The sequence below is a fragment of the Heyndrickxia sporothermodurans genome (genome assembly GCF_003055045.1).
Lineage (GTDB): Bacteria > Bacillota > Bacilli > Bacillales > Bacillaceae_C > Heyndrickxia > Heyndrickxia sporothermodurans.
This window is the reverse complement of sequence record NZ_NAZB01000045.1, coordinates 1-57,671: the sequence shown is the minus strand read 5'-3', so window position 1 is coordinate 57,671 and position 57,671 is coordinate 1. Positions and strand designations below refer to the sequence as shown.

Annotated in this window: 59 protein-coding genes (1 of these 59 running past the window's edge); 18 read left to right on the top strand and 41 right to left on the bottom strand. The window is 36.7% G+C overall.

Going from position 1 to position 57,671, the window contains the following annotated elements; translation table 11 throughout:
* From B5V89_RS15980 to B5V89_RS15965, 4 genes are all read right to left on the bottom strand, one after another.
* On the bottom strand, nucleotides 1-405 hold the 5' portion of the coding sequence (locus tag B5V89_RS15980; RefSeq protein WP_108072938.1) for an ABC transporter permease. Its footprint begins 525 nt before the window's first position; only the first 405 of its 930 coding nucleotides appear in the window; its start codon is at nucleotides 403-405; its stop codon lies beyond the left edge, outside the window.
* Nucleotides 405-1,334 (bottom strand): ABC transporter permease, encoded by a 930-nt coding sequence (locus tag B5V89_RS15975; RefSeq protein ID WP_108072937.1) that lies wholly within the window; start codon nucleotides 1,332-1,334, stop codon nucleotides 405-407. The genes B5V89_RS15980 and B5V89_RS15975 overlap by 1 nt, the downstream gene beginning before the upstream one ends.
* Nucleotides 1,335-1,408: 74 nt before the next feature.
* Nucleotides 1,409-3,115 (bottom strand): peptide ABC transporter substrate-binding protein, encoded by a 1,707-nt coding sequence (locus tag B5V89_RS15970; protein WP_244913521.1) that lies wholly within the window; start codon nucleotides 3,113-3,115, stop codon nucleotides 1,409-1,411.
* A 451-nt stretch (nucleotides 3,116-3,566) separates the two neighbouring features.
* On the bottom strand, nucleotides 3,567-4,484 hold the full coding sequence (locus tag B5V89_RS15965; protein WP_066227538.1) for a DUF1002 domain-containing protein: 918 nt from the start codon (nucleotides 4,482-4,484) through the stop codon (nucleotides 3,567-3,569).
* 185 nt (nucleotides 4,485-4,669) lie between these two features.
* On the opposite strand from B5V89_RS15965, the gene B5V89_RS15960 reads away from it, so the two are divergent.
* From B5V89_RS15960 to fdhD, 4 genes are all read left to right on the top strand, one after another.
* On the top strand, nucleotides 4,670-5,134 hold the full coding sequence (locus B5V89_RS15960) for a hypothetical protein (RefSeq protein WP_066227541.1): 465 nt from the start codon (nucleotides 4,670-4,672) through the stop codon (nucleotides 5,132-5,134).
* Between the two features lie 215 nt (nucleotides 5,135-5,349).
* Nucleotides 5,350-6,612 (top strand): L-lactate MFS transporter, encoded by a 1,263-nt coding sequence (locus B5V89_RS15955; RefSeq protein ID WP_108072936.1) that lies wholly within the window; start codon nucleotides 5,350-5,352, stop codon nucleotides 6,610-6,612.
* A gap of 20 nt (nucleotides 6,613-6,632) precedes the next feature.
* Nucleotides 6,633-8,987 carry an FdhF/YdeP family oxidoreductase gene (locus B5V89_RS15950; RefSeq protein ID WP_108072934.1) on the top strand — a complete coding sequence of 785 codons (2,355 nt, stop codon included), beginning with the start codon at nucleotides 6,633-6,635 and terminating at the stop codon, nucleotides 8,985-8,987.
* Between the two features lie 88 nt (nucleotides 8,988-9,075).
* Nucleotides 9,076-9,876 (top strand): formate dehydrogenase accessory sulfurtransferase FdhD, encoded by an 801-nt coding sequence (gene fdhD, locus B5V89_RS15945; RefSeq protein ID WP_066227548.1) that lies wholly within the window; start codon nucleotides 9,076-9,078, stop codon nucleotides 9,874-9,876.
* A 158-nt stretch (nucleotides 9,877-10,034) separates the two neighbouring features.
* On the opposite strand, the gene gntK is transcribed toward fdhD, so the two are convergent.
* Both gntK and B5V89_RS15935 read right to left on the bottom strand, forming a co-directional pair.
* Nucleotides 10,035-11,573, bottom strand: coding sequence for a gluconokinase (gene gntK / locus B5V89_RS15940; protein ID WP_107921088.1), 1,539 nt, complete (start codon nucleotides 11,571-11,573; stop codon nucleotides 10,035-10,037).
* A gap of 125 nt (nucleotides 11,574-11,698) precedes the next feature.
* Nucleotides 11,699-13,042: a GntP family permease gene (locus tag B5V89_RS15935; RefSeq protein ID WP_066227554.1), complete on the bottom strand. Its 1,344-nt coding sequence runs from the start codon at nucleotides 13,040-13,042 to the stop codon at nucleotides 11,699-11,701.
* Between the two features lie 356 nt (nucleotides 13,043-13,398).
* On the opposite strand from B5V89_RS15935, the gene B5V89_RS15930 reads away from it, so the two are divergent.
* Nucleotides 13,399-14,259 (top strand): MurR/RpiR family transcriptional regulator, encoded by an 861-nt coding sequence (locus B5V89_RS15930; protein WP_066227557.1) that lies wholly within the window; start codon nucleotides 13,399-13,401, stop codon nucleotides 14,257-14,259.
* A 50-nt stretch (nucleotides 14,260-14,309) separates the two neighbouring features.
* On the opposite strand, the gene B5V89_RS15925 is transcribed toward B5V89_RS15930, so the two are convergent.
* The 4 genes from B5V89_RS15925 to B5V89_RS15910 all read right to left on the bottom strand — a co-directional run bounded on the left by B5V89_RS15925 (nucleotide 14,310) and on the right by B5V89_RS15910 (nucleotide 20,139).
* Nucleotides 14,310-15,926, bottom strand: a complete 1,617-nt coding sequence (locus B5V89_RS15925) for a long-chain fatty acid--CoA ligase (RefSeq protein ID WP_108072932.1) — start codon at nucleotides 15,924-15,926, stop codon at nucleotides 14,310-14,312.
* Nucleotides 15,927-15,983: 57 nt separating this feature from the next.
* Entirely contained in the window at nucleotides 15,984-17,546 is a 1,563-nt protein-coding gene (locus B5V89_RS15920) for a fatty acid--CoA ligase (RefSeq protein ID WP_108072930.1), read from the bottom strand.
* Nucleotides 17,547-17,771: 225 nt separating this feature from the next.
* Nucleotides 17,772-18,911, bottom strand: a complete 1,140-nt coding sequence (locus B5V89_RS15915; protein ID WP_108072928.1) for a thiolase family protein — start codon at nucleotides 18,909-18,911, stop codon at nucleotides 17,772-17,774.
* Nucleotides 18,912-18,993: 82 nt separating this feature from the next.
* Entirely contained in the window at nucleotides 18,994-20,139 is a 1,146-nt protein-coding gene (locus B5V89_RS15910) for an acyl-CoA dehydrogenase family protein (RefSeq protein WP_107921092.1), read from the bottom strand.
* Nucleotides 20,140-20,315: 176 nt separating this feature from the next.
* Between B5V89_RS15910 and B5V89_RS15905 the strand changes: the two genes are divergently transcribed.
* From B5V89_RS15905 to murB, 3 genes are all read left to right on the top strand, one after another.
* A complete protein-coding gene (locus B5V89_RS15905; RefSeq protein ID WP_107921093.1) occupies nucleotides 20,316-20,996 on the top strand; it encodes a DNA alkylation repair protein in 681 nt (226 codons plus the stop codon).
* A 24-nt stretch (nucleotides 20,997-21,020) separates the two neighbouring features.
* Nucleotides 21,021-21,263: a hypothetical protein gene (locus B5V89_RS15900; protein WP_066227570.1), complete on the top strand. Its 243-nt coding sequence runs from the start codon at nucleotides 21,021-21,023 to the stop codon at nucleotides 21,261-21,263.
* Nucleotides 21,264-21,617: 354 nt separating this feature from the next.
* Nucleotides 21,618-22,535 (top strand): UDP-N-acetylmuramate dehydrogenase, encoded by a 918-nt coding sequence (gene murB, locus B5V89_RS15895; protein ID WP_108072926.1) that lies wholly within the window; start codon nucleotides 21,618-21,620, stop codon nucleotides 22,533-22,535.
* Between the two features lie 388 nt (nucleotides 22,536-22,923).
* On the opposite strand, the gene B5V89_RS15885 is transcribed toward murB, so the two are convergent.
* Entirely contained in the window at nucleotides 22,924-24,144 is a 1,221-nt protein-coding gene (locus B5V89_RS15885) for a C40 family peptidase (RefSeq protein WP_066232182.1), read from the bottom strand.
* A 252-nt stretch (nucleotides 24,145-24,396) separates the two neighbouring features.
* Here B5V89_RS15885 and B5V89_RS15880 point away from each other — a divergent pair, with 252 nt between their 5' ends.
* The 3 genes from B5V89_RS15880 to B5V89_RS15870 all read left to right on the top strand — a co-directional run bounded on the left by B5V89_RS15880 (nucleotide 24,397) and on the right by B5V89_RS15870 (nucleotide 26,526).
* Nucleotides 24,397-25,023: a histidine phosphatase family protein gene (locus tag B5V89_RS15880; RefSeq protein WP_066232185.1), complete on the top strand. Its 627-nt coding sequence runs from the start codon at nucleotides 24,397-24,399 to the stop codon at nucleotides 25,021-25,023.
* Nucleotides 25,024-25,181: 158 nt separating this feature from the next.
* A complete protein-coding gene (locus B5V89_RS15875; RefSeq protein ID WP_108072945.1) occupies nucleotides 25,182-25,985 on the top strand; it encodes a metallophosphoesterase in 804 nt (267 codons plus the stop codon).
* Between the two features lie 100 nt (nucleotides 25,986-26,085).
* The gene (locus B5V89_RS15870; RefSeq protein ID WP_066232188.1) at nucleotides 26,086-26,526 is read left to right on the top strand and encodes a YrvL family regulatory protein; all 441 of its coding nucleotides are present in this window, start codon (nucleotides 26,086-26,088) and stop codon (nucleotides 26,524-26,526) included.
* A gap of 135 nt (nucleotides 26,527-26,661) precedes the next feature.
* On the opposite strand, the gene B5V89_RS15865 is transcribed toward B5V89_RS15870, so the two are convergent.
* The 10 genes from B5V89_RS15865 to B5V89_RS15820 all read right to left on the bottom strand — a co-directional run bounded on the left by B5V89_RS15865 (nucleotide 26,662) and on the right by B5V89_RS15820 (nucleotide 36,366).
* Nucleotides 26,662-27,372 carry an exonuclease domain-containing protein gene (locus B5V89_RS15865; protein WP_235993124.1) on the bottom strand — a complete coding sequence of 237 codons (711 nt, stop codon included), beginning with the start codon at nucleotides 27,370-27,372 and terminating at the stop codon, nucleotides 26,662-26,664.
* 22 nt (nucleotides 27,373-27,394) lie between these two features.
* Nucleotides 27,395-28,351, bottom strand: a complete 957-nt coding sequence (locus tag B5V89_RS15860) for a DUF294 nucleotidyltransferase-like domain-containing protein (protein WP_066232193.1) — start codon at nucleotides 28,349-28,351, stop codon at nucleotides 27,395-27,397.
* A 72-nt stretch (nucleotides 28,352-28,423) separates the two neighbouring features.
* Nucleotides 28,424-29,674, bottom strand: coding sequence for an ammonium transporter (locus tag B5V89_RS15855; RefSeq protein ID WP_066232196.1), 1,251 nt, complete (start codon nucleotides 29,672-29,674; stop codon nucleotides 28,424-28,426).
* A 172-nt stretch (nucleotides 29,675-29,846) separates the two neighbouring features.
* The gene (locus tag B5V89_RS15850) at nucleotides 29,847-30,413 is read right to left on the bottom strand and encodes a YkoP family protein (protein WP_244913519.1); all 567 of its coding nucleotides are present in this window, start codon (nucleotides 30,411-30,413) and stop codon (nucleotides 29,847-29,849) included.
* Between the two features lie 171 nt (nucleotides 30,414-30,584).
* Nucleotides 30,585-31,466 (bottom strand): GNAT family N-acetyltransferase, encoded by an 882-nt coding sequence (locus B5V89_RS15845; protein WP_108072922.1) that lies wholly within the window; start codon nucleotides 31,464-31,466, stop codon nucleotides 30,585-30,587.
* On the bottom strand, nucleotides 31,456-31,806 hold the full coding sequence (locus tag B5V89_RS15840; protein WP_108072920.1) for an SCP2 sterol-binding domain-containing protein: 351 nt from the start codon (nucleotides 31,804-31,806) through the stop codon (nucleotides 31,456-31,458). The genes B5V89_RS15845 and B5V89_RS15840 overlap by 11 nt, the downstream gene beginning before the upstream one ends.
* Before the next feature lie 83 nt (nucleotides 31,807-31,889).
* The gene (locus B5V89_RS15835; RefSeq protein ID WP_108072917.1) at nucleotides 31,890-33,107 is read right to left on the bottom strand and encodes an MFS transporter; all 1,218 of its coding nucleotides are present in this window, start codon (nucleotides 33,105-33,107) and stop codon (nucleotides 31,890-31,892) included.
* An 84-nt stretch (nucleotides 33,108-33,191) separates the two neighbouring features.
* Entirely contained in the window at nucleotides 33,192-33,767 is a 576-nt protein-coding gene (locus B5V89_RS15830; RefSeq protein ID WP_108072915.1) for a DUF2087 domain-containing protein, read from the bottom strand.
* Between the two features lie 542 nt (nucleotides 33,768-34,309).
* Complete coding sequence (locus B5V89_RS15825) at nucleotides 34,310-35,143, bottom strand: M15 family metallopeptidase (RefSeq protein WP_108072914.1); 834 nt, start codon at nucleotides 35,141-35,143, stop codon at nucleotides 34,310-34,312.
* 125 nt (nucleotides 35,144-35,268) lie between these two features.
* Nucleotides 35,269-36,366, bottom strand: a complete 1,098-nt coding sequence (locus B5V89_RS15820) for a citrate synthase/methylcitrate synthase (RefSeq protein WP_108072912.1) — start codon at nucleotides 36,364-36,366, stop codon at nucleotides 35,269-35,271.
* 111 nt (nucleotides 36,367-36,477) lie between these two features.
* On the opposite strand from B5V89_RS15820, the gene B5V89_RS15815 reads away from it, so the two are divergent.
* Nucleotides 36,478-37,356 carry a LysR family transcriptional regulator gene (locus B5V89_RS15815; RefSeq protein ID WP_108072910.1) on the top strand — a complete coding sequence of 293 codons (879 nt, stop codon included), beginning with the start codon at nucleotides 36,478-36,480 and terminating at the stop codon, nucleotides 37,354-37,356.
* A gap of 12 nt (nucleotides 37,357-37,368) precedes the next feature.
* On the opposite strand, the gene B5V89_RS15810 is transcribed toward B5V89_RS15815, so the two are convergent.
* The 4 genes from B5V89_RS15810 to B5V89_RS15795 all read right to left on the bottom strand — a co-directional run bounded on the left by B5V89_RS15810 (nucleotide 37,369) and on the right by B5V89_RS15795 (nucleotide 41,548).
* Nucleotides 37,369-37,899 (bottom strand): GNAT family N-acetyltransferase, encoded by a 531-nt coding sequence (locus tag B5V89_RS15810; RefSeq protein ID WP_108072908.1) that lies wholly within the window; start codon nucleotides 37,897-37,899, stop codon nucleotides 37,369-37,371.
* 140 nt (nucleotides 37,900-38,039) lie between these two features.
* Complete coding sequence (locus B5V89_RS15805; protein ID WP_108072906.1) at nucleotides 38,040-39,107, bottom strand: sensor histidine kinase; 1,068 nt, start codon at nucleotides 39,105-39,107, stop codon at nucleotides 38,040-38,042.
* Entirely contained in the window at nucleotides 39,104-39,778 is a 675-nt protein-coding gene (locus B5V89_RS15800) for a response regulator transcription factor (protein ID WP_108072904.1), read from the bottom strand. Before B5V89_RS15800 ends, B5V89_RS15805 begins: the two co-directional genes overlap by 4 nt.
* A gap of 18 nt (nucleotides 39,779-39,796) precedes the next feature.
* On the bottom strand, nucleotides 39,797-41,548 hold the full coding sequence (locus tag B5V89_RS15795; RefSeq protein WP_244913518.1) for an ABC transporter ATP-binding protein: 1,752 nt from the start codon (nucleotides 41,546-41,548) through the stop codon (nucleotides 39,797-39,799).
* Nucleotides 41,549-41,697: 149 nt separating this feature from the next.
* Here B5V89_RS15795 and B5V89_RS15790 point away from each other — a divergent pair, with 149 nt between their 5' ends.
* Nucleotides 41,698-42,306, top strand: coding sequence for a LysE/ArgO family amino acid transporter (locus B5V89_RS15790; RefSeq protein ID WP_108072900.1), 609 nt, complete (start codon nucleotides 41,698-41,700; stop codon nucleotides 42,304-42,306).
* Nucleotides 42,307-42,354: 48 nt separating this feature from the next.
* On the opposite strand, the gene B5V89_RS15785 is transcribed toward B5V89_RS15790, so the two are convergent.
* The 5 genes from B5V89_RS15785 to B5V89_RS15765 all read right to left on the bottom strand — a co-directional run bounded on the left by B5V89_RS15785 (nucleotide 42,355) and on the right by B5V89_RS15765 (nucleotide 45,127).
* Complete coding sequence (locus tag B5V89_RS15785) at nucleotides 42,355-43,335, bottom strand: LCP family protein (protein ID WP_108072898.1); 981 nt, start codon at nucleotides 43,333-43,335, stop codon at nucleotides 42,355-42,357.
* A 441-nt stretch (nucleotides 43,336-43,776) separates the two neighbouring features.
* Nucleotides 43,777-44,013 carry a spore germination protein gene (locus tag B5V89_RS15780; protein WP_108072896.1) on the bottom strand — a complete coding sequence of 79 codons (237 nt, stop codon included), beginning with the start codon at nucleotides 44,011-44,013 and terminating at the stop codon, nucleotides 43,777-43,779.
* Between the two features lie 30 nt (nucleotides 44,014-44,043).
* Complete coding sequence (locus B5V89_RS15775) at nucleotides 44,044-44,277, bottom strand: hypothetical protein (RefSeq protein WP_108072894.1); 234 nt, start codon at nucleotides 44,275-44,277, stop codon at nucleotides 44,044-44,046.
* A gap of 55 nt (nucleotides 44,278-44,332) precedes the next feature.
* Nucleotides 44,333-44,563 carry a hypothetical protein gene (locus B5V89_RS15770; protein WP_108072892.1) on the bottom strand — a complete coding sequence of 77 codons (231 nt, stop codon included), beginning with the start codon at nucleotides 44,561-44,563 and terminating at the stop codon, nucleotides 44,333-44,335.
* A gap of 225 nt (nucleotides 44,564-44,788) precedes the next feature.
* Nucleotides 44,789-45,127, bottom strand: coding sequence for a L,D-transpeptidase (locus B5V89_RS15765; RefSeq protein ID WP_108072890.1), 339 nt, complete (start codon nucleotides 45,125-45,127; stop codon nucleotides 44,789-44,791).
* 95 nt (nucleotides 45,128-45,222) lie between these two features.
* On the opposite strand from B5V89_RS15765, the gene B5V89_RS15760 reads away from it, so the two are divergent.
* On the top strand, nucleotides 45,223-45,696 hold the full coding sequence (locus tag B5V89_RS15760; RefSeq protein ID WP_108072889.1) for a hypothetical protein: 474 nt from the start codon (nucleotides 45,223-45,225) through the stop codon (nucleotides 45,694-45,696).
* 287 nt (nucleotides 45,697-45,983) lie between these two features.
* Here B5V89_RS15760 and B5V89_RS15755 read toward each other — a convergent pair whose 3' ends face one another.
* The 5 genes from B5V89_RS15755 to B5V89_RS15735 form a co-directional block, all read right to left on the bottom strand.
* Nucleotides 45,984-46,649 carry a Dph6-related ATP pyrophosphatase gene (locus tag B5V89_RS15755; RefSeq protein WP_108072887.1) on the bottom strand — a complete coding sequence of 222 codons (666 nt, stop codon included), beginning with the start codon at nucleotides 46,647-46,649 and terminating at the stop codon, nucleotides 45,984-45,986.
* Between the two features lie 58 nt (nucleotides 46,650-46,707).
* Nucleotides 46,708-47,598 (bottom strand): D-alanyl-D-alanine carboxypeptidase family protein, encoded by an 891-nt coding sequence (locus B5V89_RS15750; protein ID WP_108072886.1) that lies wholly within the window; start codon nucleotides 47,596-47,598, stop codon nucleotides 46,708-46,710.
* 102 nt (nucleotides 47,599-47,700) lie between these two features.
* Entirely contained in the window at nucleotides 47,701-48,816 is a 1,116-nt protein-coding gene (locus tag B5V89_RS15745) for a sensor histidine kinase (RefSeq protein ID WP_244913517.1), read from the bottom strand.
* Nucleotides 48,806-49,507, bottom strand: coding sequence for a response regulator transcription factor (locus B5V89_RS15740; RefSeq protein WP_425319840.1), 702 nt, complete (start codon nucleotides 49,505-49,507; stop codon nucleotides 48,806-48,808). The genes B5V89_RS15745 and B5V89_RS15740 overlap by 11 nt, the downstream gene beginning before the upstream one ends.
* A gap of 138 nt (nucleotides 49,508-49,645) precedes the next feature.
* A complete protein-coding gene (locus B5V89_RS15735; RefSeq protein WP_108072882.1) occupies nucleotides 49,646-50,824 on the bottom strand; it encodes a NupC/NupG family nucleoside CNT transporter in 1,179 nt (392 codons plus the stop codon).
* A gap of 369 nt (nucleotides 50,825-51,193) precedes the next feature.
* Between B5V89_RS15735 and B5V89_RS15730 the strand changes: the two genes are divergently transcribed.
* The gene (locus B5V89_RS15730) at nucleotides 51,194-51,394 is read left to right on the top strand and encodes a hypothetical protein (protein WP_107921150.1); all 201 of its coding nucleotides are present in this window, start codon (nucleotides 51,194-51,196) and stop codon (nucleotides 51,392-51,394) included.
* Nucleotides 51,395-51,441: 47 nt separating this feature from the next.
* Here B5V89_RS15730 and B5V89_RS15725 read toward each other — a convergent pair whose 3' ends face one another.
* The 4 genes from B5V89_RS15725 to cidR all read right to left on the bottom strand — a co-directional run bounded on the left by B5V89_RS15725 (nucleotide 51,442) and on the right by cidR (nucleotide 54,349).
* Nucleotides 51,442-51,930, bottom strand: a complete 489-nt coding sequence (locus B5V89_RS15725) for a DinB family protein (protein ID WP_107921149.1) — start codon at nucleotides 51,928-51,930, stop codon at nucleotides 51,442-51,444.
* A gap of 307 nt (nucleotides 51,931-52,237) precedes the next feature.
* The gene (gene uptA, locus B5V89_RS15720; RefSeq protein WP_108072879.1) at nucleotides 52,238-52,828 is read right to left on the bottom strand and encodes an undecaprenyl phosphate transporter UptA; all 591 of its coding nucleotides are present in this window, start codon (nucleotides 52,826-52,828) and stop codon (nucleotides 52,238-52,240) included.
* A gap of 160 nt (nucleotides 52,829-52,988) precedes the next feature.
* Nucleotides 52,989-53,363 carry a YkvA family protein gene (locus B5V89_RS15715; protein ID WP_084347438.1) on the bottom strand — a complete coding sequence of 125 codons (375 nt, stop codon included), beginning with the start codon at nucleotides 53,361-53,363 and terminating at the stop codon, nucleotides 52,989-52,991.
* A gap of 89 nt (nucleotides 53,364-53,452) precedes the next feature.
* Nucleotides 53,453-54,349: a cidABC operon transcriptional activator CidR gene (cidR, locus tag B5V89_RS15710; protein WP_066227980.1), complete on the bottom strand. Its 897-nt coding sequence runs from the start codon at nucleotides 54,347-54,349 to the stop codon at nucleotides 53,453-53,455.
* Between the two features lie 120 nt (nucleotides 54,350-54,469).
* Here cidR and B5V89_RS15705 point away from each other — a divergent pair, with 120 nt between their 5' ends.
* Both B5V89_RS15705 and B5V89_RS15700 read left to right on the top strand, forming a co-directional pair.
* Complete coding sequence (locus tag B5V89_RS15705) at nucleotides 54,470-54,874, top strand: CidA/LrgA family protein (RefSeq protein WP_108072877.1); 405 nt, start codon at nucleotides 54,470-54,472, stop codon at nucleotides 54,872-54,874.
* A complete protein-coding gene (locus B5V89_RS15700) occupies nucleotides 54,840-55,520 on the top strand; it encodes an LrgB family protein (RefSeq protein WP_066231128.1) in 681 nt (226 codons plus the stop codon). Before B5V89_RS15705 ends, B5V89_RS15700 begins: the two co-directional genes overlap by 35 nt.
* 24 nt (nucleotides 55,521-55,544) lie before the next feature.
* Here B5V89_RS15700 and B5V89_RS15695 read toward each other — a convergent pair whose 3' ends face one another.
* Nucleotides 55,545-55,985, bottom strand: coding sequence for a DinB family protein (locus tag B5V89_RS15695; RefSeq protein ID WP_213083811.1), 441 nt, complete (start codon nucleotides 55,983-55,985; stop codon nucleotides 55,545-55,547).
* A gap of 253 nt (nucleotides 55,986-56,238) precedes the next feature.
* Nucleotides 56,239-56,508, bottom strand: coding sequence for a hypothetical protein (locus B5V89_RS15690; protein ID WP_108072873.1), 270 nt, complete (start codon nucleotides 56,506-56,508; stop codon nucleotides 56,239-56,241).
* A 199-nt stretch (nucleotides 56,509-56,707) separates the two neighbouring features.
* On the opposite strand from B5V89_RS15690, the gene B5V89_RS15685 reads away from it, so the two are divergent.
* Nucleotides 56,708-57,037, top strand: coding sequence for a winged helix-turn-helix transcriptional regulator (locus B5V89_RS15685; RefSeq protein ID WP_066231120.1), 330 nt, complete (start codon nucleotides 56,708-56,710; stop codon nucleotides 57,035-57,037).
* Nucleotides 57,038-57,671: the final 634 nt, after the last annotated feature.

The following is a 57,671-nucleotide window of genomic DNA, read 5'->3' as shown; positions in this document are numbered from 1 at the left end:
CCCTCTAAGCGCAGATATCCCACCGTATAAAACCCCTATAATAAAGTCAATTAAAGCTGCAGCTAATCCAATAAATAAGGAAATTCTTGCCCCGGACCATGCACGAGTAAATAAATCTCTACCTAATGAATCTGTACCAAACCAATGCTCCCCATTCGGTTTCACATTTTTCTGGGTAAAATCCATTTCATCGTATTTATAGCCGTTCAAATGCGGCCCAATAATCGCCATTATGACTAAAAGGATAATAATGACTAATCCAACTAAGGCCAATTTATTTCCTTTCAACCGTCTCCATACATTCGCCCAATAGGATGTCGTGGGGCGAGCAATTTTCTCAGCTTCTTTGAAATTATCCTCCGCCGGTAAGAACAACTCTTCTGATAACTTTAATTCATTTGCCATTATTTACTCTCCCCTGTCACTTTAATTCTTGGATCAATCCATGTGTAAGCAATGTCCACAATAAAAATGAGAAAGATTAGAATGGCGCTATAGAAAACAGTCGAACCAAGGATTACAGGATAATCACGGTTGAAAATGCTTTTTACAAACATTTCTCCCATGCCTGGTATTCCAAAGATGTTTTCAATAATAAAGCTTCCCGTCACAACATTTGCGATTAATATCCCTAATACGGTCGTAACCGGTAGAATCGCATTTCTAATTGCATGCTTGATAAGAACCATGCTTTTGCCTAATCCTTTAGCCTTTGCAGTCAAAATATAATCTTGACCAAGTACTTCAAGCATACTGGAGCGCATAAGTCTTGCAATATAAGCCATTGGAGATACTGCTAAGGCGACAGATGGCAAAACAGTATGGGCCCACGATTTCCAAGTAGCAACAGGGAATATCTTCCACTCTACTGCAAAATAATTGATTAATATTGTAGCTAAAATAAAGCTTGGTACAGAAATACCAATGATTGCAAGTATCATAGAAAGATAATCCGGCCAACGGTTTTTGAAAATTGCTGCAATTACTCCGAAAAATAAACCAAACGGTATAGCAATAACCATTGCTTGAAGACCTAAGTGCAGTGAAATAGGAAATCCATTTCGGATATAATCATTAACTGTTATTGATTGAGATTTTATTGAAGGTCCAAAATCTAAATGAAGCAAACCTTTTATATATAAGAAATATTGTACTATTTTAGGTTTGTCCAAATTATAGTACGCTTTGAGGTTATTAAGTACCGCTTCAGGCATTGTTCCTTCTTTAGCAAACGGATTTCCTGGAATGTTATGCATAATAATAAAAGTAATCGTGGTAACCGCCCAAATCGTCACAATAGCCCACATTAATCGTTTTAAGGAATATCTCAACATTTTTATTCACCCTCTCTTAAGAAAAAGCAGGGTATGCCTTTTAAGGACATACCAACTGCTTTTAATTGTGTTTTTTATTTCTCAATATCAGCATAGATGTATTGAGGGTATCTATTGATCGGTGTGAAGAAACCTGTAACATTTTCTTTTAATACATAAGGTTTTGTATAGAAATAAACAGGGATTACAGGCATTTCTTCCATTAGAATTTTTTCCGCATCATGCATTGCTTTCATACGAACTTCATTATCTATAGATTTTTTAGCTGTATCAATTAATTTATCGTATTCTTTGTTATTGAACTTCGCATCATTTTGTGGACCAGTTGATACCCATAAATCCATAAATGTCATTGGGTCTACATAATCTCCAATCCAGCCTGCACGGGAAACCTCATAATCTCCAGCGTGCTCACGGTCAATCTTCACTTGGAATTCGACATTTTCGAGTGATACATCAACACCTAGGTTTTTCTTCCACATTTGTTGGACAGCTTCTGCAATCTTTTTATGACCTTCATTAGTGTTATAAAGAATTGAGAATTTTGGCATCTTGCTCATTCCCTCTTCTTTAAGCCCTTCTGCAAGTAGCGTTTTCGCTTGGTCTACATCTTCACTAAATAGATCTCCACCCTTTTTTTGGTAATCAGTAGATTCATCCTCAGGGATACCTGGAGGTACAACTGAATATGCAGGCTGTTGTCCACCTTGCGCTACACTATCAACAATGGCTTTACGATCAATTGCCATTGATAAAGCTTTTCTAACTTTTGCATTAGTAAAAGGTTTTTTATTGTTATTCAAATTATAGTAATAAGTCGCTAAATCCGGACTGTTATGAAATTCTTTATTATCTTTGAGCGTTGGAAGAACGTCTTGTGGGATAGGATAAACCATGTCAAGTTCTCCATTTTGATACATTTGATATGCAGTCGATTCATTATCGATTACTGCAAAATCTACCTCATCAAGTTTAATGTTGTCCTTGTCATAATAGTTTTCATTCTTTTCAAGCTTTAAGCTTTCTTTATGCTTCCATTCTGTTAACTTAAATGCACCATTTGAAACGTAGGATGATGCCTCTGTATACCATTTTGGATTTGCTTCTTGTACTTTTTTATTAATCGGATAATAAGTATAGAAGTTTGTTAAATCAAGAAAATATGCTGTTGGTGCTGAAAGAGTTACGACCAATGTTTTGTCATCAGTTGCTTTAACTCCTACTTTATCTTCTAAAGCTTTTAACTCTTTATCTTGTTTTGCTAATTTTTTTGGATCTTTTGATTTCGTTAGCTTGTAATTATTATATTCTGATCCACCTTTAAGATAATATAGTTGGTAAGCATAGTCCGAAGCTGTTTTTGGGTTCAATGCATATTTCCACGCATATTCGAAATCCTCTGCAGTAACTGGATCTCCATTTGACCATTTAATTCCATCTCTTAAATGGAATGTCCACTTTAAGCCATCTTTGCTTGGTTCCCATTTTTCTGCCATACCTTCAACAATTTTGCCTTCTGGTGTTTTCTTTGTAAGACCTTCAAAAGTACCCTCTAATACCCATGAATCATGTGTTCCTTGCGCTTTTCCCGGATGAAGGGCACCAGGTTCTTCCGTGTTATTCAGCCTTAATACTTTTGTTCCTTTGCTTTCTTCAGTTTTTTTGCCACTGTCACCATCTGCTGGCTTTGCTGTTTCTTCCTTCCCTCCGAAACAGCCGGCTAGCATTAACATTGCTGCTAGAAAAACCGCAAAAAATGAATAAAAAGACTTTTTCTTCAAGCTCTTTCCCCCCTATTTCTTTTTGTTTAGGAAAGTCAGTTTTGACTTTCCAATAGGATATGAGTCGACATGCCTAATAATAAAACTATTAGAATAATCCCATCTATATTCCGAAGTGAGAAAAATTTTTCTCAAAAAGCTTTTCGGCAGACGAAACATTCAACTATCAATTCAAAATTGATAGTACTTTGGACACGCGACCCATACTTCGGATAAAAATTTTGATTTTTTTATCCTATGATATATCAAAATATACAGTAAATTTAAATTATCTGTCAATAATTTATTCAAAATTTGTTGAAAATTGAATATAAACCGAATATTTAGATGTATCACAAAAAACACTAGTAACATCTGCTTATTATTTTTACAACTATTGGTATAATTGTTCACAAAAAAAGATTGGCCAACTTAATTATGACCAATCTTTTTTATAGATTACTATCTATTATTAAAATAGACTTCCAAAGAAATCAGCGATCGCTTGAAAAATCTTTTTAAAGAAATCGGCTACTCCTTGCCAAAATCCTTTGTCCCCTGTTGCATCCTGTAGTTTCTTTTTAATATCATTTGCGATATCTCCAAGTTGACTCTTTACATTATCAAAATTAATATCCAGATTTCGCATTTTATCAAATAGTTTTACTAGAAGCTCGCGATCTTCCGGGCTTAATTGAATGTTTAATGATTTGAGCTTATCATCGATAATTTTTTCGATATCTTCTTTTGTAGCTGGTTTTTGTTTCGCTATTTCTTCTTTAATTTCCGTTAGTAGTTGTGTGACCTTTTCTTGGTCCATTCCGTCTTTTTTCGCTAAGTCTGTTGCTAAACCAAGTTCTTCGTTAGCTACTTCCATTCGATCTTTGTTAAGATCACCGCCGCCTTTGTCATATGCTTTGTAAATACCTACTAGCGCTGAATGACCGCTAACCTTTATTGGTGAAGCCACTTCCACATCCGCGTCCTCTACTCCCGCTGTAAGAAGCGCATTTGCATACATCTGGTCGGTAACCTCTGTAATATTGTCGGGAGTAACAATTGAAATGGCGAGACCTTCCCCTTTTTCTTTTCTTGTAATTTTTGCTGAGGAATACAGATTAGAATTTGGATCGCCATTTATATATTTTACAAGATCGGCCGCTGTTACTGTAACTTCTTTTACTTGGCTGCTGTCTGTTACATTTAGTAGTTCTTTTACTTTTTGCTTTTGGTCGGCAGATAGTTTTTCACCGTAGACAACAATCGGCAAGCCGAATTTTTCATTAATGCTGTCACTGTTATCATTACTAGATGCCTTTGCCACACTATTCATGCCTATTCCTAACATAAAAACCGCAATAAGAACTATTTTACTTATTCGTTTTAACATTTTATTCTGCTCCTTTAAGTCTTAAATAGCCCTTCCATGTTTTGAAGGTTGTCTTAAGTAAATCTATTTCGAAGGGCTATTTATTAGACGTTTTTCATTTTATTTAAGTTTCATTTTTTACCGATTGGGACGGCCCGTCATAATTCTTTCATTATCCACATACTAATTTAGTAGGTGATGAGAGTATGAGAAGAAAACGTAAACCCGCTTTAAAAATCATTGTTTTCACCCTTATTATTATTTTGCTGTGTCTATTATTATATGTCATCTTTTCGCAATCATCAAAAGACCGGGCAACAAGTTTAGTAGAAGACTTTTACCAATACGAGAAATCCGGGAATTTCGGTGGCTCTTGGACTCTTTTTCATCCATTGATGAAGAAAAAGTTTTCGCAGGAAGATTATATACAAAGACGTGCCCATGTTTTCATGCAAGATTTTGGCGCAAAAACTTTTTCCTATACAGTCGGGAAAGCCCATCATCTTAAGAGCTGGACATTTTCGAAAGAAAGTCCAAAGTTTAAAAACACGTATCAAGTACCGATTACACAAACATTTAAAAGTGAGTTTGGCGTGTTTACAATTCATCAAGATGTGTATGTGGTAGAGGAGAAGGATAAATGGTATATCCTATGGGCGTACAAAAAATAAGAATCACTAGCATGGTAGATAGCTGCTAGTGATTTTGTTTTTATCAAAATATTAAAATACTCCGCCATCTGGAAGCGTTTTCATGATAGTATAAAAACAAAGAATTGACACCTACTCCATTGGATAGACTCTGAATATATCATTGTTCATATTTTCTTCATAGATAGATGTTCTAAGAATACATATAGAACATAAAAGAAAATTGGAGGGGTTTCATGAAAAAAACAAAAAACAGGTGGTTGATTGCCTTATCCGGGGTCGGAATTCATATCTGCATTGGCTCTGTGTATGCATGGAGTAATTTCACTAACCCACTCATGAATGAGTTTGGATGGTCAGCTAGTCAGGTGCAAATGACATTTAGTGTTGCGATTCTCTTTTTAGGGCTTTCTGCGGCATTTTTAGGACATTTTGTTGAAAAGCATGGGCCAAGAAAAGCCGGATTGCTTGCCTCCATCTTTTTTGGGGTGGGTGTATTCGGCTCAGGATTTGCCGTTCATGCCGGCTCCTTACCTCTAATCTACCTTTTTTACGGGGTATTAGGTGGGATCGGTTTAGGTGTCGGATATATTACACCTGTTTCCACATTAGTAAAATGGTTCCCTGATCGACGCGGCCTTGCTACAGGGCTTGCGATTATGGGTTTTGGATTTGCTGCAGCGATCAGCAGCCCTATTATGGATGCCCTTATAAAATCATTCGGAATTGCTAATGCTTTTTTCATTTTAGGTGTTGCCTATTTCATCATTATGACTTTATCTTCCCTTTATCTTGAAAAACCTGCTGAAGATTGGAAACCAAAAGGATTTAAGGAAAATGCACAGAAGAAAGTCGTTACAGATTTATCACAATTAACAGCAAATGAATCAATTAAAACGACAAGATTTTATTATTTATGGATTATGTTGTTCATTAACACGACTTGCGGGATTGCCATATTATCGGCAGCAAAACCGTTAGCTCAAGAAAGTATTGGACTAAACACAACAGAAGCTGCTGCACTTGTAGGGATTCTTGGTTTGTTCAATGGCTTCGGTCGCTTAGGTTGGGCATCTATTTCCGATTACTTTGGTCGTGCAAATACGTATACAACCTTCTTTATTTTACAAATTATTCTTTTTGCCCTATTACCACATACAACGATATCTATCCTGTTCCAAATCATGTTAGCCATTGTTTATACATGTTATGGTGGTGGATTTTCTACAATTCCTGCCTTTATTGGAGATTTATTTGGCACAAAACAACTCGGTGCAATCCACGGCTACATTTTAACCGCCTGGGCCGCAGCCGGCCTGGCAGGACCTTTATTTGCAGCATGGATTAAAGATGTTACTGGCAGCTATGCCAATAGCCTCACCTTTTTCTCGGGATTATTCGTACTCGCCTTCATTATTTCTTTAGTCATTCGTATAGACATAAAAAAATTAAAAGAAAACAAAATCCGTCAATCATCTAATACCGCTTCACATATTTAATATAAAGAAAGGTGGAAAAGATGGGAAAAACTAAGCATCAAGGACCGATAAAGTTACCAAAAACACCCGATCCAAAGCTTTGGGTAAGCCCAATTCCTTTTGGGCTGGGGAAGATTAAGCCGAAGCATATTCGTGATACGATGAAAGTCTTATGGGAAAACCGAGATAATCTTCCGTATGCATCAAGGATTTTAACCCAAGGGGTTTGTGATGGTTGTGCATTAGGCGTGGCTGGTCTTCGTGACCAAACATTAACAGGACCACATCTCTGTACAACCCGCTTAAATGTTCTTCGTTTAAATACAATGCCTGCCATGGAAGAATCAGTGATTCATAGTAACATAGAAGAGCTGCAAAAGTTTACTAGTGCAGAGTTAAGAAAGCTTGGGCGAATCCCTTACCCTCTTTCAAGAAAAAAAGGCGAGAAAAAATTTACACGAATTACATGGGATGAAGCATTAAATCGAATAGCTGAAAAAATAAAGGCAATTAATCCAAAACAGCTCGCTTTCTTCCTAACATCAAGAGGAATTACCAATGAAGTGTATTATACAGCTGGAAAAATGGCACGCTTTCTCGGAACGAATAATATTGATAACGCCTCAAGAATTTGTCACTCACCGAGTAAAACAGCATTAAAGCGTTCATTAGGAATTGGTGCATCCAGCTGTAATTATCAAGATTGGATCGGTACGGATGTCCTTATTTTTTGGGGATCAGTTGCTGCTAACAATCAACCCGTTTCAACGAAATATATGTATGCAGCGAAACGGAAAGGAACGAAAATAATTGTAATCAATCCTTATCGTGAACCGGCTATGGATGGATATTGGGTTCCATCCATTCCTGACTCCGCATTATTTGGAACGAAAATTGCCGATGATTTTTATCAAGTCAATATTGGTGGTGACATCGCCTTTATGAATGGGGTGATGAAACATTGGTTTGAAATGGAAGAGGAAGAAAAAGGATCGGCGATTGCTCATCAATTTGTGGAGGAACATACGAATGGGCTTGAAAAATTAAAAGCCCACGTCGTAATGCAAGATTGGGAGTTGCTTGAGAAATCCTCCGGTCTAACTAAGGAACGGATGTGTGAATTTGCTGAAGTTTTAGCAAAAGCAAATAGTGCCGTATTTGTTTGGTCCATGGGGCTTACCCAACATCGGTTTGGAACAGATAATATTTCACAAGTTGCTAATCTCGCCATGCTCCGTGGATTTATTGGTCGTGAACATTGTGGAGTTATGCCGATACGCGGACATTCGGGAGTTCAAGGTTCAGGTGAAATGGGAGCAGACCCTTTTGCTTTGCCTGGGGGAGATTTTGACTATAAAAACATCGAAAGAATGGAAAAGATTTGGGGATTTGAAATTCCTAAATGGCAAGGCGATATTGTTGGAGTTTCGATTGAAAACGCAATGCTCCCGGATGATCATGAAAGGAAACTGAAAGTATTTTACACTTCAGGTGGGAACTTTTTAGAAACGATGCCTGATCCTGCGTTTGTGAAGGAATGTTTAGAATCTGTTGAACTTCGTGTCCATCAAGATATTATTTTTAATACTTCTACTTTAGTTGAGGCGAAAGAAGAAGTGATTGTTTTACCGGCGATGACAAGATATGAACAACGAGGTGGAGGAACCTCCACTTCTACCGAGCGAATGGTTTATTTTTCACCGGAAATTAAAGGACCAAGAATTGAGGAAGCACGATCGGAGTGGGAAATCTATGTTGATTTAGCTGCGCGAATTAAACCTGCCGAAGCAAAGGAATGTTTGAATTTTTCTAGCGCAGAACAAATTCGTGAGGAGATTGCTAAGGCAAACCCTAATTATGATGGAATCCAACATTTACATCAAAAAGGCGATGTGTTCCAATGGGGTGGTGCATGGTTATGTGAGGATGGAATTTGTCCTACCGAAGATGGCAAAGGACAATTACTCCCTATAGAAATACCTGAGCTTCGCAAGCCACAAGGTCATTTTTACGTGACGACACGAAGAGGAAAACAATTTAATTCGATGATTTATAATGAAAAAGATTCGTTTAACAATGCCGATCGCTATGATGTTTTAATAAATGAGGTGGATGCTTCTGAATTAAACATTGCTGAAGGAGAAGCAATCGTTATGTACAATAAGTACGGCTATTTTCACGGTCGGGCAAAATTCGCAGAAACTCAGCGCGGAAACCTTCTTGTGTTCTGGCCTGAGGGAAATGTTCTTATTCCGAAGGGAGTCTATGAACAATATGCGGGAATACCTGAATACAATACCGCTGTAATCGTTGAGAAAGCCGAATCTTTCCATGCACATAAGGATACGAAATATATGGAGAAACGAATCGAGGATTTAGAAGTGGAAATTAGTTAAGAAATCGGCAGGAATGCTGATTTCCTTTGTTTTAGAAATTAGCTACGTTTGAGAGGACATTGAAAGTGAGTGGGGTGGAGTTTTACCAATGGACAATAAAGTTAGAAAGCCATATACGATCGTCAAATACAATGGGGAAACATTATCAAGTGTACAAGATGATATCGCAATCGAGTTTCCATTAACCATTCATGTCGATGGAGAGGAATTTGCAACGATTGTTTGCTCCCCTACCCACCTCGAGGAGCTTGTTATAGGATTTCTCGCATCGGAGGGGCTTATTCGGCTCCACTCTGAAATTGCGTCAATTTCGATCGATGACAATCATGGTTTTGCCTATGTAAATTTAAAGAATAAGAAGGTAATTAATAAGGATTTATATTCTAAGCGATTTATTGGATCTTGCTGCGGCAAAAGTCGGCAATTTTATTTTCACAATGACGTGCGAACAGCGAAAACGATCACGAACACAACTACGATTACGCTTGAAAAATGCTTCCACTTAATGAATATGTTGCAACATCAATCCGCTGATTTTCGGTTAACAGGCGGCGTCCATAACGCTTCCCTATGCACGAACGATGAGATGATTATTAACCGCACAGACATCGGCAGACATAACGCTCTCGACAAACTATATGGTTATTGCCTGAAAGAAAAAATCACTCGCTCAGATAAGATCATCGCCTTTAGCGGCAGACTGTCATCCGAAGTAATACTAAAAGTCGCCAAAATCGGTATCGGAATCATCCTATCCAAATCCGCACCGACATCACTAGGAATCGACCTAGCCAACGACCTCGGCATCACCATAATCGGATTCATCCGAAAAAACCAACTCAACATCTACACCCACCCAGAAAGAGTGTCAGGCACCGAATTGGATTAATACAACATCTTTCTCCACAACCAAAGCGGTGTCAGGCACCAATTTGGATTTATGCAACCTTTTTCGTCATAACCAAAATGGTGTCAGGTACCGAATTGGGTTATGGAAGCATTTTTCCCATTATCCAAAACGGTGCCTGACACTTTATTTGTGACACCTTATTTGATTTTGCGTTGGTATTGGGCGATTCTGTGGTAGTCTTCTTCCATTTTTCTGCTGATGGATAGGAAGATGGACATGAGTTCTTCGTAGATTTTAGCATTTTCGGGGTTTGGCTCGATATCGTTTGTTGTGCCAACCATGTCCTCAACTACTTCTAATCGATCGATTTCCCCAATAGCATATAAACCTAATACGACTGCGCCTAAGCACGAACTTTCATAGCTTTCCGGAATGGTAACAGGTCCTCCAAACACGTCAGCCATGATTTGCCGCCATAGCTTAGATCGAACGAAGCCGCCACTTGCATGAATTTTCTTCGGTTCACCAATTAGCTCTTGTAATGCTAGCATTACACTATACAGATTGTACATAACCCCTTCAAGGATAGCACGAACAAGATGTGCCCTTGTATGGTATAAAGCAAGACCAAAGAAAGAACCCCGTGCATCAGCATTCCAAATTGGCGCACGTTCCCCTGCCATATAAGGATGAAAAATCAAGCCGTCCGCTCCCGGTGCCACCTTTTCAGCCATTTCTGTTAACAATTCATAAGCATCTTCCCCATTTTCCTCTGCCCTTTGTACCTCTAATTGCCCAAACTGATCACGAGCCCATTGGAACGTCACTCCACCGTTATTAACTGGCCCGCCAACAACCCAATGGTTTTCTGTTAAAGCATAACAAAAGGTTCGTCCTTTCGGATCGGTTAAAGGTTTATCACTAACTGTCCGTATGGCACCGCTTGTACCAATCGTGACTGCGAGAACACCCGGTTTAATCGCATTAAGTCCTAAATTTGAAAGAACACCATCACTTGCCCCTACTACAAATGGTGTGTCTACGGAAATATTCATTTGACCAGCCAGCCCACTGTCCAAATTTTTTAAAATATGTGTCGTTGGAACAAGAGCGGGTAGCTTGCTTTCGTCAATCCCGGCAATTTCCAATGCCTCTTTATCCCATTTTAATGTTTCTAAATTAAACATCCCCGTTGCTGAAGCTAATGAATAATCCATCACATATTGATGAAACATTTTATAAAAGATGTATTCTTTAATCCCTAGAAATTTATTCGTTCTATTAAACACTTCTGAATGTTCATTTCGTAACCAAATTAATTTCGTGATTGGTGACATCGGATGTATTGGCGTACCAGTTCTTCGATATAAATTTAACCCTCTTTTAGACGCCTTCAATTCATCCGCATACTTAACACTTCGATTATCTGCCCACGTAATACTTTTTGTCAGAGGATTCCCTTGCCCATCAACCGCAATGACACTATGCATTGCCGAGCTAAAAGATACAAACATTAACTCCTCTTTATGAATCCCACTTGACTTCATCAACTCACGAATTGAAATAATTACTGCTTGAAAAATTTCATCCGGATCTTGTTCAGCGATCGAAGGAGTTGGATTATGTAATGGATACCCTTTTGAAAATGTATCGACTACTTCGCCTTCCTTAGTAAAAAGAACCGCTTTTGTACTCGTTGTTCCGATATCTACACCCATCATATAGGACTGTGCCATGTTTATTCACCTCAAATTAGTTTTTGCTTCGCAAGCAGTACGGAATTTCACGATATCCGCGACTCCCTTTAAAAAATCGACAAGAACCCACGTCAAAATCTGACGTGGGATTTATCATACTTTAATTATACAAAAATACTTAGTAATAACACGATAATGAGTGAAACGATAGAAAGTAGCGTTTCCATAACTGTCCATGATTTTAAAGTTTGGGACACACTCATATTAAAGAATTCTTTCACCATCCAGAAACCTGCATCATTTACATGGGATAAAATCAATGAACCTGAACCGATGGCCAAAACAATTAACTCTGTATTGACACCATGTGTGCTTGCAATCACCGGTGCAACGATGCCGACAGCGGTTGTCATTGCGACAGATGCTGATCCCGTTGCTACACGAATTAATGCAGCGACTAACCATGCAAATAGAATCGGTGAAATATGTGTGTTCGTAGCAAGATTAGCAATAGCATCTCCTACCCCACTCGTAATTAATACATTTTTGAAGGCACCGCCTCCACCAATAACTAAAATAATTGTAGCCGTCGGTGCTAAGCACTCACCCATAAAGCTGGAAAGTTGCTTCTTATTAAATCCTCTTGCATACCCAAGCGTAAAGAAGGAAACAATCACTGAAATTAATAAAGCGACAATTGGTTTTCCAAGGAAAGCGCTCCATTCTGCAAGTACCTTGTTTTCGTGTAATACACCACTTATCGAACCAATTAACATTAAAATGACTGGTAAAAGAATCGTAAAAATAGTTACCCCAAAGCTAGGTAATTTATTTGTTTCCTTTTTCGAAAATTGCTCTGACAATTCTTTAGACATTTCTATATGACCAAGTCGTTTGGCGATAAAAGAGCCAAAAATAGGACCGGCAATAATAACAGAAGGAATACCTACAATCAATGCATATAAGATTGTTCTTGCAACATTTGCATCTAATCCTTCTACAGCAATCATTGGTGCAGGATGTGGCGGAAGCAATCCGTGTACAGTCGATAATCCCGCAACCATCGGAATCCCAATTTTCAATATGGACATTCCCGACCTTCTTGCAACCGTATACACAAGTGGAATTAATAAAACTAGTCCAACTTCAAAGAAAACCGGAATCCCAACGATAAAGGCAACAATCATCATTGCCCAATGGACTTTCTTTTCGCCAAATTTATTTAGTAACGTATTCGCAATTTGGTCAGCTCCGCCAGACTCAGCCAGCATTTTCCCAAGTATCGTCCCAAGACCTATTATAACAGCAATGGAACCTAATGTATTCCCTACCCCATTCTGTATTGCATCCGCCACATCAGGAAGTTTCATTCCGGCTAACATTCCTAGAATAACTGATGTTAATAATAACACAACGAACGGATGCCATTTTACTTTCGCAATCATAAAAATCAAAAAGATAATGGCTAATAATGTGTAAACTAATAAACTTATATCATGACCTGTCATTCTTCGATCCTCCAAATCTAGATGTTTAGTTTTATAGTGATTGTGTTCTTAATTTGAAGAAGCAATCGTTTACATTTTTCATGTAAAAAGAAACGTCCCTATTAAAACGGTTTCATTTCACTTGAAAGAAATATTTTTTCAATATAATTCTATTTTACGATAAATATTTTTTATTTCAATAGTTTTTATGAAAAATAATTCCCTAACTTATTAACAAATAGAAGAAAAAGCAGACTAGATACCCTATTTCAATGAATCTCCCAATACTTTACTAAAATTTTTTCGAAACCGTTTACATTTCTCCTTTCATTTATATTACAATAGAAGAAAAGACAGCTTAGAAAGGTGTAATTTAAATGGGAACACAAATTCAAAAATTCCCTTGTTTACCAAGGATTCGTACGATGTATCCACAATTTAGCGAAAAAGAAAAAATAATAGCCGACTATATATTAGAACATCCTGAAAAAATCATTCATTCAACAATTAATCAACTTTCCGATGATTTATTTGTAGCCGATGCTACTGTTTTTCGCTTTTGCAAGCGGATAGGGTTTAATGGCTTTCAATCTATGAAAATCGCTTTGGCTTCAGAAATTGTTGCACCGATTAAAAATATTCACGAAACGATTCAAGAGGGTGATAACGAAAAGGAAATCGCCGAAAAAGTATTCAAAGCGAATATCCGAACATTAGAGGATACCCTTCATATTTTTAATGAAAATCGTTTCACGGAGGCGACCGAACTAATAATGGGGGCAAGAAAGGTTGAGTTTTATGGTATTGGTGGCTCAGGGGTCATTGCTATGGATGCTCATCATAAATTTTTGCGTACTGGCATTCAAACTTCGGCTTATACTGATTCACATTTTCAAATTATGTCTGCCTCACAGCTAACTGATCAAGATCTGGTGATTCTTATCTCCCACTCAGGTTCTACAAAGGACATGATGGAGATCCTGGACATCGCTAAAAAGAATGGGACAAAAACAATTGGAATTACAAATTTTGCAAAATCGCCATTAAGCCAAAAAGTAGATATTCCCCTATTTACAGCTTCCCAAGAAACAGACTATCGATCCGAGGCATTGTCCTCTCGTATTGCCCAATTAAGTATAATTGATGCCCTTTATGTAAATGTAATGGCGAAGCAAGATAATTTAGGGAAGGAATCACTGCAAAAAATGAGAGAAGCAATCTCTCTTAAAAAGTTATAAAACAAATAGAAAACCAACTGTTATTAAGGAAACAGTTGGTTTTCAAACTTTTAAATTTCAACAAAGTAATCCTTTAGCCTCGATCTTAACTCTCTTTTCAAAAACTTCCCTACCGATGTTTTCGGAATTTCATCCAAAAATAATATTTCATCCGGCATCCACCATTTCGCAAATTGCGGGGCAATGAAATCTAATATTTCTTGTTTTTCTACCTTGCCTTTAAAAGCATCTTTCAATACGATACATGCAATCGGTCGTTCTTGCCACTTTGGATGTGGTACTCCGACTACCGTTGCCTCAAATACTGCTTCATGGGCCATCAATGCATTTTCTAAGTCAACTGAAGAAATCCATTCTCCCCCGCTCTTTATTAAATCCTTTGTCCGATCGACTAATTTCACATTTCCCTCTTCATCTACGGTAGCCACATCACCTGTATAGAGCCAGCCATCTTTAAAAGATTCGCTTGTTCGTTCATCCTTATAGTACTCATCTGCAATCCACGGACCCTTAATTAATAATTCACCCATTTCTTTCCCGTCCCATTTCACCTCATTATCTCCCGCGATGACTTTCATTTGTAGCCCAGGTACAAGTAGACCTTGCTTCGAGCGAATGTTTAATTTCTCTTCTTCATCTATATCTTCTTGATAGCTTTTAAGTGTCGAAATTGTTGCTAGCGGGGTTGTTTCAGTCATCCCATAGGCATGTAAAAATGGGATATTATATTTTTGTTCGAACGCTTTAATCATGGCCATTGGAGCTGCCGAACCACCACAAAGAATGCTTCGTAATGAAGAAGTGTCATAATGATTTTGTTCTAATTCATTTAATAGTCCTAACCAAATTGTCGGCACCCCAGCTGTGACTGTGACCTTCTCATTTTCAATAAGTTGAGCAAGCAGCTTTGGCGTAAACATCGGACCTGGTAAGACTTGCTTAGATCCGAACCATGTTGCAGCAAAAGGCATTCCCCAAGCATTAACATGGAACATAGGAACAACTGGCATACATATATCCTTTTCAGACATTGCAGTAGTATCAGCTAACCCTAATGCATAGCTGTGTAATACAATTCCTCGATGTGAATATACAACCCCTTTCGGATTCCCAGTCGTTGCTGATGTATAACACATTCCTGCAGGGTCATTTTCATTAATATCCTGTAGGAAAGAATGCTCCGGATCACCAGCTTCAAGCAATCTTTCATAAGAATATACAGGCTCTAATGTAGTAGTTGGTAATTTATCCTGATCTGTCATGATAATATATGCCTTCACAGTAGTAAGAGAATCTTTTACCATTTCAACGAGAGGAAGAATATCCTCATCTACGAATAATACTTCGTCTTCCGCATGATTAATAATATAGGAAATATGTTCAGGCGAAAGTCGAAGATTAATCGTGTGTAAAACAGCTCCAATTCCAGGCGCGGCAAAATAAATTTCCAAATGGCGATGATGATTCCAAGCTAAAGTTCCAACCCGATCGCCTTTTTTCACTCCGAGTGTTTCTAAAGCACTTGCAAGTCTGCGAGTTCTCCTACCAATTTCTTTGTACGTAAAGCGATGGATCCCCGACAAAGTTCTTGAAACGACTTCCTTCTTTGGAAAAAATGTTTCAGCCCTCTCTAACAATGAACCTACTGTTAATGGCACCTGCATCATGTCACATTTCCCCTTTATCTATTTGATTTAATTAGATTACAAGTACATTTGTGTTTCTCATATGTTCTGTGATTCTTCCTTTAACTGTTCTCTCAATAAAAATTTTTGAATTTTTCCACTAGCATTTCTAGGCAGGACATCGCAGAATATATATTTTCTTGGCCGCTTATAATTCGCAAGATGGTCACTATTTATGCACCATTCATCCAAGGCAGTTTCAGTTACATCCGGGTCTTTCTTTACAACAAATGCAATCACTATTTCTCCCCAATGCTCATTAGGACTTCCAATAACCGCTACATCTAACACGCCGGAATGCTCATAAAGAACATCCTCCACCTCACGAGGATAAATATTTTCTCCACCGGAAATAATCATGTCATCCACTCGATCCTTCACCCACAAATAGCCGTCTTCATCTAAATAGCCAATATCACCAGAATGGTACCATCCCTTATATAAGGCATATTCCGTCGCTTCATCACGTTCAAAATAGCCGCCCATCATACATGGGCCTTGAACAATGATTTCGCCTGTTTCCCCTATTGGGACAACATCATCCGGATCTGATGGTCCATTTTCATTCGGCCTTACAATACGGATATCATGATTTAAACACGCTTGCCCCGCAGAACCCGCCTTTGATAATTGATCATTCTCTAAAAGGAAAGAAATCGCTGGTCCCATTTCGGTCATTCCATATGCTTGAACAAGCGAAATCCCTAACTGTTTATGACAAGCATGAACAAGTGTTGGTGCCATTGGAGCTGCACCGTAAAGTCCTAGTACCAAACTGTCCAGTTTGTACTTTTCCAAATCCTCTTGTAAAAGCATGTTCCACATCGTCGGTGCTGCAAAAAGCTTAGTGATTTTTTCTTGTTCAATTAGCCGAAGAACTTTAGATGCATTGAATTGGTGGAGAATCGTATTTCTAGCTCCCACATGAATTCGTGGAATGAGTGCACAGTGTAGTTCTGCACAATGGAACATCGGTGCAGTGACAAGCCCATGATCATTTGCATGTAACTTAGTCGCACTTATAATAATAAGACTTTGTTCAACGATTTCTCGATGACGATGGATGACACCCTTTGGTCGGCCTGTTGTTCCGCTCGTGTACATAATGGCGTAAATGTCTGATTCTTCTATTTGGTAGTCTTCTAAAGTTGTAGGTTCAGTTTGAATTTTCTCTTGATAGTTGGCTGCATAGGATGGTGTTTGATCATCAATAAACCAAAACGAAATGTGAGGATAACGGCTTTCAATAGAGGTAATGGTTGATGCTAAAGCCTGTTCGAAAAGGACCACTTTCGGTTTTGCGTCGTCTAAAATATAAGCTACTTCTTCGGACATCAGCCTGAAATTTATCGGATTAATCACTGCGCCAATTTTGGCACAGGCAAAAACGGCTGTTGCTATTTCTTCATTGTTAAAAAGATAGGTTGATACTCGATCTCCTTTTTGAATCCCCTCGTGGATGAGGGCGTTCGCTAGTTGATTCACGCGTTCACTCCATTCTTTATACGTAAATCTTCTGTTTCTTCTTACATCAAACAATGCTTCTTTGTTTGGGTATTTTTTTACTGTTAGATCGAAAAGCTTTCCTATTGTTGTCGACATAAACGAACCTCCCTGTTTCTTTTATTTATTATCTTCAATAACGGCTGATTTCCGCTCCAGGCACTCGCTTTCCGCGGGCGGTTCGGGAGCCTCCTCGTCGCTTCGCGTCTGCGGGGTCTCCCGTATACCGTTTATCCCGCAGGAGTCTCGTGCCTTCCGCTCCAATCAACATAGTTGCAATTTCAACAAGGTGATTCAGCATTTCTTTATTAATAAATATTCAGCTTACTCCAATCTTTCGATGATTGTTGCGTTGGCCATTCCGAATCCTTCACACATTGTTTGCAAGCCGTAGCGGCCTCCTGTTCGTTCAAGCTCATGCATCATTGTTACCATTAATCTTGCTCCGCTTGCACCAAGTGGATGTCCTAGCGCGATGGCTCCTCCATTTGGATTTAACTTTTTCGGATTTGCTCCTGTTTCTTTTAACCAGGCTAACGGAACAGAGGCGAATGCTTCATTTACTTCGAACACGTCGATATCATCGATCGAGAGTCCCGCCTTTTTTAAAACCTTTTCTGTTGCAGGAATAGGACCTGTTAACATAAGTGTCGGATCGGAACCGACAACGACCCGTGTATGAACTTTAAATCGTGGCTTTAATCCAAGCTCTTCTGCCTTTGAACGTGACATTAAAAGTAACGCCGCAGCTCCATCACTAATTTGGCTTGCATTTCCAGCATGAATGATACCGTCTTCTTTGAATGCAGGCTTTAAATTCATTAATGCCTCAACAGAAGTTTCCTTTCTTGGTCCTGAGTCATGGATAACGACTGAATCCGTGCCATTTTCTATCGGTATGATTTCTCTTTGAAAATATCCTTCGGCCTGGGCCTTTAATGCCTTCTGGTGACTTTCATAGGAGAATTCATCCAACTCTTCTCTTGTAAAACCATATTTTTCTGCAATACGTTCTGCAGATAGTCCTTGGTGGATCATTTCATATTTGTTTGTTAGCTTATCGCTAAATGGTGATCCTTGATAGTTAGAGGCAATCGGAACCCTTGACATGCTTTCAACTCCACCGGCGACCACGATATCCATGTCACCTGAAAGAATTGCTTGTGCTGCAAAGTGAACTGCCTGCTGACTTGAACCGCATTGACGATCAATAGTCGTACCTGGAACCTCTATTGGGTAACCGGCAATTAAGGCTGCAACCCTTGCAATATCACCTGCTTGTTCACCAGATTGAGTTACACAACCAAGAATGACATCGTCAATCATGGATGGATCCAGTTTCGTTCGTTTAATAAGTGATTTCAATGTTTCAGCCGCTAAGTCATCTGGACGAATATCCTTTAAATCTCCCTTTTTCCTTCCAATTGGTGTACGAACCCCTTCAACAATCACGACTTCTCGCATGAATAACTTCCTTTCTCTTAAATCAAGACTATTTTTTTATATGAAAATGTTATGAAATCACCTTATTTATTTTGAAAGATAGCTATAATCCAAGATTCTTTGCAATAATTGTTTTCATAATTTCATTGGTACCTGCATAGATGCTTGCTACTGGAATATCCCGATATCGCCTTGCAATCTCATATTCCTCCATATAGCCATATCCCCCGTGGAGCTGCATACATTGAGTAGCAACATTTCTTGCCATTTCGGTCAACTTCCATTTTGCCATTGACACTTTCGTGACAATATCTTTTCCTCCCATGTGATCAGCAATTAGTTGGTCTAAAAAAGCCCTGCCCATTTCAATATCTGTTGCCATTTCAACCAGTTTAAATTGGGTATTTTGAAATCTACTTATTGCTTTTCCAAACGCTTTCCGTGATTTCACATAATCCATTGTTATTTCTAGCATTCTCTCAGCTGACACCTGTGCAGCAATTGCAACAATTAAGCGTTCCTGCTGAAGTTTTTCCATAAGATACGTAAATCCCTTGCCTTCTTCTCCAAGTAAATTCTCTTTCGGTACACGACAATCCTCAAATATCAACTCAGCGGTATCTTGCGCATGCAAGCCAACTTTATTTAACTTTCTGCCCCTTGAAAATCCTGGTGTATTTCTTTCTACAGCAAGAAGACTCATCCCTTTATGGGGAGGGACTGCCTGTGGATTTGTTTTGCAAGCAACGATTACTAGATCTGCATGAACCCCGTTTGTAATAAATGTTTTTTGTCCATTTAATAGATAATGGTCTCCATCTAAAATGGCAGTCGTTTGCATATTAGCCAAATCTGATCCACAACCAGGCTCTGTCATCGCAATGGCTGTAATTGTTTCCCCTGCCACACATGAAGGAAGCCATTTTCTCTTCTGTTCCTCCGTACCATAGGAGGTCAAATAAGGAATCACAATATCATTATGTAAACCGATACCAACCAGGCTTGAGCCCACTCTTTCTAACTCCTCGTTAATAATAACCGAAAAGCCCCAATCTCCTCCATATCCACCATATGACTCATCGACATCCGGACAAAGAAACCCTTGCTCCCCCATTTTTTGCCAAAAGGAGCGAGGAACAATCCGATTTTCTTCCCACTCATCATAGTAAGGTACACACTCTTTCTGAAGAAATCGCCTTAAAGAACTACGGAATATTTCATGTTCATCTTTCAAATATAGATGGTTCATTTGAAAATTCCCCTTTTCTATGCCAATCGTACTATCTTCTATTGTAACCGATTGGACGTATAACTGTTAGAATATTTTGACTTAAAATCAGAAAAATTTTTACTAGTTTTAATTTTAGTCATTCTAGTAAAAGTTGTATGATAGTAGCAAACTAATTATGTCTAGGAGTGATCATTTTGTTTCCCGTTAAATTAATAGATGAACTATTACAAGAAAGCGCTAATAAAGATGAGGCCATTAAAATGGAAAGTTATATGAAAAATAACTTCAAATTTTTCGGAGCAAGAGCACCGGTTGTAAAGGAAATTTTCAAAAAGTTGATTACCGTTTACACAATTCATCCACATGAATTAAAGGAACTTGTTACTCATTTGTGGAAAAAAGATGAAAGAGAGTATCAAATGATTGCGATTCTTTTTTTAAATCGTTATCAAAAGTGGTTAAAGGAGGAGGATATAGAATTAATCGAATACTGCATTACAAATAAATCTTGGTGGGATTCTGTTGATTCAATTGCTCCCAATGCACTCGGATATTATTTAAAAGCATATCCTCAACATAAACCTGAAATCATCGAGAAATGGTTATCCTCCAATAATCTTTGGCTTCAAAGAAGTATCTTATTATATCAATTAAAATATAAGAAAGACACAGACGTTTCCATTTTGTTCGATAGTATCCTACGTTTAAAAGATTCCAAAGAATTTTTTATCCAGAAGGCAATTGGATGGGCATTACGGGAGTATTCAAAAACAGATTCACAAAAAGTTATAGACTTCGTAGATTCAACCAATCTCGCAAATCTTAGTAAAAAAGAATCGTTAAAATGGATGAAATCTAAAAAGATAATCCGGTAAATGATCTTAAATGAGGTGGATTAGATGAAAGCAAAAAAGGGAGTTTCTTTTCTTCGAATCTTTTGGGTAATTTTTTTAATTTTTATTGCTCTTTTCCTTGTCTATCTTTATCAGCTGCATACTGAAGGTTTATTAACAAAGAAAATTCTCTTCACTGTAGATCAGCTTGCTAAAATGATCAAGAAAAATCCCATTCTATTTGTGGGATTAATAAGCTATATTATTATATTTTATCTCGGCTATTTGGTAGGAAAGAAACGAAGATGAAAGAAGAAAATCTCCTTTAATATGACAATATTCACCACTTCCTTCATTTAATCAAACGTTTGATTAAAAATGCTGTGCCTATTGATATATAAAGTTTATAGCATTCTTCTATATGAGATTATTGTCAAATTTTCTCTATCAGGATGCTCTCCAATTTACGAAAACAACAATAATATTACAATTACTTATAACCTGCGTTTTTCAGTTGATTATTCCCCTTTTTATTACTATGATAAGGATATTGTCAAAAAATTTTTCTCATTGTATATTACTTTAAAACAAATATAGGCATATGCTAAAATGAAGGCCACTTTTTCATCAAAGATCATTATCTCTGCAAAAGGAATGATATGAATGACTGATTATACTCAAATTTACAATAAATTATCGACTATTATAGATAAAAACAATATTAAAACGAATGAGTTATTAAAAAACCATACGTATACAAAACTTGGCGGGAAAGCGGATATTTTTCTTACCCCTTCCACTTATGAAGAAGTGCAGACCGTCGTTAAATTTGCAAAGCGGGAGAATGTCCCTTTCACCTTACTAGGAAATGGTTCCAACTTGATTGTTAAGGATGGCGGAATTCGCGGCATTGTTATTCTTCTTGAAAATTTCAATCGTATTTCTGTTGAGGAGAATTTCTTAACAGCGCAAAGCGGTGCCGCCATCATCGATGCATCTCAGTATGCATTAAAGGAAAAATTAACTGGTTTAGAATTTGCTTGTGGAATCCCTGGTACTGTAGGCGGGGCTTTATTTATGAATGCCGGTGCCTATGGCGGTGAAATCAAAGACGTATTGGATCATGCGATTGTTATCGATCGTAACGGAGAAGTCGTAAAAAGAACGGCAGAGGATCTTGAACTTAGCTATCGTACAAGTAATATCCCTGAAAAAGGGGATATTGTTCTTGAAGCTATTTTCAAGCTAAGACCTGGAAAGTATGAAGAAATTAAAGCGGTTATGGATGATCTCACATTTAAAAGGGAATCAAAACAACCACTTGAGTATCCTTCATGTGGCAGTGTCTTTAAAAGACCCCCGGGTTACTTTGCCGGGAAACTCATTCAAGATAGCGGGCTTCAAGGAAAACAAATTGGCGGTGCGCAAGTATCAACAAAACATGCCGGTTTTATTGTCAACAAAGACAATGCAACTGCAGAAGAATATATTTCATTAATCAAATATGTTCAAAAGACTGTGAAGGAAAAATTCAATGTAGAATTGGAACGAGAAGTTAAGATTATTGGTGAGGATTTATAATTGTTATTAACTGCAAAAAACACACGANNTCGTGTGTTTTTTGCAGTTAAATATTATCATATATCCGATGAGAGTATTAAGGTGGGCGAATAAAGTAGTTCTTCCATTTTTGAGTGATGCGTAAAAAGGTTATGTCATTGTCCTTTCGTGCACTAATGCAATGAGTTCTTGACTTTTCCTTCTCGAATCTTGTGGATTCGTGCACGTAAGCAATGTGTTCACGGTCTTTCCTTCCCGAATCTCGCGGATTCGTGCACGTAAGCGATGTATTCCTGGTCTTTCCTTCCCGAATCCGAGTTCTCCTACGATAATTTGATTCACTTAACACTACGTCAGTGTATAAAAAACCCCTAGCGAATACTGTATTCGCTAGGGGTTGCTTATTATTTTATTCAACTACGCGTCGTACAACACCTTTGAATGCTTTTTTCCAGTATGAGTTGCTCAATGAATCAATTGATACGCCGTGTGAACTGTTGTCATTTAAGAATTGACCATTTCCTAGATAAATTCCTACATGACCATTTGTTTTATACGTATCAAAGAAGATTAAGTCTCCTCTTTTCATTTCTGAAGAACTTACTGCCCTTCCTTGTCCAACTAGTGTATCCGTATTTGTTCCAGAAACTGGTCCTAGATTAACTCCACCTTCAGCATATGCCCAGCGAACGAATGAAGAGCAATCAAATGAACGTCTTGCTATATCGCTGCTGCTACGACCGCCGCCCCAATTGTAAGGAGAACGACCAACAATAGATGACCCTGCACTTATCGCAGCTTCAATGCCTCCGGAGCCTAATTTTACAGTTGATGATGGCGCCGTGTAAGTGGACGTATGATTAGTTGATGAACTGCTGCTTTTTGTTCCTGAAGTAGTTTCAGAAGTAGAAGCGGCTGCTGCTTTTTCCTGTGCCGCCTTTTCTGCTGCAGCCTTTTCAGCAGCTGCCTGGTCTTCAAGATTGCCTAATTCACTTGATGCATTTTTTTGTTCTTCTTTTATTTTTGCAAGAATACTATTTTTATCATCAATTTGATATTGTAATTCCTCTTTCAGATCTTTAAGATCATCTAAATCCTTCTGAACTTTCTCTAGCTTACTTGCAAGCTCTTTCTTGGACTGTTCAAGTGATTCTTTATCTTTTTTCTGTTCATCTAAAATCTTCTGATCAGCATTTACGATGGTAGAAACCGCCATAGCGCGGTCAACGAAATCACCGAAACTTTCGGATTCTAGTAAAACATCTAAATAACTTACGACACTCCCGCTCTCTTGAATCGCACGGGCACGTTTTTGTAATAATTTATTACGTTCATCAATTCTTTTCTTTGTATCTGCAATTTTTACTTTTAATTGTTCAGATTCTTTTTTTGTATCTGCTACTTCTGCCTTTGTCTTGTTCATTTCCGCATTAGTCTGTGCAACTTTTGCATCGATTTGTTTCATATCCGCAAGCATATTGATTTCATTTTGTTTTAAATCGGAAATTTCTTGCTTTTTCGCACGAATTTGTTGATTTACATTTTCGGATGCAAAAACGTTTTGGGTAGAGAATAATGCGCTCGTCCCAATTACAGACGCTAAACCAAGTGTAAGTAATCTCTTTCTCATTTTCTTTTCCCCCGTGATCTTTATAAATATACGAACATAATCTATTAAAATTTAAATTTATTCTATTAATTATGTATAAATAGAAAAATACGTGTCTATTGTCACAGGTGCTATTATAACATCATTATTCGACAAAAGGAGCCACAATCATATTACATTTATATTTCAATTGCGTTACTCTTTGTTAAGTTATTGAAAAAGATTCCGATTTGTTATACTTAAATAACTATATTATTAAAAAGAGGTGGTCTAATGACTATCATATATTTCGTACGTCATGGAGAATCAGAATGGAATGCTAGTGGAAATCGTTATTGCGGACGAACTGACATTAAGCTTTCAAATATTGGAAAACAACAAGCTCAGATGGCAGCTACATTATTGCAAGATGTACAATTTACAGGTGCTTACTCCTCGCCATTATGCAGGGCACGTGAAACGGGAGAATACATTTTATTAAACCACGAGGAATTCGTTCCTATACAAAATGATGAAAGACTCATTGAAGCAAATTTTGGTGAATGGGAAGGCAAAAGGCTAGAAGTATTTATCGCTGAAGATCCAAAGTATTGGGATCAATGGCTAAAGGATCCCGGTTCTACCAAAGCAGGGAAAACAGGTGAAAATGCTTTCGAAATTTTTCAGAGGGTGAATGAATTTGTAAACGATGTTGTTAATCAGCATCCTGAAGGAACGATTCTAGTGACAGCCCACAGCTGGGTCATTAGATTTTTTGTTGCGGGCACACTTGAGATCCCTTTCCGAAATTATCGAATGATTGCTCAGGACAACGTTGGAGTAACGATTTTTAAACGAACAAAAGATGATGAAGGCCGCTTTTTAGCGATTAATTTGAATACACATATAAAGAAGTCCTGACTTTAGAATCAGGACTTTTTTTCTTATGCAAAACAAGTTAGAAATCGTTTTCCCATTAATTACAGCTAACAATCTTGCTTTTAAGCAATTATAATCAAAGGTGAGGAGGGGATAGTTTGTACATTTGGATAATCGCAATAATTGCCATTACTTTTCTAATGATTATTTTTAATAAAGGAAATAAAAACACGCAAAATGTCGTGATAAATCATATAGGGGTCAATCACCCTACGATAGATGGGCAAACGATTAAAGTACTTCAAATCTCTGATCTACATTTAGAAAATCTCTCCATTTCGCCAGAAAAGCTTTATGCACGTTTAAATGATCAATCATTGGATTTAATTGCTTTAACTGGTGATTTTTTAGATAGAAAGCGCAGTATTCCAAAACTGATTCCTTATTTAAACGTGTTCAACCAACTTAATCCTAAATACGGAACATATGCCGTATTTGGAAATCATGATTATGTATTGCGGGATTCAAATTTTCTTACATTAAAAAAAGTGCTTGAAGATCAAGGGTGTAAAACGATGCAAAATGAGAATGACGTTCTAACGATAAACGGGAATCGTTTAAACATTATCGGGATTGACGATTTTAGTACTAAGCGGAGTGAAATTGATAAATCCTATCACGGACTCATGCACGGATATAATCTCGTTTTAACACATGATCCAAATATTGTGCTTAAAATGAAGAATTTTCACTTTGATTATTTATTATCTGGCCATTTTCACGGAGGACAAATATATTGGCCAAAGCCATACCATCTTCTGAAAATGGGAAAACTCGTACGAATGAATATGATTAAAGGCTTGCAAACCCACGATGGAAAGCCATTTTATATTAGCGAAGGATTAGGACAAACAGGTCTTAATATTCGTATTGGAAGCCGTCCTGAAATCACAATCCATCATTTAACGCTTCCAATTATCGAGAAGGCTGCCAGTGCCATGTAGCTTCCACTATCTTAAGAACACCTAATCATTTAGGTGTTTTTTGCATTTTATTGTAAAAATTCTGATATTATTGATATAAGAATAATCTTCGGAGGAACTCATGAAGAATAATGACGAAAAATTTTCAGATTTAAATTTCCCCTCAAAACTGGTTACTATACTATCTATCGGATTTTTAATTATTTTTGCATTAGTAGTTGTCATAGCTCTTTACTTTTTTGGGATAATAGGATTTTTCCGCTTACTTAATGTCCAATATGATTCAAATCAAGCACTTATTTCCTTTATCTTAAAATTCTTTTTCATTTGCCTAATAGCCGAGGTTTTTGCAAAGTTAATTATTCGTTTTATTATCAGTTATGTAAACAGTAATATAGTGAATTTCATTGTTTTAATGTTTTTCGATATATTAATTAGTTGGATTGTCCTCCATTATGTTGATGAATCGATGAGTAGTATTACTATTCCTACCTGGGTCGAGCTTATACTAGCTTTGTTTCTTGCTTGTGCTGAGTATAACTTTGACAAGAAAAAGGAATAAGATTTTTTCAACAATAAATCTTATTCCTCACCAATAGCCAACACTTATCTTTTTAATCAAACGTTTGATTAAAAATCTTTAAACCATTGACATATAAGTATTTCATTCGTTTTTTCTATGCGAAATTTGCCAGATTCATTTTTTTCTTTTCGCAACTTCTTCATATAGATCCATTAATGATATAACTCCTAGTTTTTGAACCTTTTCAATGTATTTACACCATAATTGAGCAGTAAGTATTGCATCCCCTAATGCATGATGACGGTTTTCCACCGGAATTCCTGCATAGTTGCACCACTCTTCCAATTTCACAATACGAATTGTCGGCTCAGCTATCTGAAGCAGAAAAGACGTATCAATCAATCTATGATTAAACGACGAACGATAAAGCTTCCAATTCACATGCTGGAGAAAGTTTTTCTCATGATATGAATGATGAGCAATGAGAGGATCATCTTTTACAAATTGATAAAACTGATAGATCACCTCCGATAAGGAAGGTGCAGTGGTCAAATCACTTTTCCTAATACCTGTTAATTGTTCGATTTCAGGAGGGATATCTTGATTCGTATAAATCAATGAGTAAAACTGCGTATCCTCAAAGATTTTTCCTTCTCTCACTTTGAGTGCGCCTAATGAAATTATTTGATCCCCTTGCTCTGGATAAAAACCAGTAGTCTCTATATCAAAAACAGTAAATTGTAATTGTTGTAACGGTAGAAACAACTTTTCGTCATTATTTATTTCCCTTTGGAGCTGGCGAACATATGCTAACTGCTGAGCATTTTGTCTGCCCTGCATCACTTCAATGATATTTAACCCTTTTTCCTTTATATAACGAATCATTGAATCAAAACCCATAATTCACCTATAGGCCTTTCGCTATCGTTTCAATGAACCGATGCAGTCTTTTACCGTGATGAAGAATTTCTTTTATCTCTTTTCTTTTCTCACGCTCGATATTTTTTACATTTATATAATTCATACTTTGACAAGAAGTTCGTTCATTAATAAGTGATAATCGATAGGCTAATAATTTTTTAAAATAGCGTTGGTAAATAGGGATATCCTTCTCATACCTCATCATTTTAGACAAAGCATTCATTCGTAATATGGTAGATGTTTCATACACCCCTTCTTTTATCGCTAAATAGCGAATGGCATTCACATAAGGAAGGTATGCCATAGATTTTAAATCGATTTCTCCTTGATGGATCCCTTTTGTTTCAACAAAAATTTGTCCAAATAGACCTACCGAATTTCTTACATGTCGTATATTTTCAAAAAAGCGTTCTAAAACATTTGGATTGCTAACTATTTTGTTAAGAAATTGCCTCTTTAAATCTTCAATAAATTCATCATTCCCCACAAGATTCCTTGAATCAAAGAATATCGTAGCATTTCGAATCGATTCCCAACTTCCCTGCTCTATCCATCCGTTGATTTGCTCTTCCCACTCCTTATGTGACCTACACCAAAGAATATTTGAGCTCATCACTTTTCCCTCACAATAAGAATAGCCTAATCGATATAATTCATCTGTCAGCTCCTTCCCTAGGTGACGAAAATAAAGCATATTTTTCTCATCATCATCCTCGAAAACGAGCCCATGGTCTTGATCACTAAAGATTCCCTGTTCTGACCTTCCGGCACTCCCCATGACAAACCAAGAAAACGAGCATGGAGGAGGACCTATTTGATTAATAGATAGTTGAAATGCTTTTTTCATCACTTGATCATGGAACAGATTTAGGGATCTATTATCAGAAAAATACTTGAATAAATAATTATTTTTCAAGCTTACTAATGATTGATGCTCATTCATGAGGAATTTCTATACCCTCCCTCCAACGGTACAACGACTATTTTTTGATCATTCAAACCTTCCCCATTTGCTTCAACTAATTTTTTCTTTTGCAATTAGCTCCGGATACCCATAAGTACCATGTTCACTTAAATCAAGACCAATAATTTCTTCCTCTTCTGTTACTCGAAGGCCGTTCATGAGCTTCTTCATCACATATAAAATAACAAAGGACACAATAAACGCATACAAACCTGATACCACAACTCCCGTCAACTGTACTCCAAGTTGGTGAAAGCCACCTCCATAAAACAGACCTGGTGAGCCTACCGTTGCAAGTTCTTTTGTTGCAAAAAATCCCGTTGATAACGTGCCCCAAACACCTGCTGTTCCATGTACAGATAAAGCATAAATTGGATCATCAATTTTCCTATTGTCAAAAAACCTCATGCTATAGAAGACCAAAATCCCAGCGATAAAACCAATGATTACCGCTGCCCAAGCAGATACAAATGCACACGATGCGGTAATTGCAACAAGTCCTGCTAAAGCTCCATTTAAAATCATTCCTATATCTGATTTACCTAGTACTAACCATGAGATAAGAAGAGCAGCAAACGCACCTGCGCCTGCAGCAAGATTCGTATTAAGGGCAACAAAACCGAAGAATCCATCAGCAACTGACAATGTACTACCGGCATTAAAGCCAAACCAACCTACCCATAAAATGAGGACTCCTAATGCTGTAAAGACTTGATTATGTCCATATATTGCGTTCACTGAACCATCTTTATTGTATTTACCTATTCGAGGCTTTAATAATATAGTTGCTGCTAACGCCGCCATCGCACCCGTCAAATGAACAACAGTTGAACCCGCGAAATCTTGTTTGCCGTGTTCGGCTAACCAACCGCCTCCCCAAATCCAATGTGCAACGACAGGATACACAATAACCGAAAATAATATTGAAAAAATAACATATGTGGAAAATTTAGCACGTTCAGCAAACCCGCCAAAAGCGATCGTTAAAGCGATTGTGGCAAATGCTAATTGAAAGAGAAAGAAGACCGATGAAGATAAATCTGTACCATCAATTTGGTAGCCAGAGTAGAAGAAATGAGAAAGTCCAACAAAGAAGTTTGCATGTTCGCCAAATATAAATGCATAACCTACAGCCCAAAACACAAGAGATCCAATCCCAAATGTTACGATTGTTTTTCCAGCAATATGTCCTGCATTTTTCATCCGTGTAGATCCACTTTCCAATAAAATAAATCCACCTTGCATAAGAATAACCAAAATCGCTCCCAGCATAACCCAAACAGTATTCATTACCATTTCCATACTTTCCCCTCCTATAATTGTCATATATAAATACATTTCATGTTATAAAATGTTACACGATATGTATTTGTTAATTATTTTAGAGGAAATTTCATCAAAGTCAAGATTTTTTTTTGACTTTTTCAAATTTAATGTCAGAAAATATGACATTATTTAAACATAAAAAAAGGGCCTAAGCCCCTAAATATTTTTCAAATAGTTTTTCCTTCGACATAACTAAGTAAGTTGGTCTTTGATTTTTGATTTTCTTCATCGATAATGTGGAATGGGAGATCAGAAAAATTGGTGTTTGCGTGAGTCGTTTAAAATGTATATAATATCTGTTTTCCGGATACATAAGCTCAAATCCCAGCTTCTTCACACCCTTGTTTAACATCGTTATTCCGATAATCCCCTTAATCTCCTCTTTCCTTTGATGGGATTCAATAAATTTTGCTAATAAAGGCATGGATTGTTCGACCATTTTATAAATCATTCTAGTACGCTGGACGGGATGGCTAATCGACATCACTTCTTTTAACACACGGACATTGTGTAAATGAATTTTCAACAAACAGTCATTTTTTTTAATTTCTGTTCCATCCGCTAATAAAAATGTTTTTCCTTTATATTTTGTTAGCTTTACCCGGAAAATTGCCTTTTTGTTTTGAATAAATCCAATATATTTTAACCTTCTAATCAAATGATAAAAGGGATCAATAAACATCCATAACGAAATAATCGAGAATCTTATAAACAAAACAATCTTATCCCCTTTCAGGTTTTCTCCCTTTCACTTTTAGGATAAACACTTTATTCAATTTTAACTCCATTTTTCACTATGGAAAATAACAGTATGAATATAATAAATGCGCCAAGACAACAATGTAAAAAAATGACCCCACTATACTTAAAGTAAGTGAGGATCTTTTTATTCATTGCTACGATAAGAAATAAGTTTATATTTTTCAACAAATCCAGCACTTGTATAAAGATTTATGGCTCTTGAATTTTTTTCACTTACACATAACTGTATTTCACTTATGCGAAATTTAGTAAATAATTGATATAATGCCGCCTTTATTAGTGTTCTTCCAATTCCTTTTTTCCTATGATTAGGTGAGACTCCGATAAATTCTATGCACCCTTCACCGAAAATAGGGTTTGCCTCAAAATACACATAACCTTGAATCAATCCTTTTTCTACAGCTACAATAACTTTTCTTACATTATTTAACCTTTTTACAATCCCTTTTCCATCATAATAAGAATGAGGAAATAATTCGTCATGTAATGTAATAAATTGGTTGTATTCCTCAGGAGGTAGGTCTAGCAGATGAATATCATTTATCGGTTTTTCCTGAGACTGATTGGCACTCAACAATAAATGAATGTTTCCTTTGATAAAATTGTGCTGTTGCATAAAAGTTCCGGCGTGATGGTTCTCGGTATTGTAAAAGCCATTAAAGCGATTGATTTGGATTGGCAATTCCTCCATTAGGTGCATCCATAACTCATTTGCTATCGAATTCCAATCGTTCCCCTTTATAAATGGACCCCAAATTTCGGCTTCCATGAACTCTTTATCAATATCTAAACCTAACAAACCTACTAATTCTTTATTATCATATGCAGCAATCAATGATTGCCGTATAGGCAAATCAGAAAAATGGTGTTGCAGTGTATATAAAATTTCTTCTGGATTGCTTCCACAATAACCAACATGTTGACATGGATCACCGTTACAATCTGCTATAAAAGACGCGGCTTCTGGCAAATCAACAATCGATTGAATCGTAATATTAGAATTCATATTGTCCTAGCAGTCCTTCTAATTTCAATGCAAGCCCGACACTTCCTTGAACCTTAATTTTCCCCATCATAAAGGCGGCAGTACTGTTCATTTTTCCTTGCAAAAATTTCTTAAAATCCGATACTTTCATTTGTAATGTACACGAAGGCTCTTCAAAATCTTCCCTTAATACGCGTACTGTTTCGTTAGAGAAAGCTAACTGAAATACACCGCCATCTTCCCCAGATAAATCAAATTGGTATACCACATTTAGATCCTTATAAGGTTGCGGATTATCCTTCATTAATTTCTCAATATCCATCCATATTTCTTCAACAGTCATATTCATTAAGTCCGTCATGATTCGTTCCCCCTATGATTTCGTGTATAATTTTCTTTTATTGTCTATGAGATGTAATGCCGTATCATTATCTTGTTCGCTATTCACTTTGATTTTTCCTCCAAACTGGTTGATATGGACTTTTTTATCGTTAACACACACGTAAGAAGGATCGCTATAATAATAAAAGAAAGACCACCAATAAGTCCTAAAGTACGTGGATAAATAAATTCTAATGCCACTCCCGCCAAAAACATTGAAATACCTAACAATGTATTAGAAATCGTTGCAATGATTCCAAATATCGTTCCTTGAAGTTTATCTGGGACTTCTCGCATAAGGACTGTATCAAAGCATGTATTTCCAATTCCCGACATAAAGGCAGTGCAACAAAAGAACAACAAAGCAAGCATGAAATAACTGGATTGACTTAACATGGCAAGTGATACCCCTTCTAACATTAAGCAAAGAAATCCAATTAACAGTAATTTGCTTTTTAAACGATTGGCGATCACAAAACTGAATACTAAACCTATCCCTAGCGCTCCATAAAATAAGCCAACCCCCATATCGCCAAGCTTAAAGATATTCACTGCATAAACGCTTATTAAAACATTATCAATCCCATTAATTAATGGGATTAAGCATTCCCCTAGCAAAATAATTTGAAGTGGAACGGATGCCAAAAGTACTTTTTTAAGCATGGATAAGTTTGCTGATTCTCCTTGAGACCGTTTTCCTCCCAATGCCTCAGGAAAAACTATTGACGAAATTAACCATGCCGCAATTAAAAAAGATGCCCCATTAAACATGAAACTTATATTCGGGCCAAATAAATAAGAAACCACCCCGCCCGAAAATGCACCACCGATTAATACGATACCAATCATTACCTGTTCCAACCCATTTACTTTAACAAGATGTTCTTTTTTAATAAGCCGTGGAATCGTCGCCTTACGAGTCGGAGCATAAATGGCCTCCCCTGCTGCTAATACAAATGAACCGATGTAAATAATCCAAATATCGTCCTTACTATTTACGAGCAGGAAGGATAAGGCAAAAATAACCCTAACAAGATCGGTGATAATTAATATTCTTTTTCTTGAAAATCGATCAGCAAGCCTTCCCCCTAACGGACCGAACGCTAAAAATGGCAATAATCTTAGTGCCATCGTCACTCCTACTGCAAAACCAGATCCTGTTAATTGAAGGAGCATTGTAAGCATTGCCACTTGACTAAATCGGTCACCAACCCCATTTACAATCCCAGCAACAAACAACTTTCGATACTGAGGTTCTGCTTTAAAAAGTGAAAAATTCATTCCATTAACCTACTTTATAATCTATCTAATTAAATATGCATCTAATTAGTTTTGCAAAAAAATATGGAACTACCTCCATATTTTTTATCTCAGCCACCATAAATCTTTTGGGTTCATTTCATATTGATTGTTCTCACGATACATGAACTGACACATAATTAATTCTCTTCTTAATGTGGCATAGTCTTCGTGGTATTTTTTTAGAAATTCATTTATCTCTTTTTCAGGATATATTTTTCCAAACTCTAACTCTTTTACGATATGCGCAAGAATGACAAGCTTTTTCTTACGTTGTGCCGGGATGTTCTTTAGTTTCCCATCTTTTGTGAAAAAATTATTGATGATACTTGCTCTTTCTTCTTCTGTTACGGACATTTCCATGTTTGCTCCCCCTTTACCTACTGATAAAATCGCCATTGCACTTCCTTGTAGTATTTTTTCATTCAGTGAAAAGTAGATCGTATTTTTATCTCTTCTCTCTCTTATGAGTCCTACTTCCCGGAGCTTTGCCATATGGTGTGTAATTGTAGGCGGCTTCAGCCCTAACTTACCAGCGATTGCTTGACCGTGTAGTGGACCTTGCTGTAACAAAGCGATAATTCTCACTCGTGTTAAGTCTCCCAACGCTTTATGGAATTCAACAATTTTATTCATTTGCATAAGAATCAACCTCGATTCGATGTATATCTAATTAGATATTAATTGAATTGCCCTTAAATTGCAATATTTTTTTACTAGCTGTTTTCATAAAGTATGTTGTTCGTGGGGATAAATACTGACCGTTCCTTTCCGCTGCAGGAGCTTGCTTTCCGCGGGGAGGAAGTCAAGCCTGTCTAGTTCCGACGGCTATCGACTAGCGAACTTCCGGTCACCTCCCTACGATAAGTCATCATCGATTCACCCTTTGGGTTCATCGTGATTCCTTTATCTCAGTCGCTGCCCTTCAGTTCGTACGTCGATAAGCAAGCCGCCTCTACTTTTCTAACTCCTCGGCGCTCCTGCGCCTGTGGGGTCTCGACTTTTCCTCTATGTCCCGCAGGAGTCAAGCTCCTTCTGCTCCAATCCACTCTGCGTTTAAAATATTATTTAGTGTTCAAAGTAAAACAACTCTCTTTTGGAAAAAAGAAAAATCCGCACTACCTTATTAGGCAATACGGATTTTTTATTTATATTAAATGCGGGGGGCGCATTGAATATCGGGATTAAATTCCTTGTTTTCCATCAAAGTATTCTTCTAATGTGATGCCTTTTTTGTAAATCTCAGTTGCTATTTCTTTTCCAACATAGCGAAAGTGCCATGGTTCAAATTGATATTTGGTGATATCCTCTTTCCCTTTCGGATAACGAAGAATAAAACCAAATTCATGTGCATGTTCAGCTAACCATTTTCCTTCATTTTTGGACTCAAAGTTTTGTGTCAATGTATAGTTGACACTTGGTGCTGAAATATCCATCGTTAATCCTGTTTGATGTTCGCTCGTACCTGGCTTTGCAACGGCGAGCTCGGCTTTTTCGCGACCGACGTTTTTAATTTCCTGTTTAAACAAATAATCCTGTGTTTCATAAGAACGAAAACCAGAAGCAGCATATAACTGAATTCCTTGTGAAGATGCTTGATTAAACATTTTTTCAAGTGAAGCTGCAGCTTCTGCTCGCATCAATGCCTTATCTAATTTCTGATTGCCAAAGACATACTTCACCTTTGGTCGCACTAAATCGTTTGGACGATAACCGTCTGGCAATGCATTTGATTTGTTTACCATAACTGTTATCGCTGTTGGGTTAACGACTACAGGAACACCTTCACTATTTTTTGTTTGATTATCTGTTTTGTCGTTTTTCTTTGCTGTATCGTTATTATTCGATTGATTATTTTTATCTTGTTCACCTTGTTCAGACCGATCATCAACTAAAGTGTTTTTATTTTTGGAAACTTCGTCATCCCTTTTCTTTATATTATCTGGAGACTTTCCCATCTCGCTACATCCAGCTAAGAGCAAAGTTACAATCAATGATGTAAGAGCCACTTTTTTCATTTTAGTACTCCTTTGATTTACTACTATTATTGACGATTGCAGTCCCTAAAGGTTTCAAGTTTTCTCTCGCTTTTTTAATTTTTTTTTTTTAAATGAGTTAAGCATATTTTCTGCATGATCCCTACTCAATTCATTAAAAAAGGCAATGAACCAATATATTGAGATTCCGGTCTAAAAATCACATTTCTTTCCGCTTGTTCTAACACATGCGCACTCCAACCAACCACTCTGCTTGCAGTGAAAGTTGGTGTAAATAAATCATCTTCCATATTAATCGCCCTCATAACCGCAGCGGCAAAGAACTCTACATTTGTATATAGTTTTCGGCCGGGTTTATATTCTTCAAGAAGTTGAATTGCGGTTTCTTCTACATGCAACGCTAAGGCTAACCATGGATCATCTTGACCAATTTCTAACGCTTTTTCCTTTAAAGCAAGTGCGCGGGGATCCTTTGTTTTATAAACTCTATGACCAAATCCCATTAGTCTTTCGCCATTTTCTAGTTTGGCTCGTAACCAAGATTCCGCATTTTCTTTCGTTCCAATTTCGTTCAACATTATCGTCACATCTGAAGGTGCGCCGCCGTGCAGTGGACCTTTCATTGTTCCGATCGCAGAGGTGATTGCGGAAATCATATCCGATTTGGTTGACACTGTTACCCTCGCAGAAAAGGTCGATGCGTTCATCCCATGCTCCATTGTTAAGATCATATATGTTTCGAGTGCTTTCACATGTACATCCAACGGTTTTTTTCCGGTTAACATATATAAATAGTTCTCCACATGTCCATAGTCCTCGTTAGGAGCAACTGGCTGTAATCCAGATATTTTCCTTTTCCAATAAGCGATAATTGTTGGGATGATTGCTGTTAAACGGATCGCTTCATCAATTGTCGGTTTCCATTTATATTGTGAATTTCCTAAACTTGATACAACCGTTCTGATCACGCTCATTAATTCCATATCATTTGGCAATAGCTGCATGATCTTTTCGATATTTTGAGGAAGAGTTCGATTATTTTTCAGCTTTTGGTTAAGAGAAGCTAGTTCTTCTTTTGTTGGGAAGGTCCCGTGCCACAAGAAATAAGCAGCTTCTTCAAATGAATAATTTAAAGCGATTTCCTTCGCTTCTTTTCCCCTATAAACTAAATAGCCTTTATTTCCATCAATAAAGCTAATTGCCGTTTCTGCTGCAATAACTCCTTTTAATCCGTGTTGAATCATATCGAACCATCCTCTCGCATTTGATACTTTAAGTATAGTTGCTTTCATTGATTAATAAAATTAAACAATTATAATTAAATTAATTAAATTTTATAATCAGGGGATAAAAAAATGGATTTTAAATGGCTACATACCTTTACAGCTGCGGCAAAACATGAAAATTTCCGAAAAGCAGCGGAGGAGCTTTATATCTCGCAGCCAACGGTAACGGTTCAAATTAAACTACTTGAAGAAGTGATTGGGAGTCCTTTATTTGAAAGGGATGGCAGGAAGGTGATCTTAACCGAGGCAGGAAAAAGATTTTTACCCATTGCCAAGAATATGCTTGAAGTGTACGAAAATGGAATGGCCGACTTAGATCGCTTTCGTCAAGGATATTCACAAAAGCTTACATTAGCCATGTCACCATTAATAGCAGAATCTATCATGCCGTATGTATTAAAACAATTTATGCTCATTCATCCAGAAATTGAGATTTCCGTCCAAGTTCTCGATTCCATGAATATATCTGAAGCCGTTCTGACGGGGGAAGTGGATTTAGGACTTTCACGCTTACATTTCAATAATTCCGATCTCATATGCCGACCACTTTACGAAGATCCAGTCATTCTTGTAGTTCCACATGACGGAAGGGATAGCGAAACTGCTCCACCGCTTGATGCAGAGGAGCTTCTAAGGAATCATCATTTAATCACTCATAATCATCCGGAATACTGGGATGGTCTGCTACAATCGCTGCGTCCACAATTTCCGATGCTAAAAACAATGGCCGTCTCCCAGGTTCATGTTACGAGGCGATTCATTATTGAGGGACTCGGTATATCGTTTCTTCCGTCCTCTACTGTTAGACGCGAATTATTAGAAGGCAGATTACTAGAAGCACCTTGTCATTTTTTGAAGCTGCCAATTGCGAAAACATATGCGATATTAAAATATGAGCATCCAAAGGAAAGGCAATTTTTAAACTTTTTATCAAAGTTTCGATTTTAAAAGCGGGAAAGATTATTTTCCCGTTTCCTTTTGATATATGCGGTTAAATTTCTCTTTTGTCATCGCAACGAGAAAGTCATCTTTAGTCGTATATACCTTATCGAACCCGAAACGCAGCACCGTGTTTTGTCCTTCTATATTATCAATGGCAAGAGAATCTCTCATTATTTCCCCATTCCATTTATTAAAATAGTAATTTAAAAGTAGTTTAGCTGCTTCGGACCCATAGCCTTTTCCTCGTTCAGCATAAGCAATTTTGATATTAAATTCGGCTGCTTTTGTTATTTTATCGTATTGATGGAAGCTAACCTCACCTACTGGCTTGTTCAATTCATTATATACAAGGCAGTATAGATGCTTTCCATTACTCGGATTTACCATAATTTCATACCAACGCTTTTTTTCTTCTTCCGAAAAAGTGATTGGCCCCCCGCTTGATTTCATCGTTTCCTCATCCGACCATAACCACTGAACAAACGCTAATTCTTCAAAACTCGGTTTTTTTAATTCTACAGTTTTTCCTTTTAAGGTGAATTGGCTCATAAATGATCCCCCACAATGATAAAAAGATTTCGTATCTATTATTTTATTATACAAGATTTTCTGAATAATTACTCTAATTTTGTTATCGCTTACATCCTTGATTTTAATTGATAAAAAAATTGACTAACTCTCCAAAACCATTATACGGTTTTTTGAGTTAGCCTTATTGGAATAAAAATTGTAAATACTGTTCCCTTTCCTTCTTCACTTTCTACAAAAATTGTCCCTTCATGCATGTCAATAATCTTTTTAACGATGGATAACCCTAACCCGCTGCCACCTTTTGAACGCTCTCTCGCTTTATCCGCTTTATAAAACCGTTCAAACACATGGATTTGGTCTTCTTTTGAAATCCCGATTCCATTATCAATTATTTTTACGACGGCTTTATCATCTACTTGTCTCAGTTGAACTCGGATTTTCCCTTGATTCGGTGTGAATTTAATACTATTATGAATCAAATTCGTCCAGACCTGACTCATTAAGTCTTCATCACCGACAATGCTTAACTTATCAAGAGATACGTCCATGTCCAATTCTTTTTCCATCCATTGCACTTCACAAGCTAGAATAATATTTCTTATTTGTGTATCCAGATAATAGCTTTTTCGCTCAAACGGATGATTTGTTGACTCAAGAGAAGTTAGTTTTAATAAATTATCACTTAATTTTGATAATCGAATGCTTTCCGTTTCAATAATATTCAAATAATGGGAACGTTCCTCCTGACTTAACTGGTCATGCTGCAATGCTCGCGCAAAGCCACTGATAGATGTAAGTGGCGATTGAATTTCATGCGATACATTTGAAATAAATTCCTGACGCATATCCTCCATTTGCTTTAACTGTTTTGCCATATGATTAATGTGATCAACCACCTGTCCAAATGGATGTTCCTTATCTATTTTTAAATTTAAATGTACTGTGAAATCACCTTTAGAAATTTTTCTTAAAGCATCGATTACTTCTTGAATATAATTTCTTCGATGTTTTGATTGTGCCAACAACGAAAAAAGATAACCCACTCCACCCATAATTAAGAAACCGAAAGCTAATGCAATCAAATGGCGAAGGTAATCGGATAGATGAAAATCGAACGTTTTATATACAGACCGTTCAACGAAGTAACCTGCTGAAAAGCTAGCGGATAAAAGAATTAAAAAAAAGAGAACTCCTAACATGTGTCGAAAAAACTTTTTTATCTTCATGTTCTAACCTCGAGTCGATATCCCAATCCTCTAATCGTTTTAATGCAAAATGGAAACTCAATTTCAGAAAACCGTTCTCTTAGCCTCTTAATATGAACATCAACTGTTCTCTCGTCCCCTTCATAATCATATCCCCATATGTCCTCAATTAGCTGCTCTCTGGAAAAGGTTTTCCCCGGATAGCTGGCCAATTTAAATAAAAGCTCAAATTCCTTTAACGGGATTGTAAACTCATTTTCCTTAAAAGATATTTCATGTGTCTTTCGATTTAGCTTAAATTCACCCATTTCTACCGTTTGAGAAACGGTAATATTGTACCTTTTTAGTAATGCTTTCACTCTTGCCGCGAGTTCAATCGGTTCAAATGGTTTCACAAGGTAATCATCCGCTCCAAGTTCAAATCCTTTTACCTTTTGTGCTGTCTCTCCCTTAGCTGTTAACATGAGAATCGGCAGGTCACTGGATTCTCTTATCTCTTGACATAATTGCCATCCATCCATATTCGGCATCATAATATCAATAATAGCAAGATCAATTTTCACTTTTTCCATTACGTCCAAAGCCTTTATCCCATCCGATGCTTCGTACAGCTCAAATCCCTCCTTTTTTAAAAAAAGGAGGACGAGTTCACGAATATGGGAGTCATCATCAACAATTAATACCTTTGTCATACATCCTCATACCTTTCTCTATCCAACTGTTTCTGTCATTCTTAATTGTTGCTCTGCAAATTCACGATATAGTGAGTGAGATTGTATAAGTTCCGCATGTGTCCCACTTCCGGTGATTTTACCTTTTTCGAAAAAGAGAATGTGATCGGCATCAATAACCGTTGATAAACGATGAGCAATCACTAGGGTTGTTCTCCCTTTCATAAGGTTTTGTAATGCTTGTTGGACCACCAGTTCTGATTTACTATCAAGGCTTGACGTTGCTTCATCTAGCATTAATATTTTTGGGTCCCTTAAAAAGGCACGTGCAATAGCAATCCTTTGACGTTGTCCACCCGAGAGCTTTACACCTCTTTCACCAACTTCAGTATCGAATCCTTGCGGCAAATCTTGTATAAATTGATCCGCATACGCCATTTTAGCTACACGAATAAATTCTTCTTCTGTTACCTCTTTTTCTAAACCGTAGCGGATATTATCACGTATCGATCCGGCAATGATTGGACTTTCCTGAGATACATAGCCAATTTGACTTCGCCAAGATTGAAGAGAAAAGTGATCAATTGGTACACCGCCTAGGCTAACAGATCCCAGTTGCGGTTGATAAAATTGTTCCAATAATGAGAACAATGTAGTTTTCCCACTGCCACTCGGACCGACAATTGCGGTAACTTTTCCTGGCTCAACTGAAAAACTAATATCTTGAAGAACCGATTCCCCTTCCTTATAGGCAAAAGTTAAATGATCCACAATAATTTGTTGGTTCATATTTGGAACGTCTTCCTTCATTTCATTACTTTCTTCATCGGAATCTAAAATCGTTATAATTCGTTCTGTGGCACCCGTTGCTTTTTGAAATTGGGTAAAAAATGCTGTTAATTGTCCCATTGGCATAACGATTTGAAATAAGTACATAATAAATGCCACTAAATCGCCTGCAGTTAAGGCACCTGACGAAACTCGCATCCCACCATAGCCAAGAATAACTACAAGCAGCAACATAATAACTAAACCGATAAGTGGTCCAATTAACGCCTGGATCTTTGCCTCTTTTAATCCATATTTAAATAATTGGGTAATTCCTTTTTTTCCATTGTTGTATTCGATTTTTTCTGCATTAGATGCTTTTACTAATCGTACTTCCGACAACACTTGTTGTATCACGGACGTAAAGCTGGCAGTTTCATCCTGCATTCCTTTGGAAACGATGTGCATTCTTTTCCCTAAGGGAAAGAGGATAACAAATGCTAAAGGAATGGCAATAAACATAACTAATGTCATACGCCAATCCAAAAGGAGCAAAACGATAACCGAACCAACTATTGAGATAATTCCCGTGAGAAAATTAGCCAGATGGTCAGTAATTAATCCCTTAACAACTGCGGTATCATTCGTCATCCTACTTACCGTTTCCCCTGTTTGATGATCATCATAATAAGAAATAGGTAATACGAGTAGCTTCTTCCATAATCGATCCCTTATCCCCGCTACGACGGATTGACCAATCTGATTTAGCATATAGATTGAAAGACCGCTTGCCAGCGCCTGCACGATCATAGCCGATGCTAATAAAATGATTTTGCTTGTGCTCAATGAACTTAGAGAAAAATCATTAATTAAGTTTTTTGTAAATAGCGGGACAAGTAAGCCTACTAAAGTGGTACTTATACTTAAAAATAAAGCAATACAAAGAAGCAGTTTTGAAGGCTTTGTTTCCCGTACCAATTGAACAAACTGACGCCATCCTTTATGTTTGGTTTTTCCCTCCATATATGTTTTACATCCTTTCATGTTTATGGTCTATTATTACTATACAACGAGTTTATGAACTGAATATGAATAATGTTTATGTGATTAGTATTTACATAAATATGAAAAGCATAGAAAATAAGATAGACTATGTAAACTGGGGAGAGATTTTGTTAGAAGCAATTTTACACGGAATTTTATTAGCATTTGGCCTAATCCTGCCTTTAGGAGTTCAAAATGTATTTGTTTTTAATCAAGGTGCCAGTCAGCCTACATTCCTCCGCGCCCTGCCTGTGGTAATTACCGCCTCCATTTGCGATTTAATTTTGATTACGTTAGCTGTTTTAGGGGTATCAGTGATTGTTCTCACCTTTGCATGGTTAAAAATGATTATCTTTATTATCGGATTTCTATTTTTACTTTACATGGGATGGATTATCTGGAAAAGCGAAGGAGATACAAATCGTGATCAAAAGCTTCATCTTACACTAAAACAACAAATTACCTATGCAGCATCTGTTTCGTTGCTTAATCCTCATGCCATCTTGGATACCATCGGGGTCATCGGAACAAATTCGCTGAGCTATAACGGCAATGAAAAATGGGGGTTTACGGTAGCATGTATACTCGTTTCATGTACTTGGTTTACCGGGCTCGCAATTACAGGTCGCTTATTAAGAAAAATAGATACAACCGGAAAATTTTTAACCATCATCAATAAGATATCTGCCATTATCATTTGGGGAGTTGCCATTTATATGGGATATCAGCTTCTATAGGACAAAAAGACCAGATCAGCATGATCTGGTCTTTGGTCTCTTTCAAACTTAAGGATTAGATTGTTGATCTGTTGTATTGGTTTCTTCATTTGACGTACCATTTAAAAAGTCATCAATGGCTTGTCTATTCTTTTCTAGATCGATTTCTAATACTGAACCTGCATAGTCAGAATAGCCATTTGTATATGAATTTTTAACTGGAACAGTTAAAGTTTTAATATTCTTCGGTTTATTTAATAATACTTTCGTAACTAACGCTATACTATCCTTTGTTCCCATATTGGTTTGAATATACGGTTGAACTGTTCCAAAAAGCTTAGGAGCTTTAGTAATTCCGTTCACACTAATTACTTCATTCTTTAACGCGTTAATCACTTTTTGTTGTCGTGCAACACGGCCAAAATCACCTTCAGCGTCATGTCTAAATCGTGCATAGCCAAGTAGCTCTTTTCCATTTAACTTTTGAACCCCTGGTTCTAATGTCACGCCAATATTCTTGGACATTCTTTTCTCAACATCGATTTCGATACCGTTTGGTGCAAGGGTATCAACTACTTTTTCAAATCCTTTAAAATCGACCATGACATAATATTGCACATCAAGGCCAAAATTTTGCTGAATCGTTTTGCGAAGTAGTTCAGGACCTTCTAAGAAAAATGCTGTATTGATTTTCCACTTTTTATAGCCAGGAACATCTACAAACATGTCTCGCATTAATGAAATAATTTTCACATCATCACTTTTAGGATCATATTGGGCAACCATAATCGTGTCAGTATGTGATTTTGTTTCATTTTTCCGTTTATCAATACCTAATAATAGAAAGTTGGTTCTTCCGTATTTATCCTTTTTTCCATTAAACTCTATATTCTCTTGTTTATCTATTCCTTTTCCCGCTTGATCCATTCCTTGTTTGTATTGGGAATAGGCAAACCCTGCAATCCCTATAATTAATATGATAATGATGAAAAGAGCAACTCTTCCTTTACGGACTTTTCTTCTTTTTTTCTTATTTAATCTTGAGCTCATATAATCCCTCAATTTTCTTTAATTTAAATTGTGGTATTCCCAACTGTTATATTATCTTCGAAAAATGAAAATTTGTCATCTATAAAAATAAAATTTGATAAAATTGGATGAAATGTGTCGAAAAAAAGGAAATCACTAGATTTCCTAAAATTTTTTTGAAATTAAGTCCCTAAAAAATATCTGCTTTGTCTAGCGCAAGCAGCCTATCGACTAGAAAACTTCAGTACGTTTCCCTACGATAAGTCAAAGTCCCTCCAGTTTTTACGTCGATGAGCCAGGCGCTTGCGCTTTTCTTATTAGCATGCTATATATAAGACCATTTATTCCTCTAATTATGTTATCGGCGTTGTCTAAAATATTTTGAAAAACATTAAAAGAGGTGGTATCGTGTACCACCTCTTTTGGATAAGTCATTTATTTAATTTTGTATGTTAACAAAGCCTAAATAACACTATTTTTAACAGATGGATTATCACTTACATCCGGATCGACAATCGCTGTAATAGGAAGCGTTGTCGGAGATAAATCACCGTTTAATTCACCGAATGCTTGGTTTCGTTTATAGGCTGTAAATTGATCAATTGATTGAACAGGACCAGCATTTATAACAGAGGAGTTATCGACTGAATTAATTTTAAATCCGAGGAGATTAACAACCATTGGTGTGAAAAAAAACATACATGTCACTCCTTAAATTGCGAAATCAAACTAAACAATACTATTTTTAACCGCTGGACTATCAACAAAGTCTGAGTCTAATACGGATGAAACAGGTAAGATAAACCTGGTACCATCACCGTTTTGTTCCCCAATCCCTTGATTCCTTTTATAGGCAACAAAAATATCTAAAAGCTGGCATTGCCCGATATTTAATACTGCTGTATGATCTAATGAATTTACTTTAAAGGTCTGAAGATTAATCACTGCTGGTGCAAATAACATATGAATACCTCCTATGCTTTATATCAGACCATCAAATCCGAGGGGACAGGGGTAATTATGATAAGCCTTTTGTACGAAAAAAGTCTTCAAGATCATCATCAATTGTGAAACTTTTTGAGGATATGATAGTGGTATGATCTGATAAAAGTTGACCAATTGCTTGGCTTTTCTTTGCAACCACTCTCCTGCCAACGATAACTGCAGAACCGAGAGTAATTGCACTCGAATGGTCCGAGCTATTAATTTTCAAATCACTAAGATTTATTTGTGTAGGTTCAAACACCATAATTCCATTTCCCTTTCTCTATCCATTTTGTATATCTATTACACACTTGATGTCCAAGAATTTGCATTAGTTAAACAAACCGATTCAGCTTGACAGCTATCCTCCCTTCAGGATGAACCCTCTATAAAATTTATATTCTTCACATTCCAAAGAAGAACCTTATATTTATCTTATCTTTGTTGATTACTATAATTTAGGGCATAATGCATTCATTGGAATGTTAACTTATGACTGGCTAATTCTTACCTTTGTGCCAATTGGTACAATTTTCGATAGGGCTAAAACATCTTGGTTATACATTCTAATGCAACCGTGGGAGACCAATTTCCCGATTGATGCAGGATTATTCGTTCCATGTATGCCATAATGTGGTTTTGAAAGCCCCATCCACATCACTCCAAATGGTCCGCCTGGATTTGGCTGTTTATTGATAATTGTATACGTACCCTTCGGTGTGGGAGTTAACATTTTTCCTACACCGATCGGATAGATTTTAACTACCCGCCCATTATTCAAAAGTGCTAAGCGACGTTTAGATGTAGACACATGTATTTCATATGTCATTCGTACCACCTCCTATACAACAATATGAACACTAACGTTGTGTTGCCTTTTTTTGATAAAATAAACGAAAGAAACAAAAAAGGAGATTTGATGGTATGTGCAATGCGGAAATAACAGACTTACAAGTGGAATTGACTCACTTAAAAGAAAAGAACAAACAACTTTATGAAAACAATGTATTCCCTGGTATGAAAAGAAAAGTCGATGAATTTCTTGCTGCTTTTGAGGATTATTTTAGAGAGAGAGGATTTGTTGTTAGAACAGGTCACCAGTCAGTAATGGTTGCCTATGATTCATTGGAATTTAAAGCCTTTACTAATGACGGAAATGATATTTTTATCATGAAAGATAGGGAGCAAATCGCTTCAATTTCTGTTAAATACAATACTCCTAATCAGTCAGCTTCTTATACTTTTGACCATACGATTGACCAACTTAAATGGGAAATTAAAAAGGAACAAACGCTTTCAAATTATTTGGAAACACCTGAGTTTTTTTATACCGGAAGTGAGTTTGGACGTCGTTATGAACTTCCTTTAACCGTATTAGATAGTATTTTTCATGTATAAAAAGGTTGTTTTCGTAAAGGACCGTTCCTTTCCGCTACAGGTACTTGCTTTCCTCGGGGAGGAAGTCGAGCCTCCTCAGCGCTTTGCGCTTGCGGGGTCTCGACCTTTCCTCTATATCCCGAAGGAGTCAAGTGCCTTCCGCTCCAATCCACTCTGCGCTATTAATACTGTTAAAAGTAACAATCTTTTAATAAATAGCCTATAAAGACAGTAAAGAAAGAGCAGGTTTCTTATGAGAGATATTTATTAGCATTGTGCAAAAATATTCCTCAATACAAGAACATTTTTTAATCATTTAGAAAAACTTCTAGTTTAGTAGAGTGATCCTGAACGATTTTTGAACTGGTTCGAAAGTTTATTTTCTCATGAAACAATGGTCCATCAAAAACAAATGTATGGTATTCACCCGATTCACCCATCGGACATACATCATACGTTTGAATTTCCTTCCAAAATTCTTTATCGATTCGTTTTCCAAGCCATTTATCCGGAACTTGATTATGCATCGTTCTGATAACTATTGCTTGGTAACCTGTATCGATAAAAGTAGAAAGCGCGCAAATGGCATTCTCTTGTCTCATCCATAATGGGTAAAGAGCTTCAAGTTCCGCGCCTTTCGCTAATTTTTCGCCCCATTCCCGATGCCCATCTAAGTATAAATCACCAAAGGCAATAGCATCTAATTGGTAAATTTCCTTTAGCTTTATTATTTCTCTGTGGAAGTCATCCGTATAGCTATCGAAAGAACAATGTATAATGTAGACTGGAATCCGAAGCGATTTTGCTTGCGCTTCGATTAATTCGATTCTTTCCCCATGCGCAAAGGTTAAGCCCGTTTCCTTCGGAGCAGTAGTAACAAGACAAGCTATTTCATACCCTTGTTTCACCAATTCATACAATGCTTGACAACTGTCTTTCCCTCCACTCCAAGAAAGAGCAACTCGTTTTCCCAAGATCCATCTCCCCTTTTAGTTAGGCTAATTAAAGTGTAGCACGCAAACAACCAATTACTTATTTCTTTGCATACTTCTCCTGAAATCCATATTCCAACATAGCGGTGGAATCATTCCATACATCTTCTTTCGAAGAATGCAACACGACTGAAATCAGCTTTTTCCCATTTCTGGAAGCAGATGATACTAAACAGTGACCAGCTTCATCTGTAAATCCTGTTTTTATCCCATCTGCTCCATTAAAATAATGTTTGCTGCTACGATTTACAAGCTCATTACGATTATAAAAGGTTTCGGACGAGTCTTTATACACCTCTTCACTGACGATCTCCCGAAATTCCTTAAACTTTCTTGCTTCCCTTGCAATCTTTGCCAAATCTTCCGCAGTCGAATAATGATTAGGATTATGTAGTCCATGAGGATTGACGAAATGTGAATGGGTTGCTCCGATTTGCTTTGCTCTCACATTCATTAATTTAGCAAAATAGTCTAATGCAGCCTCTGAAGACATATTTGGCTGGTTACTATCCTTTTTGGCGATATAGACAGCAACTGCCCTTGCTGCATCATTTCCGGAAGGGAGTAACATCGCTCGTAATAACACTCCGAGCGGCAGCACCTGACCAGGTTTCAGACCGGCAGAACTTTCCTCACGCTCCCTTAATAATATTTCATTTCCTATCTGTATTGGATCATTTACATTCGTCTTCTCTAAAGCAATTAGTGCGGTTAATATTTTCGTCGTACTTGCAGGATATAAACGTTCATTCGCATTTTTAGCATAAAGGATTTTCCCACTACTCTCATCCATCAATACACCTGCCTTTCCTTTAATCAAATTTCTATCAGATTGAATATGTAGACCGAATGGTTTTTTCAAATACTCAGGATATTTATATAAAATGCCGCTTATAAAAAGGATAATACATAGAATAAGAAACTTTTTCACCACTAACACCTCTTAATAAAAAATCGTTTTCTTTACTATAAAACGTGAAGCTTAAGTGGTTTGTAAATATTTCTTAAGTCTTTCTTAAGGAAAAAAAATCACCTATTCAATATAGGCGATTTGATTTAAAGGGAGTGTAATAGTGAATTTCGTTTCTTGTTTATTACTCGTTACTTCTATGTGACCATCATGCTGTTCGACTATACTCTTCGTAATAGCCAGTCCAAGTCCCGAACCTCCCGTATCTAACGAACGTGATTTCTCGACCCGATAAAACCTGTCAAAAATATATGGAAGGTCAGCAGAGGTAATCGGTTCACCATAATTAGTCACTTCGACAATAGCTTTGCCTTCTAACTTTTTGGCCCTTAATAATATCCTCTTCCCTTCTTTTCCATACTTCATCCCATTTGATATTAAATTTTCGAATACTCTTACTAATTTATCCGCATCCGCTTTAATCATAATATTCTCATCTACAGCAATAAAATTAATTTCCATATCAGCCTCTTCAAGAATCGGGATAAACTGAGCGGTAATTTGAGATAATAGCTGAATCAAGTCAATTTCGATTTTTTCCAAACGTTGAGTGCCAAAGTTTACACGTGTGTATTCAAATAAATCACTAACCATTCGTTCCAAGTTCATGGCCTTTTCATACGCGATATTCACGTAATAACGAAGCTCGACCTCATCTTTATAGCGATCCTCTTCAATTAAACGCAAGTACCCCATAATTGATGTTAGAGGGGTCCTGAGATCATGTGAGACATTCGTAATTAATTCGTTCTTCCCTTGTACTGCCCGCCGCTCCTCTTGTATTGAATGGTGCAATTGTTCGGAAATCCGATTAATATTACCTGCCATTTCCCCTAATTCATTATTTGAATAAACGGGAACTTGAAAATCAAGTTCTCCTTCGGATATTTTTTTCGTCCCCTCCAACACCTTATTAAAGTCCCTGCCCCATCCTCTACTAAGGATGAGTACAAATAAGATAAATAAAAGAAAGTAGATGAACATTCCCAAATATGCATAACCGTATTTTTGATCGAATCGATAAAAACTGTATAATACACGATAAGGAATAACCGACATATTTTTTAAAATATATAATATGACGAAAAGGATTGCGAAAACAATTGTAGATAAAACTAAGCTGCTTAGAATAAGAAGCATAATCTTTCCTTGTATTTGATTAATCAACCTATTCTTCAATCTTGTAACCGACCCCCCATACGGTTTTGATCAATTTATAACCTAATTCCTTCTCTAGTTTATCTCTTAGATGACTAATATGAACCATTACCGTATTATTAGAGGCAAAGTATTTCTCATCCCATACACGTTCAAAAATCTCTTCTGTGCTAAAAACCCTTCCTCGATGACTAGCAAGTAAATATAAAATATCAAACTCTTTAGCCGTTAGCGAAATCGGGATACCACCATTTAATACTTGATGTGAGCTGCGATTGATCTCAAGTGAATGAATGCTGATAATTTCACTTTCATTCGACTGCGTGTCAATTTTATATTGGTAGGATCTTCTTAATAATGACTTTACGCGAGCTATCAACTCCAATGGATTGAATGGCTTAATCATATAATCATCCGCCCCCGTCATAAGACCAAGGACTTTATCCATATCTTCCCCTTTTGCACTCAACATAATAATAGGAACCTGATTCTTTTCCCTAATCCTGCGACATAATTCCATCCCGTCCATCTCAGGCATCATAATATCTATAATCATCAATTCTACCTGCTCATGGTTCATAATCGCTAAAGCTTCCACCCCGTTGTGGGCTTTTAACACATGAAACCCTTCATTCTTCAAATAAATCGTGATTAAATTTACAATTTCTCTCTCGTCATCAACAACTAATATGTTTTTCATATTAATCTCCATTCATAACTATTGATAGATATAGTGTATATTGAAAAGTCTACCAATTTATACTTCGAAACGCTACTGTTAAAAAACTTTTCATAATGAAAATAAAAAGGACCTATTTGTTCTCATAAAAACAAATAGATCCTTTTTCTGCTATAAAACAAAGCTAACAATAATAGCTGACAGTATGCTAACAAGTGTAGCACCATATAATAATTTTAATCCGAAGCGTGCAACAGTGTTTCCTTGTTTTTCACTTAATCCCTTCACTGCACCTGCTATAATACCGATGGATGAGAAGTTAGCAAATGAAACGAGAAACACAGAGATGATTCCAATTGTTCGTGAGCTAAAGCTTGATTGAATTTTGGTTAGGTCAATCATCGCTACAAATTCATTGGTCACAAGCTTTGTAGCCATAATTCCGCCCGCTTTTACTGCATCTGCCCATGGAATTCCCATGATAAAGGCAACAGGGGAGAAAATATAGCCCAGAATTTGCTGGAATGAAATACCGAATATCAAATCAAAAACATTATTTATAGCCGCTATTAATGCAACAAAACCAATTAACATTGCCCCAACTATGATTGCTACTTTAAAGCCATCAAGAATATATTCTCCTAACATTTCAAAGAAGCTTTGCTTTTCCTCTTGAATTTCTAAAATATCTTCTTTGCTGTCAACCTTATATGGATTAATAATCGAAGAGATGATAAATCCGCCAAATAAATTGATGACGAGTGCTGTAACTACATATTTTGGTTCAATCATCGTCATATATGCGCCAACAATAGACATTGAAACAGTCGACATGGCCGAAGCACATAACGTATATAAACGATGTGGAGGAAGATGATTCAATTGTTTTTTCACCGTTATAAATACTTCTGATTGCCCGACCATAGCAGAGGCAACTGCGTTATAAGATTCCAGTTTCCCCATCCCATTAATTTTACTAAGCAACAATCCGATCCCTTTCATGATCAATGGAAGAATCCGTAAATATTGAAATATTCCAATCAATACTGAAATAAATACAATTGGAAGAAGAACATTTAAAAAGAAAGGGGCTTCCCCTTTATTAGCAATTCCTCCAAATACAAAGGAGATTCCTTCACCAGCATATTCAAGCAGTTTTGTAAAAATTTCTGCAATAGCTTTAATTAATACCAATCCAAACTTTGTATTCAACAATAATGCAGCTAGTACAATCTGAATAACAATCATTAAAATAATCGGTTTATAATTAACCTTTTTACGGTTATTACTTACTAGCAAAGCTAGTCCTATTACAATAAGTAAACCGATAATCGAAATAATATATTTCATTATATTTCCTCCATCACGAAATTTTTTCTATGTTGCAGTACTTATGTTTATTTTCCCAATATAATATCGATTATTAAAAGTTATGTATTAAAAGTGTATAAAACAAACGATATTCTACTTAATAAAAATAAGGTCTATAAAATTAAAACATAAAATTTATACTCTCACAACGAAAAGGATTACATTCAGATTATTGTTATTTTAATTTCTATTCTAATATATTTTACCAACCCATATTCACAACACTTAGTATGTGTTAACATCACCTAAAACATGTCAAATCTTTACCGAATCTTAAATCTATGTTCATTCGAATTTAATATTTTGGATTTAAACTTTAATTAAAGAATTTCATGGAGGTGTATTTGGATGGAAACTGAAATCGCTAATGAAATTGCAAGAGGTGCCAATGTAGAAAAAACACTAGCAAAATATTTCGGGCTGTCTGTTACGAAAAACGAAGTTCAAATTATAAAAAAAGCGTTAAATGATAGGGATAAAATAAATCATATGATTGAAGTGTTATGTAGTAGAAATTGGCGAATGAATTCTCGCATTCAATCCTATTGAAAAATCTAAAAAACCGCTGCCTAATTCGCAACGGATTTTTTTGTTTGTTAATATAAATCAAACATATTCACTTCTTTCCCCAGCTCTTTTAAATAATTAAAAAATTGCCCGCGATGGTGAAATGCATGTGTAGTTGTTTCAATCAACCATTTCGCTTGCGTATGACCTTCCATATCAGGAGAAAAATAAAATGGTTTTGTTACCTTTTCTAAGAAGTCCTCTTCAGAAAGTGATTCATAATACGCTTTTAACTCATGGAAGCCTTTTTCCATTACTTCACCTAGTTTGATAACATCAGTCGAGTATAAATCTTTTTCAAGTTGTCTAATTTCAGCTTCTGTCTTTTCTTGTCCAATCGCAATATCAACGAAAGGAATTTGCACTAAATGGTTCGCCTGCTCCAACAAGGTGCGCATTTTTTCATTTGGCTGATAGGAAAAATCCTCCTCAGACACTTTCTTCAGCAATTCCTTTGTTGTTCGAACAGCGATGTATAGTTCTGATAACAACAGCTCACGTAATTTTGATGTACTCATATTCCTACTCTCCTTTTTTAATGTGTTATGTAAATATTTCTTTCCCTTTTTTGAATTTCCCTTCATTTAGGTTAAGGATATTATACTGGATTGTTGATTTCCGCTGCAGGTACTCGCTTTCCGCGGGGCTGGCGATGAGCCTCCTCATCGCTTCTCTCTTGCGGGGTCTCATCTGTCCAGCTAATCCCGCAGGAGTCTCGCACCTTTCGCTTCAATCAACATAGCGTCAATATCAAGACTGAACTTTAACAAAGTATAGGTTAAAAAATGCCTCAATCTTAATTGATTCAGACATTCTATTCTTTCTTTATTTATTTTTTTTAAACATTTTATAAATAAAATATAAAACAATCAATCCAATTGCAATGATCATCGCAGGCTGTATATATGGTTTCGCAAATTCATCAACATGTTTCCAGTTTGATGATAACTGATCCCCTAAAGCAACAAACAAGATCGACCAGGGGATAACGGCCAATGTTGTATACAATGTGAATTTCTTTAACGACATTTTCGTAATCCCAGCAGGAATTGATATTGCATGACGCACGACAGGAATAAAACGAGCTGTAAATATCACACCGGACCCATACTTTTCAAACCATTTTTCCGCAATATCAATATGCTTCTCATGGATAAAAATATATTTCCCGTATTTTTTCAAGAAAGGTCTTCCTCCATACGCACCAATCCAGTAAACAAAAATTTGCGCAATCGTTCCACCAATGACACCAGCGATGACCGCACCGACAAAATTAATATGTCCTTGGGATACAAGATAGCCCGCATATGCTAACACAATTTCACTCGGAATAATTTCGATCATTAGTCCTAATGCCACACCGAAATAACCGAGATCCGTCAAAAAGGTTAAGATTGATTGAATAAAATCGCCCATCATGTCCTCCAAAAGTAGTTTAACCATCCAATATTAATTAAAAGATACTACTAGTATAACGTATATTTGATAGATTTAGTTTCATTTAATTGATGATTACTAATTTTGTCAAAGATATGAAGGGGAAAAGAGAACCAAAAAAACGATGAATCCATCGTTTTTAATGTCCTATTTTTTCATCGATGACCGTTGTGTTAACTTCTTCACCAAACCATTGAATCACTTTATCTTTGGCTTTAGCCTTAACTTCTTTATCTATATGTGCAGCCACTTGCAAAACCGCAGCGCCAAGTGCACCTAAGTCGTCTACATAGCCAATCCCCGGAAGGAAATCGGGCAGTAAATCTGTTGGAAGAATAAAGTATCCTAATGCACCGATAATAAACACCTTCGTTTTCTTAGGAACAGTTGGTTTCTGTAATGTGTAGTACAGTAAGAGAACAGCATAGACGACTACCCCGCCTGCCTTCTTTCCATATTTTTTAAGCTTGTCCCAAAACTTATGATCAGAATAATGCCTGCTCGAACGTTGCATTTCGCTAGTTAATTTTTCTTCATCATATTGCTGGATATCTTTTTTCATTTAAAATAGCTCCTTTCTGCTTAAGTATCTATCTTCTTTATTTATTTTTGTTCAGATCCTTCCATAAACAATTGTGTGCATCGAATCCATTCCCTTGCTGCAAAAGATAAGTAGCGGTCTTTTCTCCAAATGATCCCTAGGTTCCAAGGGATTCTTGGTTCGGTTAGTGGAATAATCGACACCTCTTTCCGATTGACCTGTTTACATATGGTTTCCGGCAGGAGGGCTACCCCAAGATTAGCTACTACCATTTCACTAATAAAATCCCACTGTGAGCTTTCATAAATAATATCCGGCTGAAAACCAGAACGAACACATTCTCTAATGATTCGATCGTGTAAGGCAAAATCCTTTCCAAACAATATAAAAGACTCATGGGCCAATTCAGAAAGCGAAATAGATTCCTTTTTACTTAATCGGTGGTCAGGGTGTGTAAGCAGCATTAGATTTTCATTCACAAATGAAAAAGTATGAAAGAGCTCCTCGCTCACTGGCAAAACGACGACCCCTAAATCAAGCGTACCATTTCCAACATCTCTTTCCACTTTTTTTGCCCCATCTTCAACAAGCTGAACAGTAATATTCGGATACTTTTTATGAAATGCCTGAATAACCTTTGGGAAAAATCGTGAGCCAACCATTGGCGGTAATCCTATATGGATATTTCCCTTTTTTAACTGAATTAAATCATCTAATTCCGAAGAAAGATTATCGAATGATTGAATAATATTCCGCGCTTGAACGAGAATAATTTCCCCTGCATCAGTTAGTTTGGCCTGTTTACCTGTACGATCAAATAAAACAACACCAAGCTCATCTTCAATACTCTTCACCATTTTACTAATGGTTGGCTGTGAAACATAGAGCTTTTGTGCAGCTTTTGTGAAATTCCCTTCCTTAGCAACTGCAACAAAGTATTTTAAATGTTGAATATCCAAAACAACCGCACCCTCTTATAACTTTTTAGAATAGCTATCATTCTCTATATTCATTTTACCTATATAAAAATGTGCTGTACACTTTATATAGAGATTTTTTTCATAAATGAGGGGAAGAAATTGAAAAAATTATTAATTGGATTCATCCAAATCGTGATGTTAACCGTTTTTACGTATATTATGGGGAAACTTTCCGAATTTCTGCATCTTAACATTCCGGGCAGTATTTTAGGATTGGTTATTTTATTTATTTTATTACAAACGAAGGTAATAAGGCTGAAGTGGATTGAAATTGGAGGAAATTTGTTAGTCGCCGAATTGTTGTTATTTTTTATTCCTTCGGCAGTAGGCATTCTTCAATATAAACAATTATTACTGGAAAATGGCTTTAAAATTTTTGCTGTTATTATCATTAGTTCCACAATTGTCATGGCATGTTCTGGTTTTTTAGCAGAGAAAATGGCACGCCGAAAGGAGAAAAAGACACAGCATGTTGACACTTATGTATATACTTCTCACCATTAGTATTTATTGGCTAGCAAAATGGGGATACAGTAAAACTAAAAAAATATACTTTTCACCGCTTTTAGTAGCTCCATTTTTGATTATATTATTGCTTGTATTCTTCCATATAACGTATGATTCATATAATCACGGAGCCATTTGGTTAACGAAATTATTACAACCAGCAACCGTGGCATTAGCGATTCCACTCTATCGTTTTTACCCGATTTTAAAAAAATATATGAGTGAAATTCTTTTTAGTGTGTTTTTCGGTTCGATTATGTCTATTCTTGCGTCGTTTACGATTTCGGGTGTAATCCATTTAAATAAAACACTGTCTACGAGCATTATTCCTTATTCGATTACAACACCGATTGCGATGGGAGTTTCGACAAAAATTGGCGGTGTTCCGACCATTACTGCTGTATTTGTAATTATCACCGGGATTATTGGAATGATTCTCGGACCATGGATGATCCGCCTCTTTCGAATCAAAAGTGAAATAGCAAGAGGGGTATTGCTAGGTACGAGTTCACACGGTGCAGGGACATCAAAGGCATTAGAATTAAGTCATGCAACTGGAGCTGTCTCCAGTGTTTGCATGGTATTAGCTGCGATTATGTCATTTTGTCTTTCCCCATGGATCTATCAGCATTTATTACACTAGAGGAGCCTTACATGCTCCTCCTTTTTATCCTTTTAATTGCTTTAAGTGATGTTGATCGTGTTCTACTTCACCTTTTACATAAGACTCAAGTGTATATTTATTATCATTTATGATAAACGTCTGCGACAAATCCTGGTCCTTTAATGAATCTACAAGTATCTCTCTTTGTTTAATGGCTTTATTGATCAGATCGGACAGCTGTATTCCTGAATGAGCATATTTATCGGCTTTATTATTCATTTCTTCAACATAGCTTGCGTCAATACTAGGCAACGTTCCACCCTCTAACATTGCAGGCAGCCTTTTTTCATAAAAGAAACGATCCCAGTAGAAGATATGGGCAATAATTGCTGCTTTGGACCATTTCCCTTCAGCAATCGTTTTAAAAAATTCCTCATGTTGTTCCGCTTTAATATTTTTCAAATAATCGATCCAGCCTGTTAATTGATTGACTATCGTATTCATTTCCATCCCATCCCTGTTTGTTATTTTGTATGTATTTCTTTTCGTTAACGGCATGGTAAATTCCTCTTTTATTTATATTAAAATTGACTAATTCATATGAACGGGTCAATCCTTAATGGATAATAAACAACACGATGTCCGTGCGACCTAATGCTGAAAGGCATAAAATATCGACACTATTAATCTGCAGATTACTAGGCCAGCCAGTTAATGAAAAAAGGGTTCAGTAAATAATTACCGAACCCTCTCCAATCTATTCTTCTTGTTCTACCATATTGTAATAATCAACACTATACATAGCACCTTCACTGACCATTTTATTATCAGCTATATCGTGGGGATCGGAGTGGCCTATCTTCGTCATCGGTGATTTATTGTGCTTTTTCTTTTTCATCCAGGAATCCGCCTTCGTTTTAACATTATTCAACATAACCCGTGCCTTCTCACGATTGTTCTTAGATGAAAGAAACGACACACCAGCAATTCCTATACCTGCTAGTACAACCCGATTTAATTTCGCCATTTTAATCATCTCCTTGTTTTATTTAATACCCCCTTTTATTGAAATCATGCATATATTACAAATATTTCACAAATTGTTTGTGTGAAAATTATTTTTTATAAAATAAACTAACTAACTATTAGTAAGTTAACAAAAGGTGTATAATAGATAACAACTAGGAAGAAAGTTATGCTTCATTCCATATAGGAGGTGTAGCAATATGGAAAATTCACGACTATGTCCAAAATTTGAGAAGGCATTTCAATTATTAGGAAAACGATGGATTGGTGTAATTATCCGTGTTTTGGAAAGTCACCCAATGCGATTTAATGAAATTGCCGAGCAAATTCCACATATAAGTCAAAAAATGCTTTCCGATCGATTAAAGGAATTGGAAAACGAGAATATCGTTATTCGGGATGTGTATCCGGAAACACCCGTTCGAATCGAGTATCGATTAAGTGAAAAAGGTCATGCGATTACTCCAGTTCTTGACGAAGTCCAGCATTGGGCGGATAAATGGGTTTCGATGAACAGCTGTAACGAATAAGAAATTACCTTAGCTTTTATTTTGAGCTAAGGTTTTTTTATGTCGAAATATTATTAAAAGAGCACTGACATCGACAAAATATGCAATTACTTATTCAAATTTTCGCTTGATTTGGCTGGATTTTTTATATGTTTAATCAAACGTTTGATTAAATTGCTTGCATGTAGAAACTTGCTATATTTTGATTTTTTTGTTTCAAAAATACTACCTTTACTTTTTTGAACGGTCCACTTTTTTATTAGATTGGTTCGGTTTATTTTTGATCGGTTCATCCTCTTTTTTGATCGGTTCCTTCTCATTTTAATCGGTTTGGGTTGGGCTTGGTTCTAGTGTTTCGATTTTGGGAACAACCAAGTTGGATTTTTGTATTGGATCTTGGGTTTCATTCGCTCGTTTTGATGACCAAGATGGACTTTGGATTTGGATCTTGGGCTCCATTCGCCCGCTTTGATGACCAAGATGGATCTAAGTTTTGGATCTTGGGCTTCATTCGCTCGCTTTAGCGACCAAGATGGATTTAAGTTTTGGATCTTGGACTCCATTCGCCCGCTTTGATGACCAAGATGGATTTAAAAATTGGATCCTGGGCTTCATTCGGAGTTTTTTTCATAATGTAAGAGAATGTATAAAATTT

Bases quoted from the DNA above. Each gene is read 5' to 3' on its own strand.
- B5V89_RS15935 (WP_066227554.1), bottom strand. From the start codon at position 13,042: ATGACAGGTCATGATATAAGTTTATTAGTTTACACATTATTAGCCATT.
- B5V89_RS15730 (WP_107921150.1), top strand. From the start codon at position 51,194: ATGGAAACTGAAATCGCTAATGAAATTGCAAGAGGTGCCAATGTAGAA.
- B5V89_RS15805 (WP_108072906.1), bottom strand. From the start codon at position 39,107: ATGAAGATAAAAAAGTTTTTTCGACACATGTTAGGAGTTCTCTTTTTT.
- B5V89_RS15810 (WP_108072908.1), bottom strand. From the start codon at position 37,899: ATGAGCCAATTCACCTTAAAAGGAAAAACTGTAGAATTAAAAAAACCG.
- B5V89_RS15875 (WP_108072945.1), top strand. From the start codon at position 25,182: ATGATTATTTTTAATAAAGGAAATAAAAACACGCAAAATGTCGTGATA.
- B5V89_RS15760 (WP_108072889.1), top strand. From the start codon at position 45,223: ATGTGCAATGCGGAAATAACAGACTTACAAGTGGAATTGACTCACTTA.
- uptA (WP_108072879.1), bottom strand. From the start codon at position 52,828: ATGGGCGATTTTATTCAATCAATCTTAACCTTTTTGACGGATCTCGGT.
- B5V89_RS15840 (WP_108072920.1), bottom strand. From the start codon at position 31,806: ATGACGGACTTAATGAATATGACTGTTGAAGAAATATGGATGGATATT.
- B5V89_RS15830 (WP_108072915.1), bottom strand. From the start codon at position 33,767: ATGCAAATGAATAAAATTGTTGAATTCCATAAAGCGTTGGGAGACTTA.
- B5V89_RS15815 (WP_108072910.1), top strand. From the start codon at position 36,478: ATGGATTTTAAATGGCTACATACCTTTACAGCTGCGGCAAAACATGAA.
- B5V89_RS15800 (WP_108072904.1), bottom strand. From the start codon at position 39,778: ATGACAAAGGTATTAATTGTTGATGATGACTCCCATATTCGTGAACTC.
- B5V89_RS15820 (WP_108072912.1), bottom strand. From the start codon at position 36,366: ATGATTCAACACGGATTAAAAGGAGTTATTGCAGCAGAAACGGCAATT.
- B5V89_RS15700 (WP_066231128.1), top strand. From the start codon at position 54,840: ATGTTGACACTTATGTATATACTTCTCACCATTAGTATTTATTGGCTA.
- B5V89_RS15860 (WP_066232193.1), bottom strand. From the start codon at position 28,351: ATGAATGAGCATCAATCATTAGTAAGCTTGAAAAATAATTATTTATTC.
- B5V89_RS15770 (WP_108072892.1), bottom strand. From the start codon at position 44,563: ATGGTGTTTGAACCTACACAAATAAATCTTAGTGATTTGAAAATTAAT.
- B5V89_RS15960 (WP_066227541.1), top strand. From the start codon at position 4,670: ATGAGAAGAAAACGTAAACCCGCTTTAAAAATCATTGTTTTCACCCTT.
- B5V89_RS15725 (WP_107921149.1), bottom strand. From the start codon at position 51,930: ATGAGTACATCAAAATTACGTGAGCTGTTGTTATCAGAACTATACATC.
- B5V89_RS15880 (WP_066232185.1), top strand. From the start codon at position 24,397: ATGACTATCATATATTTCGTACGTCATGGAGAATCAGAATGGAATGCT.
- B5V89_RS15965 (WP_066227538.1), bottom strand. From the start codon at position 4,484: ATGTTAAAACGAATAAGTAAAATAGTTCTTATTGCGGTTTTTATGTTA.
- B5V89_RS15780 (WP_108072896.1), bottom strand. From the start codon at position 44,013: ATGTTTTTTTTCACACCAATGGTTGTTAATCTCCTCGGATTTAAAATT.
- B5V89_RS15925 (WP_108072932.1), bottom strand. From the start codon at position 15,926: ATGATGCAGGTGCCATTAACAGTAGGTTCATTGTTAGAGAGGGCTGAA.
- B5V89_RS15865 (WP_235993124.1), bottom strand. From the start codon at position 27,372: ATGATTCGTTATATAAAGGAAAAAGGGTTAAATATCATTGAAGTGATG.
- B5V89_RS15855 (WP_066232196.1), bottom strand. From the start codon at position 29,674: ATGGAAATGGTAATGAATACTGTTTGGGTTATGCTGGGAGCGATTTTG.
- gntK (WP_107921088.1), bottom strand. From the start codon at position 11,573: ATGGCACAGTCCTATATGATGGGTGTAGATATCGGAACAACGAGTACA.
- B5V89_RS15690 (WP_108072873.1), bottom strand. From the start codon at position 56,508: ATGGCGAAATTAAATCGGGTTGTACTAGCAGGTATAGGAATTGCTGGT.
- B5V89_RS15715 (WP_084347438.1), bottom strand. From the start codon at position 53,363: ATGCAACGTTCGAGCAGGCATTATTCTGATCATAAGTTTTGGGACAAG.
- B5V89_RS15975 (WP_108072937.1), bottom strand. From the start codon at position 1,334: ATGTTGAGATATTCCTTAAAACGATTAATGTGGGCTATTGTGACGATT.
- B5V89_RS15785 (WP_108072898.1), bottom strand. From the start codon at position 43,335: ATGAGCTCAAGATTAAATAAGAAAAAAAGAAGAAAAGTCCGTAAAGGA.
- fdhD (WP_066227548.1), top strand. From the start codon at position 9,076: ATGGACAATAAAGTTAGAAAGCCATATACGATCGTCAAATACAATGGG.
- B5V89_RS15910 (WP_107921092.1), bottom strand. From the start codon at position 20,139: ATGAACCATCTATATTTGAAAGATGAACATGAAATATTCCGTAGTTCT.
- B5V89_RS15825 (WP_108072914.1), bottom strand. From the start codon at position 35,143: ATGAAAAAAGTGGCTCTTACATCATTGATTGTAACTTTGCTCTTAGCT.
- B5V89_RS15685 (WP_066231120.1), top strand. From the start codon at position 56,708: ATGGAAAATTCACGACTATGTCCAAAATTTGAGAAGGCATTTCAATTA.
- B5V89_RS15795 (WP_244913518.1), bottom strand. From the start codon at position 41,548: ATGGAGGGAAAAACCAAACATAAAGGATGGCGTCAGTTTGTTCAATTG.
- B5V89_RS15930 (WP_066227557.1), top strand. From the start codon at position 13,399: ATGGGAACACAAATTCAAAAATTCCCTTGTTTACCAAGGATTCGTACG.
- B5V89_RS15775 (WP_108072894.1), bottom strand. From the start codon at position 44,277: ATGTTATTTGCACCAGCAGTGATTAATCTTCAGACCTTTAAAGTAAAT.
- B5V89_RS15735 (WP_108072882.1), bottom strand. From the start codon at position 50,824: ATGAAATATATTATTTCGATTATCGGTTTACTTATTGTAATAGGACTA.
- B5V89_RS15950 (WP_108072934.1), top strand. From the start codon at position 6,633: ATGGGAAAAACTAAGCATCAAGGACCGATAAAGTTACCAAAAACACCC.
- murB (WP_108072926.1), top strand. From the start codon at position 21,618: ATGACTGATTATACTCAAATTTACAATAAATTATCGACTATTATAGAT.
- B5V89_RS15765 (WP_108072890.1), bottom strand. From the start codon at position 45,127: ATGACATATGAAATACATGTGTCTACATCTAAACGTCGCTTAGCACTT.
- B5V89_RS15955 (WP_108072936.1), top strand. From the start codon at position 5,350: ATGAAAAAAACAAAAAACAGGTGGTTGATTGCCTTATCCGGGGTCGGA.
- B5V89_RS15915 (WP_108072928.1), bottom strand. From the start codon at position 18,911: ATGCGAGAAGTCGTGATTGTTGAAGGGGTTCGTACACCAATTGGAAGG.
- B5V89_RS15920 (WP_108072930.1), bottom strand. From the start codon at position 17,546: ATGTCGACAACAATAGGAAAGCTTTTCGATCTAACAGTAAAAAAATAC.
- B5V89_RS15835 (WP_108072917.1), bottom strand. From the start codon at position 33,107: ATGAATTTTTCACTTTTTAAAGCAGAACCTCAGTATCGAAAGTTGTTT.
- B5V89_RS15740 (WP_425319840.1), bottom strand. From the start codon at position 49,507: ATGGAGATTAATATGAAAAACATATTAGTTGTTGATGACGAGAGAGAA.
- B5V89_RS15845 (WP_108072922.1), bottom strand. From the start codon at position 31,466: ATGAATTCTAATATTACGATTCAATCGATTGTTGATTTGCCAGAAGCC.
- B5V89_RS15900 (WP_066227570.1), top strand. From the start codon at position 21,021: ATGAAAGCAAAAAAGGGAGTTTCTTTTCTTCGAATCTTTTGGGTAATT.
- B5V89_RS15695 (WP_213083811.1), bottom strand. From the start codon at position 55,985: ATGAATACGATAGTCAATCAATTAACAGGCTGGATCGATTATTTGAAA.
- B5V89_RS15885 (WP_066232182.1), bottom strand. From the start codon at position 24,144: ATGAGAAAGAGATTACTTACACTTGGTTTAGCGTCTGTAATTGGGACG.
- B5V89_RS15870 (WP_066232188.1), top strand. From the start codon at position 26,086: ATGAAGAATAATGACGAAAAATTTTCAGATTTAAATTTCCCCTCAAAA.